The sequence below is a fragment of the Streptomyces blastmyceticus genome, from assembly GCF_039521185.1.
GTDB lineage: Bacteria > Actinomycetota > Actinomycetes > Streptomycetales > Streptomycetaceae > Streptomyces > Streptomyces blastmyceticus.
In genome coordinates, this window is sequence record NZ_BAAABW010000010.1 from 1 (window position 1) to 57,671 (window position 57,671).

Sequence of the window (57,671 nt, forward strand, 5' to 3'; positions counted from 1 at the left end):
CGGTCCCCGCACACTCCGAGGAGTGTGCGGGGACCGGCCCTTCGGCTTGGCGCAGGCGTGCCTCAGCGCTTGCGCGGGGCGCGGTCGCGGGGCCGCTTGCCCGGTCCCACCGTGACCACCTCGAAGTTGGACTTGGTGCATTCGAGCCGGTGGAAGAGGTTGTCGGGGCCGCTGATGCAGACTTTGGCCACCCCGGTCTCCTTCAGCGTGGCGACCACCTTGGGCCAGTGGATCGGCCGGTCGAAGGTGTCGAGCAGCATGCTGCGCAGCTCGTCGGCGGTGCGGACGACCGTGCCGTCCTGGTCGGTGACGACGGGCAGCCGCGGGTCGGCGAGCTCGTACTTCGGGAGGACGTCCTCCTCGACGCGGCGCCGCAGCTCCTTGAAGGCGGGCGCGTGCACGGCCGGGACCATGGTGTACATCGAGTAGCCGCCGATCTGGCTGACCCGCTGCTTGAGGCCCTCCAGTTCCTTCTCGCGCAGGGAGATCATGCAGAAGCCCTCGTCGAGATAGCCGGAGTAGTCGTACCACTCGCCGCGCTCGTCGAACTCGGCCAGGATCTCCGCGAGTTTGTCCTGCGGGGTGCGGAAGAAGGTGTGGGTGACCGCGTCCTGGTACTCCTCGGTGAAGTACGCGATCTCGTAACGGGCCATCTCGGCGGTGAGCCTGACCAGTTCGGGGAAGGGCAGCGAGCCGACGAACGCGGTGGCCGCCTTCTGGCCGAAGCTGGGGCCCACGCAGATGTCGGGGGCGATGCCCAGTTCCTCCACGGCCCGGTCGGCCGAGGCCATCGAGTTGACCAGGAAGGCGATCTGGGTGGCCTCGGAATAACTGTCCTCGGACTCGCGGAAGCGGTCGAAGACGGAGTAGCCCAGCGCCTCGTCGGCCTCCGCCAGCCGCTTGCGGGCGAAGGGGTCGAGCACCAGGAACTTGCCCACCTCGGAGAAGCTGGACGGCCCCATCCCGGGGAAGACGATGGCGGTGGTCGGCTGCTCGGATGCCGTCATGGTGTCTGTATAAGCCTTTCAGTCCTGCTCGGTCCGTCCGGAATTCAGTCCTGTTTTAATGGGGGATTGGAGACCGTGGACCCTGCCCGCCATGTCTAACACGTGCCGCCAACCGGCGTCGTGGCACACCTCGACGTTAGGGGGACGGGTGTGTGGTTAGGGGGAGTTAGGGGCCGGTGCCGATCGCATCGTGAATAGCGGTTGATAGGGGTTGTGACCCCGCGTGATGAACTCGTAGCCTCGCCACGTGAGCCCTCGAATTACGGTAGGGCGTCCGTAGGGGACTGGGCACGGCGCAAGCGCATCGAGGCATTTCATGACATCGACCACCGGGGCGGCCGACGCCATTGGCATCGGCACCGGCATTGCCGACAGGGCAACCGGCCCCGTCGGCAACCGCCTTGCGGAAGTGGCGCCGAGACCCGGTGCCGTACGCCGCCCGGATGCGGTGGGATCCACCGCGGGACACCGTGCGCACCACCGCCCGTCGTGGGCGCGTCCGCAGGGGGCTTGCAGTCCTTGAGCCAGATCGAGTCCGATGAAGTCCATCTCATCCGGATCGTGCAGCCGGAAACACCCAGCAGCTTCCGGCTGATCTGCTTTCCGGAGTCCGCGCTCTCCAGCGCGTACTACCTCTCCCTGTCGGAACTGCTGCTGCCCACCGTCGAGGTGCTCGCGATCCAGTACCCGCTCGACGCCGACGACGAGGAGAGGCTCGCCGACTCCCCGGATCTGGCGGACCGGATCTTCGAGGCGCTGCGGGAGTGGATCGACCGCCCGGTCGCGCTGTTCGGCCACGGCCCCGGCGCCGACCTCGCCTACCGCGTCGCCGAACGCCTGGAACGGGAGACCGAGACCCGGCTGCTGACCCTGTTCGTCTCCGGCAGGACCGCGCGCGGGGGCATGTCGCTGGGCCCGCCGGCCCTCGACTGCCGCATCGTCGCCCTCGCCGGCGAGCAGGACCCCATGACCCCGCTGCGTGGCGTACGCGCCTGGCGGCGGCGTACGAGCGGGCGGTTCGATCTGGAGGTCTTCCCCGGATCGCGCGGCTATCTCGATTCGAGCAGGAGAGAAGTCGTCAACCTGGTCCACGACCAGTTGCTCTCCCTGTCCACCCTCGACGTCGAATGCGAAATCGGCGCCGAGGACAAGGGCGTCTAGGGGGCCCGCAAGGTCCCGCGGCCGCCCGTACTCCGCACAGAAGAAGAGGAAAGAGTACGATCGATGACCGCGAAGATCTTTGCAGTCGACTCGGTGCAGACCCTCGCAGATTTCGAGCAGGACGCGCTGCGTGTCGCCGATGTGATCCGTGAGCACGGGGTCGCCGAAGGCGACCGCGTCATCCTCAAGGCGGGCAACTCCGCCGCCTATGTCAGCGTGCTGTTCGCCCTGATGCACGTGGGGTCCTCCATCGTGCTGGTCGACCAGCAGGAGCAGGCCGACGAGACCCGGCGCATCGCGCTGCGCACCGGCGCCAAGCTGGCGTTCGTCGACGACGACGCCCCGATCGACGACGACACCCGCGCCGTCAATCTCTACGAACTGATCGCCCCCGCCGCCGGCCGCCCGCTCCCCGCCGGGCAGCGGCTGGACTTCGACGCCTGGGCCGACCGGCCCGACGGCCTGATCATGTGGACCTCCGGCTCCACCGGCCAGCCCAAGGGCGCCGTGAAGTCGGGCCGCAAATTCCTGAAGAACCTGGAGCGCAACGCGGACCAGGTGGGGCACCGCGCGGACGATGTGCTGCTGCCGCTGCTGCCCTTCGCCCATCAGTACGGGCTGTCCATGGTGCTGATCGCCTGGATACGGCAGTGCTCGCTGGTCATCGCCCCCTACAAGCGGCTCGACCGTGCCGTGCAGATGGCCGGGCGCACCGGCGCCACCGTCGTCGACGCCACCCCCTCCAGCTACCGCTCCATCCTCAACCTGATCACGCGCAAGCCCGCGCTCCGCGCCCACCTGGAGCCGGTGCGGATGTTCTGCTCCGGCGCGGCGCCGCTGGACGGCGCGCTCTCCGACCGCTACGTCGCCGAGTTCGAACTGCCGCTGCTGGACAGCTACGGCTCCACCGAGCTCGGCAACGTCGCCTTCGCCACCCTGGACAACCCGGTCTCCTGCGGGCGCGCCATGGACGGCATCAAGCTGCGGATCGTGGACGAGGACGGCGTGCCGATGGCCGCCGGCGAGGCCGGTGAGATCGAGATCGACACCCCGGACGCGCTGGAGGGCCACCTGGCCGAGGACGGCGGCATCGACCCCTTCCCGACCGGCTGGCAGCCCACCGGCGACCTCGGCTATCTCGACGCCGAGGACAACCTCTACGTCCTGGGCCGGAAGTTCGCCGTGCACCGCATGGGCTACACGCTCTACCCGGAGCTCATCGAGCGCAAGGCCGCCGAGTCGCACATCTCCACCCGCATCGTGCCGCTGCCGGACGAACGCCGCGGCACACAGCTGGTGTTCTTCGTCGAGGACGAGCAGATGCAGGAGGCGCAGCACTGGCGCGAGCGGCTGTGCGCGGTGCTGCCGGCCTACGAGCAGCCCAACCGGGTCGTCGTCCTGGAGTCGTTCCCGCTCAACCGCAACGGCAAGCCGGACAAGAAGCAACTGGAGAAGCTGGCCCAGGAGTAGCGGTCAAAAGGGGAGCCGCGGCGGATCACACCGTCGCGGCTCCCCTTTTGCGTCCCGCTTTTTGTGTCCCGGTGCTTCAGCCGTACGGCAGCTCGACCGGCGCCAGCTCGTGGAACAGGTCACCGGGCCCCGGGTTGTCCGGATGCGTCGCACCGCCCAGATGGTTCAGCACGCCCCACACCGCGTTGAGGGCCGTGGTCACCGCGCCCTCCGCGAAGCCCGCGGTCCAGGAGACGTCGTCGCCGCACAGGAAGAAGCCGCGCTGCGCCTCGTCCATGTCCTCCTGCATGAACTGGGTGAACAGCCGCTGCTGGTAACGGTACTGACCCGGCAGGTTGGACTTGAACGCGCCCATGAAGCGCGGCTCGGTCTCCCATGTGACGGTCAGCGGCTCGGCGATGATGTGCGAGCGGATGCAGACGTCCGGGTAGATCTCGGCCAGCCGGGCCAGCAGCACCTCCAGCCGTTCCCGGGCGGAGAGGGTCGCGACCTTCAGCGAGTCGTCGTTCCAGGTGTACGACAGGCACATCACGCCCGGCCGGTCGGGGCCGTGGTCGAAGAGGTAGACCCCGCGCGGCATCCGGTCGGTGAGCGTCATGCTCATCACGTCCGCGCCGGTGCCCGGCGCCCGGTCCCGCCAGAACGGCCGGTCGACGAGCACGAACAGCTTGGACGCCCCCATGTAGTGGGTGCGCTCCACCGCGGTCCAGGTGCCGGTGGGCAGCAGCGCGGGATCGCAGTCGACGCGGTTGAGCAGCGCCCACACATGCGGGCTGAAGACGACCGCGGGGTAGTCGCGGGCCGTACCGCTCTCGTCCTCGACGCGTATGCCCTCCGGGATGCGGCGCAGCCGGGTGACCGCGGGCCGGGCGCGGCCGTCGGCGTGCAGCGAGGCCAGCGAGGTCCCGCGCGGCCAGTGCGCGAGCTCGCGCGGCCGGTGCGTCCACAGCCCGCCCGGCACCTGCTGGGAGCCGCCTTCTATGGTGAGCTGGTCCTCGTCCGCCGCGGTGAAGACGACGCGCAGGATCTCCAGCACCGAGTTGGGGAAGTCGGTGTCCCAGCCGCCGGTGCCGAAGCCGACCTGCCCGAATATCTCCCGGTGGCGGAAGGACTGGAAAGCGCCGGAGGTGGCGAGAAAGCCGTAGAAGGACTGGTCGTCGAACTCCCGGACCAGCTTGTTCCACACCGCCTTCAGCGTCGTCACGTCCCGCAGCCGGATGGCGTCGCGCATCGTGGAGAGCTCGGCGCGCTCCCGCAGCGCCTTCTCCCAGGCGTCGGCGACCTCCTGGTAGACGGCCGGGAGTTCGGCCGGGATGCCCGCCCGGTGCCGGACACCGTTCAGGTCGATCAGCGTGCTCGGGGTCGACGGCGCCAGCGGGTTGGGAAAGGGGCGGGTACGCAGCCCCAGCAGGTCGATGTAGTGGAACAGCGACCGCGCGGCGGCGGGAAACCGCATGGCGCCCATCTCCGCCACGTATTCCGGGTGACCGGGAAACGGGACCGAACGCATCCGCCCGCCCAATTGCTCGGCCTCATAGAGAACCGGGCGCAGCCCCAGCCGCATGAGTTCATATGCGGCGGTCAATCCGGCCATGCCGCCGCCGACTACGGCGACTTCGGTGCCCGCGGCGCCGGACGGCAGTTCACCGAGACCGGCCGGATGGCGCAGCCAATTGTCGTAGGAGAACGGAAAGTCCGGCACGAGCATTGTCGTCGGAGCCGTGGTGGCTGACGTCATAGGGAAACCTCTCAAGGGCGTGCCGACGGCAACCCGACGCTATTCATGCGGCGGTTGGTGCGACAACCCCTATTCACCCTTGTTGACGCCCCGTTGCGGGGTCACGCGGTATGTGCCACATCCCAGCCGAGGCTGGTCGGGAGATCCTGCCGGTGACTGATATTGATCTTCCGGTAGACGCGGGTGAGGTGCTGTTCCACGGTGCTGACCGTGATGAACAGCTTGGCCGCGATCTCGCGGTTGGTGTAGCCGGACGCGGCCAGCGCCGCCACCCGCCGCTCGGCGTCGGAGAGAGCCGCGAACGCGGCCGCGGCCTCGCCGTCCGCCGGTGCGGTCGCCGCGCCCGTAGTCGTCGCACGGCCCGGAGGGCGCTGCAACGAGTGGGAGAGCTCCTTCGCGCCGCAGCCGTCCGCCAGCCGCCAGGCCCGGCGGGTCATCAGCCAGCTCTTGTCCAGGTCGCCGAGCTGCTTGTGCGCCCGCGCCAACTGGGCCATCGCCCGCGCCATCCCGTACCAGCTGTCGCTGCGCCGCAGCAGGTCCAGGGACTGCTGCAGCAGCGCGGGCTGCTCGGCGACCGGCCGGGTCGCGGCCAGCACGCGCAGCGCCGAGCCGCGCGTGCGGGGCAGCGAGGGGTGCGCCAGGTCGAGCTGCTCCTGTGCCAGCCGCGCGGCCTCCTCGCGGTTGCCGAGCTCCAGCCAGGTCTCGGCCATGCCCAGCCGCCAGGGCAGCACGGAGGGGGAGTCCAGGTCCCAGGCGGCCATCTTCTCCCCGCAGCCGCGCAGGTCGGCGAGGGCGGCCTGGTGGCGGCCGGTGGCCAGCTGGTGCATGCCACGGGCGTAGAGGTAGTGCAGCCCGAACCGGGTACGGAACAGCGCCTCCGGCACCGGGCGGGCCAGCAGCTCGCCGGCCGCGTCGTGGTCGCCCATCGCGGTGTGCGCGTTGACCAGCACCGCCACGGGCATGCCGACGACCACGCCCCAGCCGCGCATCGGCAGCTGCTCCAGGGCGCACTCCCCGTGGCGCACCGCGTCGGTCAGCCGGCCGCCGCGCAGCGCGATCTGACCACGGATGGCGCTGAAGCCGGCCGACCACGCCTGGGTGGAACAGCGCGCCGCCTCCACCAAAACCCGGTCGCACCATGTGGCGGCCGTGCCGAGACGGTCCGCGTAGATCAGCGTCCGCAGCGCGGCGCGCAGCGCGTACGCCGTCCCCTCGCTCAGCCGGGTGCTGTCCAGCACCTGTTCGGCGTCCCGCACGGCGTCCCGTACGGCCTCGTCGTCGGCGCTGTCCTTCAGCACGCCCCGCAGGGCGGTGAGCGCGGCGATGCCGGGGCCTTCTGCGGTGGTGCCGTCCGGCGTCCCGGCGGCGTGGTCCGGGCGGCGGGCGGAGCCCCACGCCTCCTGGAACCTCCGCAGCTCGGGGGAGTCGGGGTAGGCACAGGACAACGCGAGGCCGATGGCGCGCAGTTCCCCGTCGAGCTCGGAGCCCGGAGTCTCCGCCAGCGTGCTGCTGACCTGCCCGATGGCGGCGGCCGCGTCGTCCAGCGAGCCGATCCGCATCAGCCCGAGTGCCACCCGCAGGGCGTGCCGCGGCGGCAGCAGCCCCTCGCGGGCCGGCGCCGCCAGCGGCTGCAGCCGCTGGACCTGGGTCAGCGGCTTGACCCGCCACAGCGCGTCGGCAAGCGTCGCCTGGATGATGAGCGACTCCCGCTCATCGGCACAGTGGCGCCTGGCCAGTTGCAGACAGCGCACGGCGAACTCGGCACGGTCCTCGGCGAGCGCCAGCAGGGCCGCGTCCCGCAGCACCCGCGGCACCCAGTCCTCGTCCGGCGCCGCCGCCTCGTGGCTGAGCAGCTGCCGCGCCACCTCGGTGGGCCCGGCGCCCTGCTCGTGCAGCAGCCGGGCCGCCCGGCGGTGCAGCAGGCCGAGCTCCTCGTGGGGCAGGTCGTCCAGCAGTATCGCCCGGACCTCGTCGCGACGGAACCGGGTGTCCTGGAGGAGGCCCACCTCGCCGAGCGCGGCGACGGACTGCCGTACGACGCCCTCCTCGACCCCGACCAGACCGCTCAGCAGGGGGAGGGAGCCGGCGTCGCCCAGGAGCGCGATGCCACGGGCGGTCCGCAGGTGGTCCGTGTCGCCGTAGCGGTGCACCCAGGACAGCACCGCCCGGTGGAAGAACTCGCCGACCACCGGGGCGTCGGCGGCACTGTCCTCCTGATCGCCCTCTTCCTGCCCGTGAGCGGGCAGGAAGAGGCGGTCCTCCAGCAGACCGCGCAGCAGGAGCGGGTTGCCGCCGGTGGCGGCGTGGAAGGCGGCGGCGTGCCGCTGCGCGTCGCGCGCGCCCAACTCCTCGGTCAGCAGCCGGGTGACACCCGCGACGCTGAGCGGGCCCACCCGCACCTGGCGGACGTCCGGCTGCTGGAGCAGCTCGTGCAGTGCGGCGGAGCCGGTCGACGCACAATAGGTGACGATCGTGGACAGCGCGGTGTCGCGGCAGTGGCGTACGGCGTACGTCAGGCACTCCAGCGACTGCGGATCGGCGTACTGCGCGTCGTCGACGACGATCAGCAGCGGGCCGGCGGCGGTGAGTTCGGTGAGGGCGCGGTGGAATGCCTGGAGTGCGCCGGGCTCAGCCTGCCCCGGCCCCCCGAGCCCGGCCCGCGGGTCGAGCTCCGGCCCGAGCAGCCGCGGGGGCACTCCGTGCAGCAGTTGCTCCAGGACCGCGTACGGGAACTCCTGCTCCGAGGCGCTCGCCACTGCGCTCAGCAGCCGGACGCCCTTCGCGACGGCGAGGTCCGCAACCCTGTTGAGCAGCTCGGTCTTTCCCGAGGCCACGACGCCGCTGATGACGCCGACCCCGCCGCTCCCACCGGTTCCCCCGGCGAAGAGCTGCGTGAGCCTGGTTATCTCCTCGTCGCGCTCCACCAACACCTGTATGAACTCCTTACCCCGATAGGACTTTCCGGGGTGGTGAAAGCACCTCGCACGCTTTACGCAATCCATACGTCCACGGAAACCGGGGACTGAAGAATGCGGTGCTCCCCCGTATAGAAAATTCCCCGCGCGGGAGCCCCCCGGCTCCTGCCCATTCTTGAACTGTGTGCGACAGTAAGGACACCCTGGGTCAGAGTGTTCGGCCTCGAGCGGGACATGGGGCGGTCCATGTCATTGGGCCGGATGCCCCGAGAGGTGAGCGCAACTGTAGCAGTGTCCCGGGATCTTGACGTAACGCCGAGGTTCGGCGTAACGGCGAAGGCGGCCGCCGGAATGTGTGCCAGGTCACTCGGGCCGGGCGGCGGCAATTCCTTGATGACCTCAAATCTTTCCGGCGTCGCCGACGAGCGGAAAGGTTGCGTTCCGGCCGTGAGATGTCGACCACTTCATTGGCTGTGCCATGCACAAGTTTGACCGAACCTTACCCGGGGCTTCACCGCATCTATTACCGTGAGAGTCAATGCCGAATGGGCCGCGGCAGCACCATCGCCGCGGGCCTTTGGTCTCGCATACGAAAGGAAGGAAGTCAGCGTGCACACGGATAAGTTGACCTTTGTCGTCGGCACCGGGCGCTGCGGGTCGACGGCGTTGTCCGCGGTGGTGAATCTGCACCCGGACGTGCTCAGCCTCAACGAGTTGTTCGCCAGTGTCTCCGATCCCGCGGTGCTGACCGAAGAGCCGCTGAGCGGAGCGGAGTTCTGGGGGTTCCTGACCCGGCCGAACCGGGTCAGCGACAGCCTGATCCGCAACGGCGCCCCGCCGTCGGAGTTCCTCTACAACCGCCACCCGGAGTGGCGTTACTCCGCCGCGACCACCGGCATACCCGCCATCAGCATGATGGTTCTCCCGCACCTGACCGACGACCCCGACGGGCTGCTCGACGAGCTGGAGCCCGAGGTCAACTCCTGGCCCTCGCGCCCCGCCCCGCTCCAGTGGCAGGCGCTGTTCGCCACCCTGGCCGCGCGTTTCGGCGGGCCCGGCGCCGTCGTCGAGCGCTCCGGGCTGTCCCTCGGCCGCGTGCCCCAGCTGCGCGCCCTCTTCCCGCAGGCGCGCTTTGTGCACCTGTTCCGCAACGGCCCCGACTGCGCGCTCTCCATGAGCCGCCACATCGCCTTCCGGATGCTGCCGATGCTGTGGGAGATGGCCCAGCGCTGCGGTCTGGAGTCCCCGTACGAGCTGACGCCGGAGCACGCCGCCCAGCTGCCGCCGGACCTGGCCCCGCTGCTGACCGAGCACTACGATCCGGCCCTGGTCCTGGACCGGCCCATCCCGCTCGCCGCGTTCGGGGCGATGTGGTCGCAGTGGATCGTCGACGGGGTGCGGCACCTGGAGGAACTCCCAGCCGACATCCGCACCGCGCTGTCGTACGAGCGGCTCCTGGAGGAGCCGCGGAAGGAGCTGACCAGACTGGCGGAGTTCATCGGCGTCGAGGCCCGCCCGGACTGGCTGGACGCCGCGACCGCCCTGCTGGACGGCGACGGCCGCTGCGGCTCCGCCCTCGCACTGCCGCCCGCGGAGCTCGACGCGCTGCGTGAATCCTGTACCGCCGGCAACGAGGCACTGGCGGGCCAGGGGCTGTAGCGAACGCCGCAGGGCCCGCACACGGAAACACGCAGGCCCTGCAGCAGTTCGTCGGTCCGGCGGCGAGGAGGTGAACCGTTTCTCCACAGGTGTACGCATGTTCGATCGCCATTCACTTATCGTCTGTGTTCCCTCCGTTACACACAGAGAGCGGAATCCATGGACACCCCATCGCGCCTCGCCGCCCATCTCGTCCTCGACCTCGTCGCCGTGTGCCTGCTGACGTTCGCGATCTACTATCCGCGCCACCGGCGCCGTGACCTCGTACCCGCCTGTCTCGCCCTGAACGCCGGGCTGTTCACCGTCGTCGCGGCCCTGGCCGCGGTGAGCGGCAAGGGCGGTGCCGTGCTCGGGTTCGGGATGTTCGGGGTGCTGTCGATCGTCAGGCTCCGCTCCGACGCGGTGCAGCAGGAAGAGGTCGCCTACTACTTCACCACGCTCGTGCTCGGTCTCGTCTGCGCGCTGCCGCATCTGGGCTTCTCCCTCAAGGCGGCGCTGAGCGCCGTGCTGCTTCTCGTCGTCTGGGCCGCCGACAGCCCGCGGCTGATGGCCGGTTCACGGCGTTCCGTCGTCACGCTCGACGCCGTGCACGGCGACCCCGCGGCCCTCCGTGCCGACCTCGCCCGGCGCCTGGGCGAACCGCTGCGCTGGACCGTCATGGAGGTCGACTACGTCCGTGACCTGACGGTCGTCGACGTCCGCTACCGCGAGCCCCTGCGCCTTGCGGCACCCGCCTGGGAGTCGGTGTGAGCCCCTCGGCCGTACGGGCCATCACCGAGGCCGCCCACGCCACGGAACCCATCCCGCTCGCCGAGGTCAACGCCCGGTCCGCACTGCTCGCACGCTTCGACCGCAGCTACCTCGTCCCCGCCCCGGTCTTCCTGCGCATGGCAGGACGCCTGACCGACCCACGCCGGCCCGGCGGCCCCTTCCGGGCCCTGACCATCGACGGCAGACGCACCTTCCGCTACCACTCCGTCTACTACGACACCCCCCGGCTACGCTCCTTCCACGACCACCGCCAGGGCCGACGACTCCGCTTCAAGATCCGCGAACGCCTCTACCAGGACACCGGAGAGCGGCAGTTCGAGATCAAACTCAAGGGCAGCCGCGGCGACACCGTCAAACACCGCCGCCCCCTCACCGGCACCACCACCCCACTCGACACCCCCTGCCGCACCTTCCTCACCGAAACCCTCCACCACGCCTACGGCATCGACGCACCCACCGCACTGCACCCCTCCCTCAGCACCGACTACCTCCGCGCCACCTTCGTCGCCGACGGCGAACGCATCACCTGCGACGCCGGACTCACCTGCAACGACCTCCACACCCACCGAACCGCCCACTGCGACACCACACTTGTCCTGGTCGAAACCAAAACAACAGGCCACCTCACCGAAGCCGACCGACTCCTGCACACCTACGGAATCCGCCCGGCCGTCTTCACCAAATACTGCAGCTCGTTCACATGGCTACGCCCCGGCCTGCCCGGCAACCGCTGGCGCCGTGCCGCGCACCGCGCGTTCGGTACCGGCGGGGGAAGAGACGTCAGGTCACCGTCGTCCGGTGCCGGAATCGTTCGTCACGGTGCTCTGCGGACATGACGACCTCCGCCAACTGTCGTATCGCGGACAGGACATCCCTATGGGTGATGTAGAGCGCGTTGACGCCGAAGCGCAGCATGTCCGGGGCGCGCATGTCGCCGATGACGCCGCGGGCGGCGAGGGCCCGCACCAGCGCATAGGCGTCGGGGTGGCGCAGAGTGACCTGGCTGCCGCGGCGCTCCGGGGCACGCGGGGTGACCGCGGTGAAGCCGAGGCCGTCCAGGAGGGTGTCCGCGCAGTCCAGGAAGAAGCCCGTCAGGGACAGGCTCTTGGCGCGGACCTGCTCCATGGCCACACCGTCGAAGGCCGTGAGCGCCGCCTCCAGGGCCAGCATGGAGAGGATCGGCGGGGTGCCGATACGGCCCCGGCCGACGCCCTCGGCCGGGGCGTAGTCGCCGCTCAGCCCGAACGGTTCGACGTGCCCGTTCCAGCCCGTGAGCGGCTGGTCGAACGCCGCCTGGTGGCGCTCGGCGACATAGAGGAACGCCGGGGCACCCGGGCCGCCGGACAGGAACTTGTAGCCGCAGCCCACGGCCAGGTCGACGCCCAGCTCGTCCAGCCCGACCGGGAGCGCGCCCGCCGCGTGGCACAGGTCCCACAGCATCAGCCCGCCGGCCCGCTGCACGGCCCGGGTCGTCGCGGCCATGTCGTGCAGCTCGCCCGTGCGGTAGTCCACCGGCGAATAGCCGGCGACCGCGACTCGCTCGCCCTCCTCGGCGAGGAAGCGCGGCAGTCCGGCCGGCGGCATCCGGCGCACCTCCAGGCCGAACAGGCGGGCCACCGAGTCGGCGATGTACTGGTCGGTGGGGAAGTGCCCCGGGTCCGTCAGCAGCAGCGGACGGCCGGGCCGCAGCCTGACCGCGGCGGAGAGGGCGTTGAACAGCTGGACGCTCGTGGAGTCACCGGCCAGCGTCTGCCCCGGCGCCGCCCCGATCAGCCGCCCGACCGCGTCCCCGACCCGCAGGGGCGCGTCCCACCAGGAGTTGTCGTTCCACGACCGGATCAGGTCCGTGCCCCACTGCCGGTGCACGGCGTCCGCCATGGCGGGAGGCACCGCGGCGGGCAGCGCGCCGAGGGAGTTGCCGTCCAGATAGACGACCCCCTCCGGCAGCAGGAAACGCTCCCGCACGGCGGCCAGCGGGTCGGCGGCGTCGAGCGAGGCCGCGCGGGCCGCCAGGGTGTCGAGGGCAGGGGAGGCGGTGCTCACCAAGTGATCCTTGTTCTCCGGGAGTTGTATGGCGGTGCGGTTACGGGCGCCAGGGACGCGACATGCGGTGCAGTGCGTCGACCACCGACCCGCTCGCCTCCGACCCCGGCTCGATGAGCGTGTAGTGCCCGATCCCCGGCAGGGTCACGAGCTCCGCGTCCGTGTGCACGGCCGCATAGTCGGTGAACTGCTCGTGCGGCAGCTCCTCGTCCACCTCGCCGTGCAGCACCACCGTCGGCACACCGGTCGTGCCCGGCCCGCGGAGCATCGTCAGCGGGTCCACCAGCGGCAGCAGCGACTCGACCCGCTCGGCGGGGCCGATCAGTTCGAGGCCCGCGTCGTTGCTCAGGCCCTCGCGGATCGTCGCGGCCAGATCGGTGATCGGCGCGAGCGCCAGCACCGCCGTCGGCAGCTCGGTGGTGTGCCACGGCGAGTCCTCCGGCAGCAGCCCGCGCGCGGCGGCCCACAGCGCCAGGTGACCGCCCGAGCAGTGCCCGGCCAGCACATACGGCCGCCCCGCCGGGATCGTGTCCACCAGCAGCGCGATGTCGTCGAACGTGGCCGGATAGCCGCCCGCGCCGCCCATCCGGCGAAAGCCCGGCAGCACCGTCGTGAAGCCGCTCTTCGCCAAGTGCGCGGCGAACGGCGTCAGATGCATCCGGTCGTACCGCCAGTAGCCACCGTGCAGCAGGATCACCAGCGGCGCGTCCGGATCCTCGGCGGGCCACAGGTCGTACACCTGGTTGGGGTGCTCACCGTACTTGTGGTGGGCGGGCGCGAGGACCGGCCGCAGGCCGAGCACCCGGCGCTCCTCCTCGGCCGCGAACTCGGAAATCGTCCTAGACATAGCTGCGAGCCGTCCAAACCTCGGGGAACACGGAACGGGCGGCGCGCTTCTCCAGGAACGCCACGCCCGGGGAGCCGCCACTGCCGGTCTTGGCGCCCATCGCCCGGCGGGTGGCCAGCAGATGGTCGCTGCGCCAGCGCAGCACCAGCTCGGCGATGTCGGTGAGCGCCTCGCCCAGCGCCACCAGCGGGTCGCTCTGCGGGCCCGCGTAGACCTGCCGCCAGGCCTCCTCGACCCCGGCGTCCGCCCGATAGGCCACGGTGCGGTCCCGCTCCAGCACCTGCTCCGGCACGGGCAGCCCCCGCCGGTGCAGAAAGCCCAGCACCTCGTCGTAGAGCGACGGCTGCGTCAGCGCGTCCTCCAGCTCCGCGTGCACCCGGGGGTGGCCGCGGTGCGGCTGCACCATCGAGCGGGACTTGTCGCCCAGCAGGAACTCCATGTGCCGGTACATCGCCGACTGGAACCCTGACGCCTCGCCGAACGCCGACCGGAAACCGTTGAACTGGGCCGGGGTCAGCGACGCGATCGGCCGCCACGCGTCGTTGAGCGCCTGGAGCGAGCCGAGGCTGCGGCGCAGGGCCTCCATGGCCCGCTCCAGGTCGTCCTTCATCAGGGAGTCGCGGGCGGTGCGCCACTCGTGGACTATCAGCGTGAACCACAGCTCCATCACCTGGGTCGTGACCAGGAAGGCCATCTCCCCGGGGTCGTTGGAGAGCGGCTGCTGGAGGGAGGTCAGCACCGACGCGTGGACGTAGTCCTCGTACGGGGTCGTCCCGTCGAACTCCAGAAGGGAGTCCTCGCCCTCGGCGGAGGGCGTGAGCGTGCTGTCAGTCATAGGGGGTCTCTCCTCGAACAGGGGCCCCGCCGGCCGGTGGCGGCGGGCGGAGGGCTGAGGGAAGGTGCTCGGGCCGCGGCGGGCGGTGCGGTCCGCCCGCCGCGTGAACTCCCGGGCAGGCGGCGGCGGTCGCGTCCCGGCGCCGCGCCCCGGCCCGTGCTTCGACGACCGGTGGGTCACACGCCGAGGTGGCCACCACCCGTCGCGTCCAGGTACTGCCCGGTGACCCAGCGGGCGTCGTCGCTCGCGACGAAGGCCACCACGTCGGCGATGTCGGAGGGCTCGCCGAGCCGGTCGAAGGCGGAGACGGCCGCGTACCGCGCCCGCACCTCGGGGTCCTTGAGCGTGGGGTTGATGTCGGTGTCGACGATGCCGGGCGCCACCGCGTTCACCGTGATCCCGCGCGCGCCCAGCTCCTGCGCGAGGGTGAGGGTGAGCGTGTTGATCGCGCCCTTGGTCATCGAATAGGCGGCGATGTGCGGGATGGCGATCCGGGTGACGCCGGAGGAGATGTTGACGATCCGGCCGCCGTCGCGCAGCCGGCCCAGCCCCTGCTGGATCACGAAGAACGGCGCCTTGACGTTGACGGCGAAGACCCGGTCGTACTCCTCCTCGCTCACGGTGGCGATCGGCTTGGGGAGGGTGATGCCGGCGTTGTTGACCAGGATGTCCAGGCCGGGCGCGGCACCGTACTCGGCCAGGCCCTTGTCGAACGCCTCCCAGAGCGCGACGGCGTCCCCGCTCACACCCAGCCGGGCCCGGAACGCGAACGCCTTGCCGCCCGCCGCCTCGATCTGCGCGACGGTCTCCGCCGCGGGCGCCGGGTCGTGACCGTAGTGGACGGCCACCAGCGCGCCGTCCCGGGCCAGCCGCAGCGAGATGCTCCTGCCGATGCCACGGCTGCCGCCGGTCACCAGTGCGGTCCTGTCCGAAAGCCTGCCCATGGTCGCTGTCCTCACGTGTCGCTGCGTGTCGATGTCGGTGGTGCGGCGGTGGTGTCGTCGGTGCGTGGTGGTGCGCAGGCGCCCGCGTGCCGGTCAGGCGTCGAAGTCGAGCCCGACCTCGTCCGACTCCGGCCGGGCCCGGCAGGCGAGGGTGTAGCCGCCTGCCAACTCGGCCTCGCCGAGGGCGTACTGCCGGTCCATCCGCACCGAGCCGGAGACCACCTTGGCCCGGCAGGTGCCGCACAGCCCGTCGCGGCAGGAGTACGGGGTCTCCGGCCGGGCCCGGAGCACGGCGTCCAGCACCACCCGGTCGTCCGGGCCCATGGCGGCCACGGTGGTCCGCCCGGCGAGCCGCGCGGTGATCCGCCCCGGCCGCCCCTGGACGTCACCGTCGATGGTCTCCGCGGGCCCGTCGCCGGTCGAGAACAGCTCGAAGCGCACCCGCGCGGGGTCCGCCCCCCAGCAGGTGAGCGCCTCGCGCACCGAGTCGACCAGCCCCCGGGGGCCGCACAGATAGAAGAACCCGTCGTCGTCCGGCTCCGCGCCGAGCAGGGCCAGCAGCTTGGTCAGCCGCCCCTTGTCGATCCGGCCGGAGAGCAGCTCCGCCTCCCGGGTCTCCTGGGAGAGCACGTGCAGCACGAAGAACCGGTCGACGTAGGCGTCCTTGAGGTCGGCGAGCTCGTCCGCCAGCAGCACCGACGCCGCCGTCCGGTTCGCGTAGACCAGCGAGACCCGGCACCGGGGATCGTCCCGCAGCGCGGCCGCCGCCATGCTCAGCAGCGGCGTGATGCCGCTGCCGCCCGCGACCAGCACATGGTGCGCGCCCGGATGGTCCGCCAGAGCGAAACCCCCCGTCGGAGGCGCCAGTTCCAGGCTGTCGCCGGCCGCCAGCCGGGTCGTGGCGTACTCCGCGAAGCCGCCGGGCCCCAGGCGCTTGACGACCAGGCGCAGCCCGGAGCGCTCCGCGGGCGGCAGGCAGACGGAGTAGCTGCGGCGGAGCTCCGTCCCGCCGTCGCCGTCCGGGAGGTGCCGGACGGCCACGTGCTGCCCGGCACGGTGGGCGAAGACACCGGCCAGGCGGTCCGGTACGTCCAGGCGGATCGCCACCGCCTCGCCGGACAGCCGCTCCACCTCCGTCACCCGCAGCCGGTGCCACCCGGACGCGTGCGGGGCCGTGTCGGTCGTCGCGCTCTTCACCGATGTCGTCATGACGGTCGTCACATCGCCTTCAGATGCGCGAAGGTCTCCTGGCACGCGGTGCACACCAGGACGGCTTGGCAGCGGGTCGCCCCGAACACGCTCTGCGGACGGGTCGCCACGGAACCGCAGTTGGGGCACGGCAGCCCGAGACCGAGCCGGACCGGCAGCGGCGCCCCGGCGGCACCCGGCGGCACGATCCCGTTCTCGGCGAGCTTGCGGCGGCCCTCGGCGCTGATCCAGTCGGTCGTCCAGGCGGGCGAGAGCACCTGCCGTACGCGCCCGTCGGGATGCCCGCAGTCCGCCAGCACCCGGCGGATCCCGGCCTCGATCTCGGGCATCGCGGGGCAGCCCATGTAGGTCGGCGTGATGACGACCTCAAGCGTGCCGTCCCCCGTCACCTCCACCGCGCGGATCACCCCCAGGTCGGCCAGGGTGATCATGGGCAGCTCCGGGTCCGGCACGGTGTTCACCCGCGCCCGGACCTCGTCGGCCGCCAACCGGGTCACGGCGCTCACCAGTTGCCCCCCGGGTACTGCCGGCGCACCGACTGGAACTCGGCCAGCAGCGGGCCGAACGCCTCCGTGTGCAGCCCGGACCGCCCGCCGGTCGCATGCCACGACGGCGCGGGCACGGTCAGCCCCGCGTCCGCCAGGACACCGGCCACCTCCCGCTCCCAGTCGGCCCGCAGCCGCGCCGGAGCCACCGCCGTGCCGTCCGCGTCCAGCCGCTCCACCAGCTCGTCCGCCTCGAACAGCTCACCCGCGTAAGGCCAGACGCGCTCCAGCCCCGCCTGCATCCGGCGGTGGCTCTCGGCCGTGCCCCGGCCCAGCCGCACCGTCCACTGCGCGGCGTGCATCCGGTGGTACTCCAGCTCCTTGGCCGCCCGCGCGCCGAAGCCCGCCAGACCCGCGTCCCCCGCCCCCGCCAGCGCCGTGCACAGCAGCAGGCCGTACTGCGCGTACACCAGCTGCCGGGCGATGGTCACCGCGAAGTCGCCGTTGTCCAGCTCCACCAGCAGCGCGTTGCGGAACTGGCGCTCGGTCCTGCCGTAGGCCAGGTCGTCGTCGCTGCGGCCGGTCCCGTCCAGCTCACCGCTGTACGAAAGCAGGGTCCGGGCGTGCCCGAGCAGGTCCAGGGCGATGTTCGACAGCGCCAGGTCCTCCTCGATGGTGGGCGCCTTCGTCACCCACGCGCACAGCCGCTGGCTGAGGACCAGCGCGTCGTCCCCGAGCCGCAGCGCATACGCGGCGACGTCCCGCGTCCGCTCCGGCGTACGGCTAACCGTCATGGCCGCCCCCCTCGTTCAGGGCCACGTAGTGCTCCGGATACCGGTACGGCTTGTCGGCGGCGTTGCTGAACAGCGGGTCCTTCTCGCTCGGCGAGGACGCGCGCACGTCCCCGGAGCGCACCACCCAGATCGATACCGACTCGCCCCGCCGGGTGTACAGGTCCCGGGCGTTGGCCAGCGCCATGTCGGCATCGGCCCCGTGCACCGACCCCACATGCTGGTGGGACAGGCCGCGGCGCGGCCGGATGAACACCTCCCACGGAGTCTGCACCCGCGCGGTCCGCTCGCTCATGCGCCCTGCCCTTCCTCGTACCGGCCCGCCGCGTAGGCGTCGACGGCCTCCCGCACCCAGGCACCGTCCTCGTGCGCCGCCACCCGGTGTGCCAGCCGCTGCCGGGCGCACTGCGAGTTGTCCGCGAGCGCCTCCCGGAACAGCCGCCAGTCGATCGGGCCGAAGTCGTAGTGCCCGCGCTCCTCGTTCCACCGGATCGCCGGGTCCGGCAGGGTCACACCCAGCCGCTCGGCCTGCGGCACGCAGTTGTCGACGAACCGCTGCCGCAGCTCGTCATTGGTGTGCCGCTTGATGCCCCACGCCATCGAACGCCTGCTGACCGCGGCACCCATCGCCGCCGTACGGTCGTCCGCGCCGCCCGCCGTCGTGTCCGGCGGGCCGAACATCAGCGCCACCGCGGGCAGCCACCAGCGGTTCACCGCGTCCTGCGCCATCTCCCGCTGCTCCGGCGTTCCCCGGCACAGCGACCACAGCACGTCGTAGCCCTGCCGCACATGGAACGCCTCCTCCTGGCACACCCGTCGCATGGCCCGTGCGTACGGCCCGTACGACGTGTGGCACAGCGGCACCTGGTTGACCACGGCGGCACCGTCCGTCAGCCAGGCGATCGCCCCGGTGTCCGCCCACGTCAGCGCCGGGTGGTTGAACGTCGCCGCATAGCGCTGGGTCCCGCTGTGCAGGGCGTCCAGCAACTCGGCGCGCGACACCCCCAGGGTCTCCGCCGCCGAGTACAGATAGAGCCCGTGACCCGCCTCGTCCTGCACCTTGGCCAGCAGGCTCGCCTTGCGGTGCAGCGACGGTGCACGGGTCAGCCAGGCGCCCTCCGGCTGCATGCCGATGATCTCGGAGTGCGCGTGCTGGGCGACCTGCCGCAGCACCATCCGCCGGTAGCCGTCCGGCATCCAGTCCCGAGGCTCGATCCGCTCGTCGGCGGCCAGCAGCGCCTCGAAGTGCTCGGTGAAGCCCTCTTCGCCGCTCGCGTCGGTGGTCGTCACCCTGAGAGCACCCCACTCACTCCTTCGTCCTCGACTGCCGGAGGCGACGGTGCCTCCAGACATAAGGAGTACGGGGCAGGGGAGTTCCATCCCCGCACACCCGACCCGGAGCCGTGACGAAGATCACGGAAGGGGGAGGGAGAGCGGAGCCGCCCGGCCGACTCTTCTCTCAGCGGGCACACCGCTCACCGAACAGCGGCGGCACCGCGACGAAAGGGAAACGCATGAGCACCGTACGGGAGATGCTCGTCGAACTGACCGGCACGCCGGAGTTCGCCGACGGCATCGGCGACGACGCCGACCTCAGCGCCAGCGGCATCGACTCCGGCGACCTGGTGCGCCTGGTCCTCCTCATCGAGCAGCGCACCGGCGCCGAGGTCACCGCCGAGGACATGGAGCAGCTCACCACCATCGCGGACTACGAGCGCTTCGTCGCCACCCGCGGCGGGGCCGCCGCACAGCCGAACGGCTCGTGATGTGGCTGACCCAGCTGGCGGAGCGCAACCGCCAGTGCTTCCCCGACCGGACGGCCCTGGTGGACGAGCACCGCTCCGTCACCTGGGCCGAGTTCGACGACCGGACCGGCCGGCTCGCCCGCGGGCTGGCCGGTCTCGGCATCCGGCGAGGTGACCGCGTCGCGGTGCTCTCCCTGGACCGCATCGAGGTCATGGAGACGTACTTCGCGCTGGGCCGCCTCGGCGCGCTCTTCGTCCCCCTCAACCACAGCCTGACCCCCGCCGAGGTCACCGGCATCGCCCGGCGCACCGGAGCCGTCGCCGTCATCGGCGAGGCCGCGCTGCTCGACCGCCACCCCGACCTGCCCGTCCGGCTGCGGATCGCCGTGGAGAGCGAGGAGTTCGCCGCCCTGGGCGCCGACGGCACCGCCCTCCCGGAGCTGCCCGACCTCCCCGACGACGCCCCCGCCGCGATCCTGCACACCTCGGCCACCACCGGCGAGGCCAAGGGCGTCACCGTCGACCACGCGTCCTTCCGGGCCATCGCGCTCGGCTGGCTCGCCGTGGCCCGGCCCGCCGACGACATGGTCCTCGTCAACTGCTGCCCGCTCTACCACGGCAGCATGGTCGTCTCCCTGACCTACATGGCCGCGGGCGCCACCGTCGTCCTCATGCCCGGCTTCAAGCCGCAGACCGCGCTCGCCGCCGTCGAGAACCACCGCGCCACCCACATCTGGCTCGTCCCGCAGATGCTCCGCTTCCTGCTCCAGGCCAAGGCCATGGAGAGCGCCGACCTGTCGACCCTGCGCGAAGTGCTCTACGGCGCCTCGCCCATGCCCGTCGACATCTACGCCGAGGCCGCCGCACGCCTCGGCTGCGGCTTCCGCCAGGTCTACGGAATGACCGAGGTCGGCGGCCCGTTCGTCACCCTCGGCCCCGAGGAACACCCCGCACCGGACGCCGTGCCCGACCTGATCCCCGCCGGCCGGGTCGTCCCCGGCATGTCCGCCCGCGCGCTCGACGACAAGGGTGAGGAGGCGGCGCCCGGCACCATCGGCGAGATCGTCGTCCGCGGCCCCGGCGTCATGCGCGGCTACTGGGACAACGACGCAGCCACCGCCGAGATCACCGTCGACGGCTGGATCCGCACCGGCGACCTCGGCCACATCGACCGCGGCGGCCTGATCCACCTCGTCGACCGCAGCAAGGACCTCATCATCCGCGCCGGGCAGAACGTCTACCCGACCGAGATCGAACGGGCCCTGCGCACCCACCCGGCCGTCCACGACGCCGCCGTCGTCGGCACGCCCGACCCCGACTACGGCGAGGTTCCCCTCGCCTATGTCGTCGCCGACGAGGGCACCGGCACCGCCGAACTGCTGCGCCACGTCGCGGAACAGCTCGCCCCGTACAAGCGGCCCCGGCGCATCGAATTCATCGACCAGGTCCCCAGGAACCCGGCCGGGAAGATCCTCAAGAAGCTGCTGCACAGCTGACCATGCCGACGCACACGGACCGGGCCGAGGTCGAGCGGGCGCTGCTCTCCCTGTGCCCGGTCCTCGCCGCTTCCGGCATCGCGCTCGGCCTCGCCGACGGCCCGGGGCCGCCCTTGGGGCCGGGGGAGCGGGAGTTGGTGTCCGCGATGCCGGCGCCGCGCCGGCGGGACTTCCTCGCCGGGCGCCTCGCCGCGCGGCGCGCGCTGCGCGCCGCCGGCCTTCCGGCGGGGGAGATCCTCGCCGACGGCCGCCGCCCCGTCTTCCCGGAGGGCTCCGTCGGCTCGATCAGCCACTCCGGCTGCCTGGCCGTGGCCTTGGCCGCGCCGGCCGCTCGCTTCCGTGCGTTGGGGTGTGATCTGGAACTGCGCGGGCTGCCGGTGGAGGCGGCGCGCCTGGTTCTGTCGGAGGACGAGCGCGTGTGGATGGCGGGGTCGGTGCGACGGCTGCTCTTCGCTTTCTCCGCGAAGGAGACGGCGTTCAAGGCGCTCGGCGATGACGCGCCGTCCCTTCTGCCGGGCATCGGCCTGCGGCCGCGGCGGGGCGGCTTTTGCGCGTGGCCGCGCGACGTTCCGGGGCGGGTGTTGGACGTACGGGCTCACGATGCGGCTGGCAGCGCGTTCACCTGGACTTTTTCCCCCACCCCGCCCCTTCCCGAAACTGGGGGCAAGCCCCCAGACCCCCGCGGTGCGCAATTCAGCCCGTGGGGGCACCTCCCAGCGGTAGCTGGGGGAGTTTGAGGACAGCGGGCGAAGCGTGCTTCGGGGTCTGGGGCGGAGCCCCAGTTTCGGGAAGGGGCGGGGTAGGGGAAACAAGCCCGCCGGGCGGCACCCGAGCCGGGGTCCGGGGCGGAGCCCCGGAGGGGTTACGCGGTCGCGTTCACCAACACCGCCATGTTGCCCGCCGGGTGCTCGTTGTCGTGGATCAGCTGATGCGCCTTGCCGATCTCCTCGAAGCCCAGCGTCAGCGACAGGCAGGGGTCGACGAGGCCCTGACCGATGAGTTCGGTGACCTCGCGCGCCTCGCGCGCGTTGGAGACGTGCGACCCCTGGAGCCGCTTCTGCCGCATCCACAGGAACCGCAGGTCCACGTCGCCGTTGTAGCCCGTGGTGCCGCCGCAGATGACGACCATGCCCGCGTTGTCGCACAGGTACATGGACGTGGGGATGGTGTCCGCGCCGGAGTGCTCCAGGACGATGCGGGGCGCCCTGCGCTCGCCGAGCACCTCCCAGAAGCGGCGGCCGAACGCGCGCGCCCCCTTGAGCCACACCTCCATGGCCGCGTCGTCGGAGGTGTCCGGCAGCCGGCCCCAGTGGTCGAAGTCCCGCCGGTTGATGTAGCCCTTGGCGCCCAGCTCGACGCAGTACTCGCCGCGCTCGTCGCTGGAGACGACCGCGACGGGTATGCCGCCCGCCCGCCGGACCAGCTGGATGGCCATGCAGCCCAGGCCGCCCGCACCGCCCCAGATCAGCACCGGGTCCCCGGGCCGCACGGTGTGCGGGTCCCAGCCGAACAGCTGGCGGTACGCGGTCGCGGCGGTCGCCATGTAGCACGCGGCCTCCGCCCACGACAGCCGTTTCGGCTTCGGGTGGCACATGTACTCGTCCACGACCGTGAACTGGGCGAAGGAGCCGTAGTTCTCCTCGTAGCCGTACACGCTCTGCGACGAGGACGTGGAGGGGTCGGCGCCCAGCCGGATGTCCTCGGCGCTCTCGTCCCACTGGTTGGCCAGGATCACCACCTCGTCGCCCAGGGAGACATGGCGCACGTCCTCGCCGACGGCCCACACGATGCCCGACGCGTCCGAACCACCGATGTGGAAGTCCTCCGTCGCGCCGCGCCGCTGCCGGGTGGCGACGACGTCGACAGGGTCGCCGAGCGCGGCCCAGACGTTGTTGTAGTTCACACCGGCGGCCATCACCTTGATGAGCACCTGGCCGCGCCCGACCTCCGGCACGTCCACGACCTCCGTGCGGAAGGCGTCGATCGGCATGCCGTAGCGCTCGGGCCGGATGAGCGACGCGTACATCCGCTTGGGCACCTGCCCCAACGGGGGCGCGTCGCCGAGCTCGTAGAGGTCCTGGGTCACTGGGGGGCTCCTGACGGTTCGGGACGGGGACCGGCGGTGTGCTCGGTCGTGCTGGTGGAGGGCGGGCAGGCGGCGGCCCGCTCCAGGTGGTCGAGACAGGCACGGTGACCGGACGCCGGCAGGGCGACCGTCCAGCCTTCCGGTATGTCGGCGAAAGCGGGCCACAGGGAGTGCTCCCCGGCCGCGTTCGTGAGCACCAGGTGCGACTCCTCACCCCGGCCGGGGTCCTCGAACGGACTGCGCACGGTTCTGCCTTTCCTCGCTGTGCGTCGGTGCTGTGGTGCGTTGCGGGGCGTCAGCCCGCGGACGGCCGGAGCGCGTCCGCGAGGACTGCTCCGATCCGCGCGAGCGGCTCCGGTTCGGTCATCTCGTAGTGGCCGCACGCCACCGGGTGGTCCTCGACCGTGCCGCTGACGTACGCGCGCCACTCCTCGGCCTTCGCCATGGCGTCCGATACCCCGGCCGGGTCACCGGCGGCGGTGAAGAACAGCACGTCGCCGTCGAAGACCTCGGGCTCGAAACCGGGCGCGATCCGCAGGTTGTTGCGCATGACCTCGGCGAGCAGGGTGGCCTCCTCCAGGGAGACGGCGGCCGTGCCGGCCTCGCCGAGCAGGGCGAGCGCCCGGGAGACGTCCAGGGTTCCGCCCTCCGGCGGCTGGAGCCCCGCGACGCGCAGCAGAAGGGAGGCCACCTGGTGCTCCGCCTGCTCCTCGGTGAGGGGCTCGACGTGCATCAGCGGGGCGTCCATCATCGCCAGCAGCTCGACCCGCTCGCCCTCCCGCCGGAGCGCGGTGGCCATCGCATGGGCCACGGTGCCGCCGTAGGACCAGCCCAGCAGCCGGTACGGGCCCTCGGGCTGCACCTCGCGCAGATGCCCGACATAGGAGTCGACCATCTCCTTCGCGTCGGCCGCCGGGGCACCGGCACCGTCCAGGCCGTGCGCCTGGATGCCGTACACCGGCTGCCGCCCGCCCAGGTGCGTCAGCAGCCCGGAGTAGCGCCAGCCGATGCCGCCGCCGGGGTGCACGCAGAACAGCGGGCGCTGATCGCCGTCGGCGCGCAGCGGCAGCAGCGGGGCGAACGCGTCCTTCCCGGCACCCGCGCGCCCCGCCCCGTCGAGGACCCCTGCGATCGTGGGGGACGACAGCAGGGCGGCTGCCGCGATGTCCAGCCGGGAGGCGGTGCGCATCCGGCCCGCCAGCATGACGGCCCGCATGGAATCGCCGCCGAGGTCGAAGAAGTTGTCGTGGACGCCGATTCCGTCGATGCCCAGGGCCTCCTCCCAGTGCCCGGCCACGGTCCGCTCCAGCGGGGTGCGGGGGGCGACGTACTCGGCCGCCAGGTGCGGCGGCCGCGGCGTACGCCCGGAAGCCCGCGCCGCGCCGGGGGCCGGGGCCGCGTCGTCCTCCGTGCCCGAACGGGGCCGGGCCGTGGGCGCGTCGATCCAGTGGCGCCGCCGGTCGAAGGCATAGCCCGGCAGCGGTACACGCCGCGCCTCCGCCGGGTCACCGGCCGCGGTGAGATCCACCTCGGCACCGGCCGTCCACAGCAGGCCGAGCGCCTCCGCCAGCACCTGCCCGTCCGGGCGCTCCGCCTTGGCGTGCCGCATCGTCGCCACCGTCACCGGCGGCTCGTCCCCGAGCCGGGCCGCGGCCAGCTTGGCCAGCACGTCGCCCGGACCGATCTCCACGAGCAGCGGGTTGCCGCGCTCCCACACCGACGCGATCCCGTCGGCGAACCGCACGGTCCGCCGGGTGTGGTCGATCCAGTGCCTGCGGCTCGTCGCCTGCTCGTCGGTGATCCACGTGCCCGTCACATTGGTGACGAACGGGATCCGCGGCGGCCGGAGCGTGACCGTGGCCAGCGCGTCCTCGAACGCGCCCAGCACGGGGTCGAGCACATGGGAGTGCGCGGCGGCCGGCATCCGCAGCCGGCGGAACGTCACCTCGTCGGCCAGCAGCCGCCGTTCGAGCTCCGCCACCGCCTCCTCCCGCCCGGCGACCGTGCACGCCGCCGGACCGTTGACGGCGGCCAGCGACAGGTCGTCGGTCAGATAGCCGCGCAGCTCCTCCTCGCCCAGCGCCACCCCGACGGTGGCGCCGCCCGCCGAGGCGATCAGCCGGATCCGCTCGGCGACCAGCGGCAGCATCTCCTCCAGGGACATCACCCCCGCGAGCGTGGCCGCGGTGTACTCGCCCAGCGAGTGCCCGATCAGCGCGTCCGGGCGCACCCCCTGCTCCATGAGGGTCACGGCGAGGGCGTACTCGGTGACGACCAGCGCCAGGAACGCGTCCACGCTGCCGGGGTCGGCGTGCTCGTACAGCGCAGTGCGCAGATCGCGGCCCAGGACGGGCCGCAGGATCGCGGCACAGCGGTCGACGGCGTCCCGGTAGACCGGGTGGTCGCGGTAGAGCTCCGCGCCCATCCCCACGTACTGCGTGCCGCCGCCCGGCAGCAGGAACGCGACCGCCGGGGTGCTGCCGTCCCGCACCTCCGGCCGTACGGGCACGGGGTGGCCCAGGACCCGTACCGCGTCCTCGGTGGTCCGGGCGACCACCGCGGCCCGGTGGGGCATCGCGGGCAGGAACGTCCGCAGCGAGTGGGCGACTTCGGACAGCGCGAGGTCCGGGTGGGCCGCCAGGTGCCGCCCGAGGTTGCCCGCCTGCCCCTGGAGTGCGGCCGGCGTACGGGCCGACAGCGGCAGCACCCGCCACCGCGGCTCCTCGTCCGCCCGGGGCGCCCCCCGGTCGGTGGGCGGCGCCTCCTCCAGGATGACGTGGGCGTTGGTGCCTCCGACGCCGAAGGCGCTGACGGCGGCCCGGCGCGGCTGTGCGCCGGCCTCCCAGTCCTCCAGCTCCGTCGGCACCCGGAAGGGGCCCGACGCGAAGTCGATCAGCGGGTTCGGCGCGTCGAAGTGCAGGCTCGGCGGGATCTGCTTGTGCTCAAGGGCCAGCACGGACTTGATGAACCCGGCGATGCCGGCGGCCGCGCCGAGGTGGCCGATGTTCGTCTTCACCGATCCCAGCGCGCAGAACTGCCGCTCGTCCGTGCTCTCCCGGAACGCCCGGGTCAGGGCGGTCACCTCGATCGGGTCGCCGATCCGGGTGGCCGTGCCGTGCGCCTCCACGAACCCGATGGAGTCCGCGCCGACCCCGGCCGCCGCCTGCGCGGCCAGGATCGCCTCGGCCTGCCCCTCGGGGCTCGGCGCGGTGAAACCCACCTTCCGGCGGCCGTCGTTGTTGATCGCCGAACCCTTGATGACGGCCCGGATCCGGTCACCGTCGGCCAGCGCGTCCTCCAGCCGCTTGAGCACCACCGCGCCCACGCCGTCACCCGACGACGTGCCCGCGGCGTCCGCCGCGAAGGCCCGGCAGCGCCCGTCCGGCGAGAACGGCCCGTCCGGCACGTGCCGGTAGCCGAGCATCGCCGACGGATTGAGCGACACGGCCCCCGCCAGCGCCACGTCGCACTTGTAGTCGATGAGGTCCTGGCAGGCCGTGTGGATGGCGACCAGGGCCGTGGAACACGCCGTCTGCAACGACAGGCTCGGCCCCGTCAGCCCCAGCTCGTAGGAGATCCGGGTGGCCAGCGCGCCCAGCGAGTTGCTCGTCGCCGCGTGCACCAGGGCCACCGAGGCGCTCTGCCCCGCGAACCGCGGATGGATGTTCGCCGGGTAGTACCGGCTGTCGCCGGCACCCGCGTACACCCCGACCTGTTGCTCGCCGTGGCCGCCCGCGTAACCCGCGTCCTCCATCGCGTGGTAGGCGCTCTCCAGCAGCAGCCGCTGCTGGGGGTCGACGAGTTCGGCCTCCGCGGGGCTGTAGCCGAAGAACGCGGAGTCGAAGCGGTCTATGCCCTCGATGACGGACGCCATCCGCACCAGGTCCGGGTCGTCCAGGTCCGCAGGGTCGCCGCCCGCCGCCAGGAACTCCGCCTCACCTATGGGCCGGACCGACTCCCGCCCGGCGGCCAGGTTCGCCCAGAACTCCTCGACCGAGTCGGCGCCGGGGAAGCGCCCCGCCATGCCGATGACCGCGATGGCCGGATCGGCCCCGTACTCGGTCTCTGCTGTCTCATCCATCGTTGCGGGGCCCCTTGTTCTTGGTGTTCTTGGTGGTACGGCGGGCCCGCGCGGCCCGCTGACGCTCCGCCTGCTGCCGGGCCCGGTCCAGACCGGTCGCGGGCGCGGCCTGCGCCGGGGTCTCCTCGGAGGGCCCGGCCTCCGCCGCCCCGACTCCCGCCCGGGCGAGGTGCTTCGCGAGCGCCCTGACGGTGGGGTGGCCGAAGAGGTCCACGACGGTCAGGTCGCAGCCCAGCTCCTGGTTGACGGTCGTCTGGGCCTTGACCAGCAGCAGCGAATGACCGCCGAGGTCGAAGAAGTTCTCCTCCACCCCCACGTGGTCGCGGCCCAGGACCCGGCACCAGATCGCGGCCAGAGACTCCTCCAGGCGGCGCACCCCGTCGGAGCCCGCGTCCGCCGGGCCACCGGAGGCCGCGGCCGACGCACCGGCCGCCCGCAGCACCCACGCGCCGTCCGCGCCGCACGCACGCGCCGCGGCCTCCGCGGCCCGGTACAGGGCACCGAGATCGGCACCGTCCTCCAGCGCCACCCGGCCCGCGAGCCGGTGCACACCACGCGCCGGGGCCACCACATGGCTGCGCACCCAGGGCGCGCCCCGGTCGGCGCCGATCAGCACGTGCGGCTCGTCGAGCGTCCGCACGAGGTCGAAGGAGCGCAGGGCGGCGGCCGCGTCCAGCACGCGGTAACCCCGCGCCTCCGTCAGGGCCTTGAGGCCGTAGCCCTCGCTCATGCCCAGCTCGTCCCACATGCTCCAGGCCAGGCTGTGCGCATCGAGACCGGCGTGCCGCTGATGCGCGGCCAGGGCGTCGAGGAAGGCGTTCGCCGCGGAGTAGGCACCGCTCATGGACCCGCCGAAGAACCCGTTGACCGAGGAGAACGAATCGAACGACGTCGCCCCGAGCTCCAGCGCCAGCCGGTGCAGGACCCAGCCGCCGGTGATCTTCGCGGCCAGCGCGGCCCGCCACTGTCCGGTGCCGTAGTCGGTCACGGCCCGCTGGTCGAAGTCGCCCGCGAGGTGCAGCACCCCGGCCAACGGCAACGACCACTCGCCGGACGCCTTGTCCACCACCGCGCGCACCTGGCCCGGATCGGTGATGTCGGCCGCCTCGTAGCGGACCTCACCCAGCTCCCGCAGGCCCCGGAACGCCGTGATGCGGCGGGCGAGAGGACCGCCTTCGGCGACCCGCGCGTCCCAGGTGTGCTCGTCGGGCAGCTCGGTGCGCCCGACGAGCAGCAGCCGGGTGCCGGGCGTCCTCAGCAGGTGCTCCGCGAGGCGCACGGCCACTCCGCCGAGCCCACCGCTGATCAGTTGGAACCCTTCCGCGGCCGGCCGTGCGGCACGCGGCAGCGGGTCGGGCAGCGGAGCAAGTCGGCGCACCCAGCGGTCGCCGTCACGGTAGGCCACCTCGGCATCGGCCGACGGCACCGAGATCTCGGCGAGCAGCAGCCCGGCCGTCTCCCGCGCGTCCCCGGCGGGCAGATCCAGCCTGGCCGTCCGCAGCCAGGGCAGCTCCTCCCGCAGGCTCTTGAGCAGACCACCGGCCGCGGCGTGCGCGTACGGGACGCCGTCGCCGTCCACCACCCGGTGGCCGCCCGCACCGACGAGGTACAGGGCCACCTGCCGGTCGCCGGTGTGCCGGGCCGTCAGCGCCTGCGCCAGGCACAGCAGGCTGTCGGCGCCGTCCCGCTGCGCGTCGAGGAGCTCCTCGACACTGCCGGGCTCGCCCTGCGGGGCACCGAAGGCACCCAGGTGGACGACCGTGTCCACCGGCCGCCCGTCCGCCGCCAGGGCGTCGAGCAGCAGCCCGTGGTCCTCCGCCGCGTCGACGCGGACTCGGTACCGCGCGGCGTCCACCCGGGCGAACCCCCCGCCCCCGGTGACGACCGTGCACAGCGAACCCGCCGCACGCAGCCCCGCGGCCAGCGCCTGCGCCACCTCGGCGGCCGCGGTGTGCCGCCCGGCGAGCACCAGCGTGTGCCCCGTCGCCACGGACGGCCGGTGCAGGTGCTCCGCCCGCTGCCACACCGGGCGCAGGAACCAGTCCTGCACGGTCGCGGAGGTGCCCAGCAGGATCTCCGACGCCTGCGCCGGCCGGTCGAACTCGCCCGCCTCGAACCGCTTCCGCAGCTGCGTCCGCTGGATCTTGCCGATCTCCGTCTTGGGGATCGTCGCCGCCTCTACCGGCACCAGATGGGCCGGGCTGACCCCGATCTCCCGGGTCACCTTGCCGCGGATCGCCCGCAGCGCCCCCGCCACGTCCTGGCCGGGCTCCAGGTGGAAGAACAGCGCGAGCTCGTCCGTGCTCGCCGTCGCGTCGCTGCGCACCGCCACGGCGGCCGTGAAGCTCCGCACGACGTAGGGCAGTTCCTCGACGCAGGTCTCTATCTCATGGCTGTAGTGGTTGACGCCGTTGACGATGATGACGTCCTTGGCGCGGCCGGTGATGTACATCTCCCCGGCGCGCAGGAACGCCAGGTCGCCGGTCTCGAACCAGCCCTCCGGGGTGAAGGACTCGGCGTTCGCCTTGTCGTTGTCGTGGTAGCCGCCGGTCACCGTCGTGCCGCGCACCTGGAGGCGGCCCACGGTGCCCTCCGCCACGACCCGGTCCCGGTCGTCCACGATCCGCATCGAGAACCCCGGGTAGGGCAGCCCGCAGCTGACGAACAGCTCCTCGCCCTCGGGCGCCTCGGCGGGCAGCACGGTGTCCGTCACCACCGACGAGGTCTCCGACATGCCCCAGCACGGGTGCATGACGTCCTGCGGCATCCCGAACGGCCGGAGCGTCTTCAGGAAGCCCCGTGCGGTCGCCGCGACGACCACCTCGCCCGCGTTCATCACCAGCCGCACCGGCGAGAGGTCCCACCGGCGGTCGCCCATCCGGTGCGCCTGCTCGGTCACGAGGCCGAACGCGAAGTTGGGCGCCCAGATGACGCTGGCCCGGTGCCGGTCGGCGACGTCCATCCAGCGCAGCGGGTCCTCCAGGATCCAGGAGGTCGGCGCGTGGACCTGACGGCACCCCAGATAGACGTCCCGCAGGTGGAACATCACCACACCGGTGACATGGTCCAGCGGAATCCAGTTGAACGAAACATCCCGCTCCGACAGCGAGTTCATCGCCGCCGTGGCCGCCGCCCGCGTCAGCACATTGCGGTGGGTGAGCCGCACCGCCTTCGGCAGGCCCGTGCTGCCGGACGTCAGCAGCATGAGGATCACGTCCTCCGGCCGGGCCGGATGCCAGTCGACGTCGGAGGGGCCCTCGCGCAGCGCGTCCACGGTCGTCAGCCGCAGCCCCGGCCAGTCCCGCCGCTCCGCCAGGTCGCGCAGCCCCGCCTCGCCCGAGGCGGACGTCACGATCCACGGGCGGTGCAGCATCTGCCACACGCCCTCCAGCTTCGCCAGCGGCGCGGACTCGGCCATGTACGACGACGGCACGGTCAGCGGCACCGTCACGAAACCGCCCAGAACGCAGCCCCACAGGGCGGCCAGGAAGTCCTCGGTGTCCTCGCACTGCAGGATCACCTGGTCGCCCGGCCGCAGCCCCAGCGCGCGCAGGCCGCCCAGCACCCGGGACGCCTCCTCGATCAGCGAGGCGTAAGGGCGCCGGGTCTCGGTGCCGTCGGCGCGCACATGGACCACCTCGGCGTGCTCCCCGCCCCCGGCGGCCCGCCGCAGCGCCTCCGCCCAGGTGTGCACGGCGAGTTCGGGCAGCGGCGGGCCCTCGCTGAGCGCGGGCACGGCCTCCACGGCACCGCCCGCGGCAGGGGCGTCCGACGCGGCGGCCTGCCGCGTCGAACCGCTGCCGACGTACAGCCGGCCGCTCTCCTGCGGCACGTCCTCCAGCTCCACCGCCGCCGAGCGCACACCGGGCAGCGCGGCCAGGCCGCGCTCCCACGCGCCGGCCGCCTCCGCGTCGATCACCGGCAACTCGCCCAGGGCGGCGGTGTCCAGCGTGCCGTCCGCGTTCCTGGGCAGGTCCGACACGGCGGCCACCCGCGGCGCCCGCGCCGGGTCCGCGGCCGTGCGCAGCAGCTCCTTCGCCGCCTGCTCGGCCGCCCCCGCCCGGGTGGGCACGGCGAGGACCACCGGACGACCGCCGTCCGACGGCAGCGTCACCGCGTCCCGTATCCCGCCGCCCGTCAGCAGCGCCGCCGGGTCGAACGGCCCGTCCGCCACCACCGCTGCGCCCGGCGCGGGCCGCGCCCCGACGGACGGCAGCGCACCGATCCGCAGCCCCGGGTCCGCGGCCACGGCCGTCAGCAGCGCGCGCAGCGCACCGCCGAGCCGCTGTGCGGTGTCCCGGTCGAACAGGTCCTCGCTGTACTCGACATGACACGCCAGACCCTGCGGCGCGCCCTCGGCGTCACGCCGCTCCACCACGTCGAGGAACAGGTCGAACTTGGCCGTCCCCGTCGAACGCGGCTCCAGCGGCGCCCGGTTGCCACCCAGCCGCAGCACCGCCTCCGTGTTGTTCTGAAGCGCCAGCATCACCTGGAACAGCGGGTGCCGGGCCGGGGTACGGGCCGGGTTCAGCTCGTCCACCAGCCGGTCGAACGGCAGGTCCTGATGGTCGTACGCGGCCAGGTCGAACGCCCGCACCCGCGCCAGCAGCTCACGGAACTCCGGGTCCCCGGAGGTGTCCGTACGCAGCACCAGCGTGTTGGCGAGCAGCCCCACCACGTCGTTGAGCGCCTCGTCCACGCGCCCGGCCACCGGCGTGCCGAGGGGAATGTCCGTCCCGGCACCGCACCGCGTCAGCAGCGCCGCCAGGGCGCTCTGGAGCACCATGAACAGGCTCGCGCCGCCTTCGTCGGCGAGCCGCAGCAGATCCCGGTGCAGCCCGGCGTCCACCTCGACCGCCAGGCCGCCGCCGCGCCGGCCGGGCACCTGCGGGCGCTCCCGGTCGGCCGGCAGCGCCAGCTCCTCCGGCAGCCCCGCGAGGGCCTCCCTCCAGAACGCCGCCTGACGTCCCACCGGACTGAGCGGATCCGTCGCCGCCGCGAGCAGGTCACGCTGCCACAGCGCGTAGTCGACGTACTGGACCGGCAGCGCCTCCCACCGCGGCGCCGTGCCCTCAAGGCGGGCCGCGTACGCGGTGGACAGATCCTCCGCCAGCGGCCGCAGCGACCAGCCGTCCGCCGCACTGTGATGCAGCACGAGCACCAGCGTCCGGGACGCCCCCGTGCCGTACAGGCCCGCCCACAGCGGAAGGTCCCGCGTCAGGTCGAACGCGTGCCGCAGGGCACCCGCCACATGGGCCTCGACCTCCTCCTCGGGACAGTCGACGACCTGGAGCACCGGCCGCACGCTGCCCGCCGCGCACACCTCCTGACGCGGCGCCCCGTCGGTCTGCGGCAGCAGCGTGCGCAGGCTCTCGTGCCGGTCGGTGACGTCCGCCAGGGCCGCCCGCAGCGCCTCGTGGTCGACCTCCTGATCCAGCCGCACGACCAGCGGGATGTTGTACGTCGCCGCCGACGTGTCCAGCTGGTTGAGGAACCACATGCTCTGCTGCGCCGAGGACAGCGGGATCACCGCGGGCCGCTCGGCGGGCGCCAGCCCCGGCCGGGCCGGTCCCGCCGCGGCGTCCTCGGGGACGTGCGCGGCGATCCCCGCCGGGGTGGGCGTGGTGAACACCGCGGCCATCGGCACCTCGGCACCCGTCGCCGCGCGCAGCCGCGTCAGCAGCCGGGTCGCCAGCAGCGACTGGCCGCCCAGGTCGAAGAAGTTGTCGTCCGCGCCGACCGTGCCCTCGGGCAGGTGCAGCAGCTCCTCGTACAGCCGGCACACCAGCGCCTGCGCCGCGGTCGCCGGTGCGCGGCCACCGGCCGCCGCCGCGAAGTCCGGCGCGGGCAGCGCCTTCGCGTCCAGCTTGCCGTTGGCGGTCAGCGGCAGCGCGTCCAGGACGACGCACGCGCCGGGCACCATGTGTTCGGGCAGCAGACGGGCCAGATGGGCCCGCAGTTCCGTCGGGTCCGGGGTGTGCCCCGGCGCGGGCACGGCGTAGCCCACGAGCATCCGGTCGGCCGCGCCGGCCGTCTCCCGGGCGACGACCGCGGCCAGCGCGACCGAGGGGTGCGCGACGAGCGCCGCCTCGATCTCCCCGGGCTCGATCCGGAACCCACGGATCTTCACCTGCTGGTCGGCGCGCCCCGCGTACTCCAAAGTGCCGTCCACGGACCGGCGGGCCAGGTCGCCCGTGCGGTACATCCGCTCGCCCGCCCGCCCGAAGGGGTCCGCGACGAACCGCTCCGCCGTCAGCGCGGGACGGCCGAGATAGCCGCGCGCCAGACCGGGGCCTGCGACGTACATCTCGCCCACCCAGCCCGGCGGCACCGGCTGGAGGCAGTGGTCGAGGACGTACACCCGCAGGTCGGGCAGCGCGGTGCCGATGACGCTCCGCGCCCGGCCGTCCTCGACGATCGCGCGCGTCACCCGCTGGTAGGTGACGTGCACGGTCGTCTCGGTGATGCCGTACATGTTGATCAGCCGCGGCGACTCGTCGCCGTGCCGCTCCAGCCACGGGCGCAGGTGCGCGGGCTCCAGCGCCTCACCGCCGAAGATCACATAGCGCAGCGCGAGCGGACCGCCACCTGCCGCACCGTCCGCCTGGATCAACTGCTGGAACGCGGACGGCGTCTGGTTCAGGACGGTGACACCCTCGCGGCGCAGCAGCTCCAGGAACTCCCCGGGCGAACGGGACGTCGTGTGCGGCACGACGACGAGCCGGCCGCCGTGCAGCAGCGGGCCCCAGATCTCCCAGACGGAGAAGTCGAAGGCGTAACTGTGGAACAGCGTCCACACGTCCTCCGCACCGAACGCGAAGTGCGCGGCGGACGTCTCGAACAGCCGGATGACGTTGGAGTGCGGGATCACCACACCCTTGGGGCGCCCGGTCGAACCGGAGGTGTGGATGATGTACGCGGCGTCCGCCGGAGTGAGCGGCGCCGGCCGGTCGGAGTCCGTGAGGTCGGCGGCCGAACGCGCCGCCAGCTCACGGTCGGTGGCCTCGTCACCGAGGACCACGGCCGCGGCCCCGGTCTCCGGCAGCCCCGCCGCCACCCGCGCGTCCGTCACCAGCAGCGCCGGAGCGGCGTCCTCGGCCACGGCGCGGATGCGCTCCGCCGGGTAGTCGGGATCCAGCGGCAGATACGCGGCACCGGACTTCAGCACGGCCAGCAGACCGACCGTCAGCTCCACGGAACGGGGCAGCGCCAGGGCCACGATCCGGCCCGGACCGGCACCCCGCTCGACGAGGAACCGGGCCAGCTGGTTGGCGCGCGCGTTCAGCTCCGCATAGCTCAGCGCGGTGCCCTCATGGGTGACGGCCGTCGCCTGCGGCGTACGGGCCGCCTGGGCCTCGAAGCGGGCGGGCAGGGTCGCGCCGGGCGCCGCGGCCGCGTCGCCGGGGGAGGCGTACGCCGGGTGCTCGCCGTCCTTCAGCAGGCTCGTCCGCGCGAGTGGCAGCTCCGGGTCGGCGTCGGCGAGCCGGTCCAGCAGGAGCAGGAACCGCTCCTGGTGGTCGGCCAGTTCGGCCTCGGTGTAGAGCGCCGGGTTGGCGTCGAAGGAGAGCCACAGGCCGGTGTCGTCGGCACCCGGCCGCACATTGATCTGCAGGTCCTCGACCGGACCGCCCGTCAGATGGTGCGTGGTGGTCGGGTGGGTGCCGAAGGCGAGCTCGTTGGTGAACGGGATGAGGTTGACGACCGGCCCGTACAGCCGCCGCCCGCCGCCCAGCAGCTTCAGGTCACGGCGCAGGTCCTCACCGCGGTACTGCTGGTGCCTGCGCACGGCGCGCTGCTCCTCGGCCGCCGCGCGGACGAGCTCGGAGACGGTGGTGCCGGGCCGCACGGACAGGCGCAGCGGCAGGATGTTCGACACCGTGCCGGGTATCCGCATGGCGGTCGAGCCGAGCCGGCTCCAGGTGGTCAGCCCCAGGATCACGTCGGGGCTGCCGGTGACCCGGTGGAGGTAGGCGGCGGTGGCGGCGAGGAGCAGGTCGCCCCGCGCGCCGCCGAGCCGCGCCGCGGCCTGCGAGAGCCGGTCGGCCTCGGCGGCCGGCAGGAGCGTGGTGCGGCGCAGGAAGGGCGCGGACGGCGCCGCGGCGGCCTCGGTGAGCCCGACGGCCACGGGGGCGTCGGCGAAGCGCCCCGTCCAGTGGGCGCGGTCGCGCGCGAAGCGCTCCGAGGCGCGGTACGAGACGTCGTCGTCGAGGAGCGCGCCCGCGGGCGCGAACGGAGTGGCGGAGACCTCTTCCCCCGCCACGAGCGCGCTGTAGGTCTCGGCCAGCCGCCGGGCGACGAGCTTGAAGCCGTATCCGTCCAGGAGGATGTGGTGCGCCCGCAGGAACCACAGCCGGCGGTCGGGCGCCGCCTTGAAGAGGGCCTGGGTGAACAGCGGTCCCTCGGTGAGCTCGACGGCCCTCGCCAGGTCCGCCGCGATCCACGCCTCCGCCGCCGCGCGCGGGTCGGGCTCGGCGCTGACGTCCATGAGGTGCAGGGGCCAGTCGCCGGCGGGCGCCAGGGTGCCACGGGGGCCGTCGGCGGTCCCGGCGATCCGCAGGCCGAAGATCTCCGCCTCGGCGACCGTGCGGCGCAGCGCGGTCTCGAAGAGCTCCGCGTCGACCGGTCCGTGGATCTCCACGTACTCACCGGTGTTGTAGGCCGCGTTCGCGGGGTCGAGCCGCTGGGCGAACCAGATGCCCTCTTGGGCGCCCGACAGCGGGCGACCGGCGTCCTCGTGAACAGACATGGCACCAACCCTCAGTAGGTGTATGGAATTTCCGGCCGGAGAAAGGTCCCGCGGGACCACCGCGCGGGGCGACGTCGGGCGGGCGCTCGCGATCGGCTCCACGACCGGGAAACGGTATGTACGCGGATGCTCAAGGAATCGCAAAAACACGGCAGGACGCGACGCGTTGGGCAGTCCTTGAGAGCGCCACGACGAGGCGGCCCTTCCGCCGTCATTAACCCTGCATGAGGGGAACTCGGGCAGTCAAGGGAAGATCGTTCCAAGTTCCGTTTGACTTTCCGGCAAGGGGGCAACTCGCTTTGATTTCACCCCGAAGCAGGGCCTCCTGCCTGCCGCGGGCGCATGCATAAAGATCGAACTTCCGGTGTTCGGAACGCGTATGGAAGGCGTCGAGTACGGCTGACGCGACATCAGATAAATGCCTCAACCTAGCGGCTCCATACGGGAAAGAATAGCGAAACCCTGTCGGACCGTCATGAGAGGTAAGCCACGCCGGGGGCCCGTACGAAGCCTCTTGAAAGACGGCGGAAATCCCGCTTCACTGAAACCGCGATTCCGCTTCAGCGGGCGAGGCGATCCGAGCACAAGCCCCCACCGCAGCATCGATTTTCGGCCAACGTCCGGCCGGATCTCCCTCGCCGGACCGGTGTTTTCCGGCCACTGAAGACTGAAACATGAAAGGCAAGTGGTATGCACCGCAAGTTGTGCCCGGCGGAGACGCTCTACGTCGCCCAGCGGAGCCGCGCCGTGCTCTCGTGCACCGTCCGCGGCGACCTCGACGAGAAGCTCCTCGCCGCCGCCTTCGCCGCCAAGGTCGCCGAACACCCCTCCCTGCGCTCCCGGATCGGCCAGGAAGGCGACGCGTACGCCCTCCGGCCGCTGGACGAGGCCGACCTGCCCCGCCTCGTCGTACGGCCCGGCGGCCCCACCGCCCTCATGGACGAGCACAACACCCCGCTGCCGGACGGCGGCCCCCTCGTACGGGCCGCCCTGCTCCGCGGCGGGAGCGAGCACACCGTCGTCCTGAGCGTCGACCACACCATCACCGACGGCCACAGCGCCATCGCCCTCTACGACGCACTGTGGCGCACCTACGCGGCACTCGCCGACGGCAAGGCCGCCGCCCCCGCGACCGGGGCGTACGACTGGCCGGCACCCGCCACCGACCTGCTGCCCCCGGCCGACCCCGAGGAGACCGAGCGCTACCTCGCCCGCCGGACCGAGCGCACCCGGCGCCTCCCCATCACCGCCCTGCCCTACGCGGCCGCGGGCACGCGCCGCCCGGAAGGGGAGCACAAGGTCGCCGTCCAGCGCGTCCTGCTCCGGCCCGAGGAGACCACCGCCCTCCTCGGCCACTCCAAGGCCACCGGCGTCTCCGTGCACGGACTCGTCAGCGCGGCCCTGCTCAAGGCCGTCCGCCGCGGCATCGGAAGCGACGGCACCAAGGCGCTCGGCTGCATGTCACCCGTCGACCTCCGCTCCCGCGTGACCCCGCCCCTGCGACGCGAGGTCATGGTGCCCGCCGTCACCTCCTGCCTGGACGTCGTGGACGTGGCCGACGACACCGACCCGCTGGAACTCGGCCGCCAGGTCACCGCCAACCTGCACGGAGCCATCGAACGAAGCGAGTTCATCCACGAGACACGCATCCTCGCGCAGGTGATCCGCAACCCCGCCCTGCTCGCCACCAGCGTCATCGTGACCAACATGGGCCGCGTCCCCGCCCCACCCGCCCCGCGCGGCCTGGAACTCACCGACGTACGCCTCATCCCCGTCCGCGACAACTACTACCCCCAGGCAGGACGAGGGCCCGTGATGGGATGCGTCGTCTCCTTCGACGGCCGCCTCGCCATCGAACTGCCCTACAGCACCGAGTGCTTCGGCCACGACCAGATCCGCGAGATCCGCGACGACGTGCACACCGCCCTGCTCGCCTTCGCCGCGCACGGCGAAGCGGCCGTCGCGGGCTGACACGACGCCGCCCGCACGCACAGCACCCCCATCATCAGGCTGAGTCCAGGAGCGCGCCTGAAGTGAGAACACTGAACGACCCGTGTGCCCCTCCCGTCACCCCCCTGCTGCGCCGCGCGCAGGCCGGTGACCGCCAGGCCATGAACGACCTCCTCCTGCACATCGCCCCCTATGTGGGACGGCTCTGCCTGCCCATCGCCCAGGGGCACAGCTCCGACGCCGCGCAGGAGGCCATGCTCGCGATCTACCGCGGCATCCGGGGCCTGCGCGAACCCGCGGCCTTCTACGGCTGGGTCCGGGCCGTGACCGTGCGGGAGGCGATACGCACCTCCAAGCGGCTCAGCCAGGGCTCGGCCGACGGCCTGCCCGACCTGGCCCAGGACGCCGACCCGTTGGACACCGTCCACATCTCCGACGTCATGGACCGGCTGCCCGACCAGCACCGCCAGATCCTCACCCTCCGCGCCGTCTACGGCATGAACGAACAGGAGATGGCCGCGACCCTCTCCCTGCCGGTCGGCACCGTACGGTCGCGGCTGCACCGCGCACGGCGGAACTTCCAGGACGCCTGGCACCAGCGCGCCGCCTGACCGGCCGTCGGGGACGCCCGGCCGGCGGCGACTGTCACGAATCCACCGTCACCGCATCTGACCTGCTGGTATTCTGAAGGGATGTACATCCGACCCCTTCCCGGCTGCCGCCCTTCCGGAGACGCGACGTGCGCCGGCGCGGCGACCCACGGGCCCGTGCCGGCATGACCGAAGCCCCCACGCGTGTCATTCGGAGTAACGCCGAGTCCTTGTCCCTAGGATTGCGGGATGTACATAGCCAGCACGTTCCCCGGAGGGGTGATCCGGTGAACAGGTCCGAGGCCACCGACGAGCAATGGGAGGGCCTTGCGGAGGTCGTCCCCTTGCGCGGTCACCATTCCTGGCCGTCCTGGCCCAACCACCGGGCGCTGCCCGAGGAGGAGCCGGAGCCGAACCGTCGTCAGCTCGTCGTCCTGCGCGTCCAGATCTTCGCGGACGCCCGCGAGGTCGCGGAGCACCTGATGGCCCGCATCCCGGTGCTGCTCGACCTCACCAGCGCCGACACCGACGTCGCGAAGCGGATCCTCGACTTCTCCAGCGGCGTCGTCTTCGGCCTGGGCAGCGGCATGCACCGCGTCGACACCAATGTCTTCCTCCTCGCGCCCGAAGGCACCGAGGTGGCCTCGGGGTACCCCGATCGTAGGAAGAGTGATCAGCTGAAACGGTTTGGCTGAGCGGCCGCCGCATACGGTCCGGGCATGGACACACACCGTGCCCGACCGGCCGCCGCCCCCCACTCCCAGCGCCCCGCGGTGACCGAACTCCGGCTCTCCGCCTTCAAGTCCCACCGCAACGCCGTCTTCCCGCTCGGCCCGCTGACCCTCTTCCGCGGCGCGAGCGGCAGCGGCAAGTCCAGCGCTCTCCAGGCCTACGAGGCGCTGGCCCGGCTCGCGGGCGGCGACAGCCTCGACGAGGCCCTGACCCCCGTCGCCGGCGGCGCCCCCGCCTGCGTACCCCACCGGGCGAGACCCGACGCCCAGGGGCGGCGCGGATTCCGGATCGGCTGCACCGTCGACGGGCCCGCGGGCACCGTCCGGCTCGACGTGGCCGTGCAGGCCGAGCCCGAACTCCGCGTCGTCGGCGAACGGCTGACCGGCTCCGGCCGGACCCTGCTGTCCACCGCCCTGCGCGACCCCGGGCTCCGCACGGTCGAGGCCGCCTGGCACACCGCAGGCACCGTGCCGGTCACCCGGGCACCCCTGCCGGACGACAGACTGGGCACCGCCCTGCTGCCGCTCCGCGTCGCGGGCAAGACCGCCGGCCAGCGCCTGGTCCTCGACGCCGCCGAACAGGTCGTGGTCGCGCTGCGCTCCGTCTTCGCCTGCGACCCCCGGCCCGAGCTGATGCGCACCCCGGTCGCCGCGCGCGACGGCCTCCTGCGGGGCGCCTGCGACAACGTGGCCGCCGTGCTCGGCCGCACCCGCAACGAATGCGTCACCCGCCACGCGGCCCTGGTCGCCGCCGTGGGCGAGGGCTGCAGGGGCCCGGTGGAGGGCCTGTCCGTCGAGGGCCTGACCGGTGGTTTTGTACGGGGCGTGCTGGCCCGGGACACGGGCGCGGCCACACCGCTGGAGCGGCTGGGCGACGGCGAACTGCGCTATCTGGCCCTGAGCCTGGTGCTGCTGACCGGCCCCGGGGTGCTGGACATGGACCCGGTCGCCGAGGTGCTGCCCGCCCGGCAGGCCCTCACCGTGCTGGCCGACGGCTTCGACCGCTGCCTCGACCCCCGCCAGGCCCGCGCCCTGCTGGGCCTGGCGGCGCGGATGTGCGAGCGCGGGCATGTCCGCCTGGTGGGCACCGTGCGGGGCGACGTGGACCAGGAGCCGCGGGGGGCCGAGGAGGAGACGGTGGCGGCGTCGATGGTAGACCTGGGCGTGTGAGCGGAGAACATCATCAGGAACCAGGGCGGACCGGCGGGCCGTCGCGAGAGCGGTGCGAGGACTCCTCGCGCGCGGCGCGGCCGGGCGGCGAGCTCGACGCACTCCAGCGGCGGCTGGCGGACTTCGCCGCGGCCCGCCGGTGGCAGCCCTTCCACACACCCAAGAACCTCGCCGTGGCGCTGAGCGTCGAGGCGTCCGAACTGGTCGAGATCTTCCAGTGGCTGACGCCGGAGGAGTCGGCGCGGGTGATGGACAGCCCCGGCACGGCGGGGCGGGTGGAGGACGAGGTCGCGGACGTCCTGGCGTACCTCCTCCAGTTCTGCCAGGTCCTGGGGATCGACGCCGCCGCGGCGCTCGCGGCGAAGATCGAGCGCAACGAACACCGCTTCCCAGTACCGGAAGAATCCACTCCGGATTCGCCCATCCGTCACTCTCCGGAGTGATTGAGTTATCCACACCGCATCTGGTATCCACAGATTTCTGAATTCCCCTGGCTTTTCCGGCGGTTAGTCATCACTCTGGGTAGTGACGAAGTGACGGACGCACAGACGGCAAAGCGGCAGTCGGAAAAGTGGGGGACCGGACATGGACGCAATGCGGCTCATCGGGGCCACGCGAACGGCCCTGGCGCAGGCCAGGGCCGTTCAGGACATCGTCACCGAGGCCTGGCAGAGCCAGGCGCTGGCGGGCGCGATCGGCAGCCACCTCGCGGTCCACGGGCCCTTCGAGGCCCGGGCCGCGGCGGACGGCCTCAGCGAAGCGGGCACCCACGCCTCCGGCGCGCTGCGGCAGACCCTGCGCACCGGCCCGGCCAGGGCCGCGCAGCTGACCGAAGTGCGCGACCACTGGAGCACCTTGACCGGGCTCTGCGTCCTCCTCGGAGAGGTCGGCATAGCCCTGGTGGGCGTCGCCTGCTCCTCCGACGAGGACGCCCTCTACTGGCAGTGCATCGAAGCGATCGACGCCGCCGACGAGACGAGCGACCGGGTGCGCTGGTTACAGAGACGGCTCGCGCTCCGCGAGCGGGAAGGAGGCGCCGCGTGAAGCGCCGACGGTCAGCCCGCACCGCCTCCGCCGGACGAGGGCCGCTCGCCGGGCGACTGCGCGGGCGGCTGCAAATCGGCGTCGAGCTGCGACAGATCGGCGTTCAGCGCGGCCATCAGCTCCTCCATCTGCTGAAGCAGCCCCTTGGGCGCACCCTGCTGCGGGGGAGCGGACTGTGCGGGCACCGATCCGTCGGGCACGGCTTCCTGGGTCATCGCGGCCTCCTCGGCCCTGGCCCTCCCGGTGCGGGCGGGCGGCGTTGCGGTCGTCGCCTCCGGCAGCGGACACCGGTGCGCGGGCCGGGCGGTCCGGCTCCGCCCGAGCCAACGACCACCGGGCCCGGCGGACACTTCCCACCCGGCGCCGACGACCGAATTTCACCCGACCGGGGTGGGTGGTGCGAAGGAGGGTACGGACGGTTGACGCACGTGCGGCAGTGCAGGATGGGGGCATGGATCTGCGTATCTTCACCGAGCCCCAGCAAGGGGCCGGCTATGACACCTTGCTCACCGTCGCCAAGGCCACCGAGGACCTCGGCTTCGACGCCTTCTTCCGGTCCGACCACTATCTGGCCATGGGCTCCGCCGACGGTCTGCCGGGCCCGACCGACGCCTGGATCACCCTGGCCGGGCTCGCCCGGGAGACCCGCCGCATCCGCCTCGGCACCCTGATGACCGCCGGCACGTTCCGGCTGCCCGGCGTCCTCGCCATCCAGGTGGCGCAGGTCGACCAGATGTCGGGCGGACGGATCGAGCTGGGGCTGGGGGCGGGCTGGTTCGAGGAGGAGCACCGGGCCTATGGCATCCCCTTCCCCAAGGAGAAATTCGGGCGCCTGGAAGAACAGCTGGAGATCGTCACGGGACTGTGGGGGACCGAGGTCGGCAAGACCTTCAGCTTCCACGGCACGCACTATCAGCTCACCGACTCCCCGGCCCTGCCCAAGCCCGCCCAGGACAAGCTGCCGGTGCTCATCGGCGGCCACGGCGCCAAACGGACACCCAGGCTCGCCGCGAAGTTCGCGGACGAGTTCAACATCCCCTTCGCCTCCATCGAGGACAGCGAGCGGCAGTTCGGCCGGGTCCGCGCGGCCGCCGAGGAAGCCGGCCGCAAGGGCGGCGACCTGGTGTACTCCAACGCCCTGGTCGCCTGTGTGGGCAAGGACGACGCCGAGGTGGCGCGACGGGCGGCGGTCATCGGCCGTGACGTGGCCGAGCTGAAGGCCAATGGGCTGGCGGGCTCGCCGGCCGAGGTCGTCGACAAGATCGGCCGGTATGCGGCGATCGGCTCGTCCCGGATCTACTTCCAGATCCTGGACCTCGACGACCTCGACCACCTGGAACTGATCTCCTCGCAGGTCCAGTCCCAGCTGAGCTGACGTCCCCGACCCGTCCCCGGAGACGAGGAGCACCCGTGACACCTGCCCCCGCCGTCCCATTCGCCGACGCGCTCGCGAGGGGAGCGCTCGTCCTGGACGGAGGTCTGTCCAACCAACTGGCGGCCCAGGGCTGCGACCTGTCCGACGCCCTGTGGTCGGCCCGGCTGCTCGCCGACGGGCCGGAACAGATCGAGCGGGCACACGCGGCCTATGTGCGGGCAGGCGCTCGGGTGCTCATCACGGCCGGCTACCAAGCGACGTTCGAGGGATTCGCCGCCCGTGGCATCGGCCGGGCGAAGGCGGCGGAACTGCTGCGCGGCAGCGTGACACTGGCGAGAAGGGCGGGGGCGGGGGAGGGAGGGGAGGGGGGAGGCCCCCCATGGGTCGCCGCCTCCGTCGGGCCCTACGGCGCGATGCTCGCCGACGGCAGTGAGTACCGCGGCCGGTACGGGCTGAGCGTGGCGGAGCTGGAGCGTTTCCACCGGCCGCGGATCGAGGCGTTGGCCGGGGCCGGGCCGGATGTCCTCGCCCTGGAGACCGTGCCGGACGTGGACGAGGCCGAAGCGCTGCTGCGGGCGGTCGAGGGGTGCGGGGTGCCCGTGTGGCTCTCGTACAGCGTGGCCGGAGGGCGTACGCGGGCGGGGCAGCCCCTGCGCGAGGCGTTCGCGCTCGCCGACGGCAATGACCAGGTCGTCGCGGTCGGCGTCAACTGCTGTGAGCCCGACGACGCTTACCCGGCCGTCCAGCTCGCCGCGGAGGTCGCCCGGAAGCCTGTCGTGGTCTACCCGAACAGCGGTGAGTTGTGGGACGCGCAGGCGCGGGCCTGGCGGGGCCGCCCCACCTTCGACCCCGACCGCGTCGCCGCATGGCGGGCGGCGGGCGCCCGTCTCATCGGCGGCTGCTGCCGCGTGGGCCCCGCGGAGATCGCGAGGCTGGCCCGCGTCCTGGAGCCTTCACCGCCGGAACCGGCCCCGCCGGGCCGCACGCCGTAACTCGCCTGATGCGTCTACCAGTTACGTCAACCACAGCCCGGGGCCACGGGTTCACCGATAGCGTGGAAGGCGTGGGAAACCGTGTGCGGAACGGGGGGTCTGGGTCCCCTTCGGCCCAGGAGTCCGGACGATCGGGTGGTGAACATGACTACTCAGGACACCGAGGACGCGATAGCCAGGAAGCGGCCGACGGAGCTGTCACCGGGAGCGGTGGTCGCGCAGTCCTTGGACAACGAGTGGGTCAACGCGCAATTGACCAAGGAAATGATCGAGAAGGGAACCTCGCTCCGGGACGTCGAGAAGATCCGGGGCAAGGAGGCGCGCGCCGAATACTTCCGCAGCCTCCTCAACACCCGGCAGGTGGTGGTCAACCGGGTGTTCTTCTACAACAACCGGGCCGTGAGCTGCGACCTCGTGGAGGGCGGTGCCGCCCGGCGCGCCCACCAGAAGCTGCTGGGGGACGGCTCGCTGGTGCCCTATCTCGTCAATGAGCATCAACCGGCCGAGCGCCCGCCGAACATGACCGTCGACGAGCAGGCGTTCACCGCCTGGCAGGAGACCGTGGAGGGGATGCCGGCGAGCTCGCGCATCACCTGCGTCCGGATGTCCTGGGAGGACCAGGAGAACCGCGACGCCACCAGGAACGGACTCTTCAACCCCTTCGCCGGCCAGGTGCAGCGCCTGACCGCGACGGACATCCCCCTGCTCGCCGCCCAGGTCGGCGTCCCGCCGGAGCGGACCGCGCAGTTCGGCGCGCGGCTCCACGAGCTCGTCGGGTTCAGCAGCGACCGGCGCACCCGCGGCGAGCTCGTCTCCCGCAGGGTGCTCTACGACGAGTTCGTGTCCGTGCCCGGTCTGCCCGCCTCCGACGTGCGCTACGACAGGAACAAGCCGTTCGCCGGGGAGGTCAAGCAACTGCTCGACCTCATCTACAACGTCAACCTCGCCGACGCGCTCGGCATGTACCCGCTGACACCGTCCGGCGGCCTCCGGAGAATCGCGCTCCAGGAGTGGCGGGACGTACGGACGGCCCCCAGCGGCGTGGTCACCGACCCCGAACAACTGCTGCTGTTCCTGCGCCGGCAGGCGTTCTCCACCGTCCAGGACCGGCTGACGCCGTCCGCGGTCGACACCCTGACCCTGGAGGACATCTGGACCCTGCGCCAGAGCGAGCCCTGGCACGAGTACATGCGGGCCTTCGACGCGCTGACCGCCGACCCGGCCGCCTTCCACGACCGGGTGGGGCGCGTCTTCGACCGGTACGTCCGCCTCAACTCCGAGATCGTCCGCGTCGCCGCGGGCCGCCGCGCGAGCCGGGCGAAGGCCGGCAAATGGGCCCCCGTCATCGAAGTGGTCGTCATCGTCGGCGGCGCCGTGTTCAGCGCGATCACCGGGGACGACACCTGGGGCGTCGTCGGGGACGTCGGGGCGGTGTCGGCCAAGGCCGGCGGCTCCGTGCAACTGGTGCTGCGCAACAGGCGGGAGGGGCGGCGCGAGCAGAAGTTCGCCCGGGAGATCGCGGCGGTCCGGTTCGACAGCGCGCGGGAGTGGGAACAGTTCCACAGCATGGTGCGCCGGCTCCCCGGATACCGGGAGCAGAGCGGTTCCCGGGCGGCCACCAGCTCCGCCACCGTCCAGGACGACATCCCGGAGTACTGATCGCAGTGCGAGAAGAAGCCGCGTCCGCGTACGACCGTCTGCGCGCCGCCCGCCCCGAGCTGTTCGGCAACGACCCGGGCGGGATCGACATCCTCCTCGACCCGGACGCCGTCGAGGAGGCGCGGCGCAGCACCGGCTGCGGCGAGGACGAGCGGGTCGGCGTCGTCTACGCCGACCGCTTCGTCACGCTCGTGCGCGACGCGGTCCGCTTCCCCGGCGGCGCGCTCGGGCTGTACGTACGGATGCTGTCCACCGCCACCGGGCCCGGGGCAGTGATCCTCCCCCTGGTGGGCGCCGACGGCGTCGTCCTCGTGGAGCACTACCGGCACGCCACCCGCGCCTGGCACTGGGAGGTGCCGCGCGGCATGGGCCTGGCCGGGGCCTGTGGTGCGCAGACCGCCGCGCGCGAGCTCGCCGAGGAGCTCGGCACGCGGCCCACGGAGCTGATCCCGCTGGGGCGGGTGCATCCGGACAGCGGACTGCTCGGTGACCACGTCGAGTTGTACGCGGCCCGCATCGAGCGGATCGGGGCGCTCGACGCCGCCGAGGGGATCCGGCGGACGGTCACGCTGCCGTGGCCGGAGGTGGCGCAGATGATCGCCGACGGGGCCATCACCTGCGCGTTCACGATCGCGGCACTGACCCGCGCGTGGCTGCGCGGCCTGCTGGGCGACCCCGCCGTCCGACCTGCCCAGTGGGAAAACAATTAGGGGACACCGTACGAATGGGGCGATACTCGACCGCGTGTTCCTGACGATAAGCACCACCGGCACCGTGGACGACCCCGCCACCGACCTGGGGTTCCTGCTGCACAAGCACCCCGACAAGGCGCAGCGGTTCTCGACCTCGCACGGCGTCGCGCACGTCCTCTACCCCGAGGCGACCGCCGAGCGCTGCACGGCCGCGCTGTTGCTGGAGGTCGATCCCGTGGCGCTGGTGCGCCGGGCCAAGGGGCGTGGCGGGGCGCCCGATTCGGCGCTCGCGCAGTACGTCAACGACCGCCCGTACGCGGCGTCCTCGCTGCTGGCCGTCGCGCTCGCCGCCGTCTTCTCCACCGCGCTCAAGGGCCGGTGCGAGGCCCGTCCCGAACTGCCCGGACGGCCGCGGCCCCTGCGTATCGAGGTGCCCGCCCTGCCCGCGCGGGGCGGCCCGGCCCTGGTGGAGCGCCTCTTCGCGCCGCTGGGCTGGACGGTCACGGCGCAGCCGGTGGCGCTGGACGAGCGGTTCCCGGAGTGGGGCGACTCGCGGTACGTACGGCTGGTCCTGGAGGGCGAGCAGACGCTCGCCGACGCCCTGCGGCACCTGTACGTCCTCCTCCCCGTGCTCGACGACTCCAAGCACTACTGGGTGGCGCCCGACGAGGTGGAGAAGCTGCTGCGGTCAGGTGCCGGCTGGCTGGCGGACCACCCGGAGCAGCGGCTGATCACCAGCCGCTATCTCGCCCGCAGCCGCCCCCTGACGCGTGACGCCCTCGACCGGCTCGCGCTCGCCCGCCTCGCCGAGGCCGACGACAGCGAGGCCGAGGAGCTCGACAACGCGGTGGACGAGGAGGCGGACACCGAGGAGAAGCCGGTGCCGCTCGCCGTGCAGAGGCGTGCGGCGATCCTCGGCGCGCTGCGCGACGCCGGCGCCGCCCGGGTCCTCGACCTCGGCTGCGGCCAGGGACAGCTGGTCGGGGAGCTGCTGAAGGACGTGCGGTTCACCGAGGTCGTCGGCGTGGACGTGTCGATGCGCGCGCTCAAGGAGGCCGCGCGGCGGCTGCGCCTGGAGCACATGGGCGAGCGCCAGGCGGCCCGGGTGACGCTGCTGCAGGGCTCCCTCGCGTACACCGACCGCCGGCTGACCGGCTACGACGCGGCCGTGCTCAGCGAGGTCGTCGAGCACCTCGACCCGCCGAAGCTGCCCGCCCTGGCGTACGCGGTGTTCGGCGCGGCCCGCCCCGCCACCGTCGTGGTGACCACCCCGAACGTGGAGTACAACGTGCGCTGGGAATCCCTGCCCGCCGGACACGTCCGCCACGCCGACCACCGCTTCGAGTGGACCCGCGAGGAGTTCCGCGCCTGGGCCGCGGAGGTCGCCGGACGGTACGGATACGGGGTGGAGTTCGCCCCGGTGGGACCCGACGACCCCGAAGTGGGGCCGCCCACGCAACTGGCCGTCTTCCGCAGGAACGAGACCGTGAAGGAGGCGAAGGCCGCATGACCGGCACCACAGCGGACGGAGTCCGTACCCTCGCTGTGCCCGACCTCAGCCTCGTGGTGCTCGTCGGCGCCACCGGATCGGGCAAGTCCACTTTCGCCGCGCGGCACTTCGCGCCCACCGAGGTGCTCTCCTCGGACTTCTGTCGCGGGCTCGTCGCCGACGACGAGAACGACCAGGGCGCCAGCGGCGACGCCTTCGACGTCCTGCAGTACATCGCGGGCAAGCGGCTCGCCGCCGGGCGGCTCACCGTCGTCGACGCCACCAACGTCCAGCCGGAGAGCCGCAAGCAGTTCGTACGGCTGGCGCGCGAGCACGACGTGCTGCCCGTCGCGATCGTCCTCGACCTGCCCGAGGACGTGTGCGCGGCCCGCAACGCCGCCCGCCCCGACCGCGCCGCCCTCCCACGCCACGTCGTCCAGCGCCACCGGCGCGAACTGCGCCGCTCGCTGAAGCACCTGGAGCGCGAGGGGTTCCGCACGGTGCACGTCCTGCGGAGCGTCGCCGAGGCGGAGTCCGCCGAAGTCGTCCGGGAGCGCCGCTTCAACGACCTGCGCCACCTCACCGGCCCCTTCGACATCGTCGGTGACATCCACGGCTGCCGCTCCGAGCTGGAGACCCTGCTGACGCGGCTCGGCTACACCCTGACCCGCGACGCCTCCGGCCGCCCGGTGGACGCCGCGCACCCCGAGGGCCGTACGGCCGTCTTCGTCGGCGACCTCGTCGACCGCGGACCGGACAGCCCCGGCGTGCTGCGCCTGGTCATGGGCATGGTCGCGGCCGGGCACGCGCTGTGCGTCCCCGGCAACCACGAGCACAAGCTGGGCCGCCACCTCAAGGGCCACAAGGTCAAGGTCGCCCACGGTCTCGCCGAGACGGTCGAGCAGCTGGGGAGGGAGGACGAGGCGTTCCGCGCTCGGGTCGGGGAGTTCATCGACTCCCTCGTCAGCCACTACGTCCTCGACGGTGGCACCCTCGTCGTCTGCCATGCCGGGCTGCCGGAGAAGTACCACGGCCGCACCTCCGGCCGGGTCCGCTCGCACGCCCTGTACGGCGACACGACGGGGGAGACCGACGAGTTCGGCCTCCCCGTGCGCTACCCGTGGGCCGAGGACTACCGCGGCCGCGCCGCCGTGGTCTACGGCCACACCCCGACCCCGTCGGCGACCTGGCTGAACAACACCATCTGCCTCGACACCGGTGCCGTGTTCGGCGGCAGGATGACGGCCCTGCGCTGGCCCGAGCGCGAGCTCGTGGACGTACCGGCAGAACAGGTCTGGTACGAGCCGGTGCGGCCGCTCGTCGCCGAGGCGCCGGGCGGCGGCGACGGCCGGCCGCTCGACCTCGCCGACGTCACCGGGCGCCGCGTCGTGGAGACCCGGCACATGGGCCGGATCGCGGTGAAGGAGGAGAACGCCGCCGCCGCGCTGGAGGTGATGAGCCGCTTCGCCGTCGACCCCCGGCTGCTCGCCTACCTCCCGCCCACGATGGCCCCCTGCGCGACCTCCAAGGAGGAGGGCTACCTGGAGCACCCCGCCGAGGCGTTCGCCGCCTACCGCGGCGACGGCGTGCGCCAAGTGGTGTGCGAGGAGAAGCACATGGGGTCGCGTGCGGTGGTCCTCGTCTGCCGGGACGCGGACGTGGCGCGCGAGCGCTTCGGTGCCGCGGACGGCGTGCGCGGCGCGCTGTACACCCGCACCGGACGGCCGTTCTTCGACGACCCGGAGACGACCGGACGCGTCCTGGACCGGCTGGCCGGCTGCGTCCGGGGCGCCGGCCTCTGGGAGGAACTCGGCACCGACTGGCTGCTCATGGACGCCGAGCTGATGCCCTGGTCCCTCAAGGCCGCCGGTCTCCTGCGCAGCCAGTACGCCGCCGTCGGCGCCGCCTCACGGTCCGTCCTCCCGGACGCGATCGCGGCCCTGGAGGCCGCCGCCGAGCGCGGTGTGGACGTCGCGGGTCTGCTCGGCAGACAGCGCGAGCGGGCCGGTGACGCGGAAGCCTTCACCGAGGCGTACCGCCGCTACTGCTGGCCGGTCGGCGACCCGGCGCGTCCGGAGGGCATCGAGGACACCGATGGCCTGGACGGCATCCGCCTGGCGCCGTTCCAGTTCCTCGCCGCCGAGGGCCGCAGCCTGGCCGCGCTCCCGCACGACGGACAACTGGCCCTGATCGACCGGATGATCGCGGAGGAGGAGTCCGCGAGCGGCCACCACGACGGCGCGCGGCACATGAACCGCCTGCTCGCCCCCACCCGCCGGCTGGTCGTCGACACCGAGGACGAGGCGTCGGTCGCCGCGGGCGTCCGGTGGTGGCTGGACCTCACCGCAGCCGGTGGCGAGGGCATGGTCGTCAAGCCCCTCCAGGCGTACGTGAAGGGCGCGGGCGGCCGCCTCGTCCAGCCGGGCGTGAAGTGCCGCGGCCGGGAGTACCTGCGCGTCGTCTACGGCCCCGAGTACACCCGCCCGGAGAACCTCGCCCGCCTGCGCGTGCGCCACCTCGGCCACAAGCGCTCCCTGGCGCTGCGCGAGTACGCCCTCGGCCTGGAGGCACTGGACCGGCTGGCCGACGGCGAGCCCCTGTGGCGCGTCCACGAGGCGGTCTTCGCCGTCCTCGCCCTGGAGTCGGAGCCGGTGGACCCGCGGCTGTAGGGGCGGCCCGCCCGCAGGACTACCGCCGGGCGCGGAAGGCACGGCGGTAGTCCTGCGGCGGCACCCCCATCGCCTTGGTGAAGTGCCGCCGCAGGTTCGCGGCCGTACCCAGCCCGCACAGCCGCGCCACCCGGTCCACGGGCAGGTCGCCACCCTCCAGCAACTCCCGCGCCCGGCCGATCCGCTGCGTCTGCAGCCAGCGCATCGGGGTTGTTCCTGTGGCCGCAAGGAAGCGGCGGGCGAAGGTGCGCGGGCTGGTGTGCGCCTGCCGCGCCAGGTCGGTGACCGTCAGCGGCCGGTCGAGCCGTTCCACCGCCCAGTGCAGCAGCGGGGCGAGGGAGTCGTCCCGGCGCTCCGGCAGCGGGGTGTCGATGTACTGGGCCTGGCCGCCGGGCCGGTGCGCGGGTGCGACGAGCTGCCGGGCCAGGGTGCCGGCCGCCTCGCTGCCGTAGTCCTCGCGCACCAGGTGCAGGCAGACGTCGATGCTCGCGGTCGACCCCGCCCCGGTGACGATGTCGCCGTGGTCGACGTAGAGCACCGCCGGATCGACGCGGACGGCCGGGAACCGCTCGGCGAGCAGCGGGGCGTACATCCAGTGGGTGGTGGCCGTGCGGCCGTCGAGCAGCCCGGTGGCCGCGAGCGTGAACGCGCCCGAACACAGCGACACCAGCCGCGCGCCCCGCCGGTGCGCGGCGCGCAGGGCGTCGACCAGCTCCGGCGGCGGGTCGCCGCGCACGTCCGCCGAGGCGGGCACCAGCACGGTGTCGGCGGCGATCAACTCCTTCGCGCCGTACGGCGTCCGGGTGCGGAACCACGAACGGGCGGCCGCGTCGCCGTCCGTGCCGATGGCGCAGACGCGCAGGTCGTACCACCCCTTCGGGGTCTCGGGCCGGTCCGTGCCGAAGATGTGGCAGGGGATGGCCACTTCGAAGAAGGGCAGGCCGTCGGTCACCGCCACCGCGATCGTGGGCATGGCAGTAATGTAGCGGGTGTTGTCGGTCCTGCCACTCGTGATCGTCCGCTGTTGCCCCGATGCTGGATCGACATGACGATCCCCCGCACGACCTCCCCGGGGAGCGGTGTGTCCGCGGCCCCCGCCCCCGCACCCTTGCCCGACCCGCGCCGCTGGCTGATCCTGGCGGTGGCGTCCATCGCCCAATTCCTCGCCGTGCTCGACGTGGTGGCCGTCAACATCGCCTTCCCCCTGATCGGCGAGGACTTCCGCGCGGCCTCGCCCGGCGCGCTGTCCTGGGTGCTCAACGCCTACACGATCACGCTCGCCGCGCTGCTGATCCCGGCCGGCCGGCTGGCCGACGGGACGGGCCGCCGGCGCTCGTTCCTCCTCGGCCTGTCCCTCTTCGGTCTCGCCTCCACCGCCTGCGGCCTCGCCCCCGGCCTGGGCTGGCTGATCGCGGCCCGGGTCGCGCAGGGCATCGGCGCCGCCGTCCTGGTGCCCACCTCGCTCTCCCTGGCCCTGCCCGCCTTCCCGGCCCGCGACCGCGCCACCGCGGTCGGCGTCTGGACCGCGGTCAGCGCGCTCGCGGCCGGCTCGGGGCCGGTGATCGGCGGCCTGCTCGCCGCCTCCAGCTGGCGCTGGATCTTCCTGATCAACGTGCCCGTCGTCGTGGCCGCCGTGGTCGCGGGCGTCCGCCTGCTGCCGCGCTCCGAGCCGGGCGCGCGGCACCGCCCCGACCTCCTCGGCACCGCCCTGGTGCTCGTCGCCATCGGCGGTCCGACGACGGCGCTGGCGCAGGCGGGCGAGTGGGGTTACGGCTCACCGCTCACCCTCGGCGCGTTCGCCGCCGGGGTCGCCGCGGCCGCGCTGTGCGCCGTCCATGTGCGCCGGACCTCCGACCCCGTGATCGATCCCGCCCTCTTCCGCACCCGGGGCTTCACCACGGCGGTGGCCGGGCTGTTCGCCTACTTCCTCGCCTATCAGACGCTGCTGCTCGCCACCTCCGTGCTGTTCACCGACGTCTGGGGCTACTCCGTGCAGCACGCCGGCCTGGCCCTCGCGCCCTGGCCCTGCACCGTCCTCGTCGTCTCGGCCCTCTCCGGCAGGATCGTGCGGCTGCTGGGGGAGCGCGGCGGCGCCGCCCTCGGCGCCCTGTGCTTCGTGGCCGCCCCGCTGTGGTGGCTGCTGACCGCCGCGCAGGACCCGCACTACGCCACGCGCTTCCTGCCCGGCCTGGTGCTCTGCGGCATCGGCACGGGCCTCTACCAGCCCGTGATGTTCGCCGCGACCGGCGCCCTGCCCGCGCACCGGATGTCCCTCGGCTCGGGCGTCCTGATGCTCTCGCGCCAGTGCGGCACCGCCCTCGGCGTGGCGGTCCTCGTCGCCCTGGGCGGCGGGGAGCCGCACACGGGAGCGGGGGCGCTGCGGGCCGGCTGGGTCTTCGCCGCGGTCGCGGCCGCCCTCGCCCTGCTCGCCGCGGTGATGTTCCGCCGTGGTGCACCGCGTGATCTCGGGTGATCCAGGCCAGGATGGAAGGATGGGATTCCATGTCGACTCCGAGGCCGGCCGGCTGCGCCGCGTCATACTGCACCGCCCGGGACTGGAGCTCAAGCGGCTGACGCCGTCCAACAAGGACGCGCTCCTCTTCGACGACGTGCTCTGGGTGCGGCGGGCGCGCGCCGAGCACGACGGGTTCGCCGACGTGCTGCGCGAGCGCGGGGTGGCGGTGCACTTCTTCCAGGACCTGCTGGAGGAGAGCCTGGCGGTGCCGGGCGCGCGCTCCCACGTGCTGGACCGGGTCTTCGACGAGAAGGAGTACGGGCCGCTCGCCACGGGCCGGCTGCGGGCCGCGTTCGACGGGATGCGGGCGCCCGAGCTGGGCTCCTGGCTGGTCGGCGGGATGACCAAGCGGGAGTTCCTGGAGCGCTACCCGGAGCCGGTCTCGGTCCGCTTCCACGCGATGGACCTGGACGACTTCCTGCTCAACCCGCTGCCCAACCACCTCTTCACCCGGGACACCTCCGCCTGGGTCTACGACGGGGTGTGCGTCAACGCGATGCGCTGGCCCGCCCGTTGGCACGAGACCGTGCACTACGAGGCGGTCTACCGCCACCACCCGCTGTTCGCGGCGGGCTTCGACCGGGGGACGGAGGAGGACGGCTTCCACGTCTGGTCCGAGGGGCAGGCCGCCTACCCGTCCACGATCGAGGGCGGCGACGTGCTCGTCATCGGCGAGGGCGCCGTGCTGATCGGGATGAGCGAGCGGACCACGCCGCAGGCCGTGGAGATGCTCGCCCACCGGCTCTTCGCCACCGGCTCGGCCCGCACGATCGTGGCACTCGACATGCCGAAGCGGCGCGCGTTCATGCACCTGGACACCGTGATGACGATGGTGGACGGCGACACCTTCACGCAGTACGCCGGGCTGGGCGGCCTCCGCTCGTACACCATCGAGCCGGGGGCGGGCGAGCGTGAGCTGAAGGTCACCGACCACCCGCCGGAGCACATGCACCGCGCGATCGCCGCCGCGCTCGGCCTCGACTCGATCCGCGTGCTGACCGCGACGCAGGACGTGCACGCGGCCGAGCGGGAGCAGTGGGACGACGGCTGCAACGTGCTGGCGATCGAGCCGGGCGTCGTGGTCGCCTACGAGCGCAACGCGACGACCAACACCTACCTGCGCAAGCACGGCATCGAGGTCATCACCATCCCCGGCAGCGAGCTCGGCCGCGGCCGGGGCGGGCCGCGCTGCATGAGCTGTCCCATCGAACGGGACGCGGTCCCCCGAAGCTGAGCCCACCTCTTCGCATAGCAATGCGGTTAATCGTATATGCTTCCGTTTTCCCGCAGTCGTGAGCTAGGAGCCCACCCCATGGCGACAGACCTCAAGGGCCGCCACTTCCTCAAGGAAACGGACTTCACCGCCGAGGAGTTCCGCAGTCTGGTCGAGCTCGCCGCCGAGCTCAAGGCGGCGAAGCGGGAGGCCGTCGAGCGGCAGCGCCTCCAGGGCCGCAACATCGCGCTCATCTTCGAGAAGACCTCCACCCGCACCCGCTGCGCCTTCGAGGTCGCCGCCGCCGACCAGGGTGCCCGCACGACCTACCTCGACCCCGCGGGCTCGCAGATGGGCCACAAGGAGTCCGTCCGGGACACCGCCCGGGTCCTCGGCCGGATGTTCGACGCGATCGAGTACCGCGGCCACGGCCAGGAAGTGGTGGAGGAGCTGGCGGTCAACGCCGGGGTGCCGGTCTTCAACGGGCTCACCGACGAGTGGCACCCCACCCAGATGCTCGCCGATGTGCTCACCATGTCCGAGCACACGGCCAAGCAGCTGGAGCACGTCGCCTACGCCTACCTCGGCGACGCCCGCTACAACATGGGCAACTCCTATCTGATCACCGGCGCCCTCCTCGGCATGGACGTCCGCATCGTGGCGCCGGAGGAGCTCTGGCCCGCCCCGGAGATCGTCGCCGAGGCCCGGCGCCTGGCCGAGGCGAGCGGCGCGCGCATCACCCTCACCGCGGATGTCGCCGAGGGCGTGCGCGACGCAGACTTCGTCGCCACCGACGTATGGGTGTCGATGGGCGAGCCCAAGGAGGTGTGGGACGCGCGGATCGCGCTGCTGGCGCCGTACGCCGTCACCATGGACGTGCTGAACGCGACGGGCAACCCCGCGGTGAAGTTCCTGCACTGCCTGCCCGCTTTCCACGACCTCGGCACGACGGTCGCCCGCGAGATCCACGAGCGCCACGGCCTGACCTCGCTGGAGGTGACCGACGAGGTCTTCGAGTCCTCGCACTCGGTGGTCTTCGACCAGGCGGAGAACCGCATGCACACGATCAAGGCGGTGCTGGTGGCGATGCTGGCCGATTGAGGGCGGCGGGCATCGGTGCGGTCCGGGGGCCCCGGATCTCTATCGCGACCCCGTGACGACAGTCACAGTGCGGTGATAACTTCACGGAGCATGCACCAGCCCCCAGGCTGAAGGAGTGCGCACCATGGCCCCGTTCACCGGCTCCGCACCCCGCACCGAGAAATGGCAGCACCTGCGTCTGAGCGTCGACTCCGGTGTCGCCACCGTCACCCTCTCCCGCCCCGGCAAGCTCAACGCGCTCACCTTCGGCGCCTACGCCGACCTGCGCGACCTGCTGCCCGAGCTCGCCCGGGACGGCTGCGTACGGGCCCTCGTCCTCGGCGGCGAGGGCCGCGGGTTCTGCTCCGGCGGTGACGTCGACGAGATCATCGGGGCCACCCTGGCCATGGACACCGGGCGCCTCCTCGACTTCAACCGGATGACCGGACAGGTCGTCCGCGCCCTGCGCGAGTGCCCGTTCCCCGTGGTGGCCGCCGTGCACGGCGTCGCGGCGGGCGCCGGCGCCGTCCTCGCGCTCGCCGCCGACTTCCGCGTCGCCGACCCCACCGCCCGCTTCGCCTTCCTCTTCACCAGGGTCGGCCTCTCCGGCGGCGACATGGGCGCCGCCTACCTCCTGCCCCGCGTCGTCGGCCTCGGCCACGCCACCCGGCTGCTGATGCTCGGCGAGCCCGTACGCGCCGACGAGGCCGAACGCATCGGACTCGTCAGCCAGTTGACGGAGGAGGGCGGTGCGGCCGCGGCGGCGCAGTCCCTCGCCCGCCGCCTCGCCGCCGGGCCCGCCCTCGCCCACGCCCAGACCAAGGCCCTGCTCACCGCCGAACTCGACATGCCCCTCGCGGCGGCCGTCGAGCTCGACGCCGCCACCCAGGCGCTGCTGATGAACAGCGCCGACTACGCCGAGTTCCACGCCGCGTTCACCGAGAAGCGGCCGCCGGTCTGGCAAGGGCGGTGAGCATGCGGGTCGCGGTCATCGGCGGCGGCCCCGGCGGCCTCTGCGCCGCCGCCCTGCTGAAGCGTCTCGCCCCCGACCGCGTCGTCACCCTCTGGGAGCGCAACGCCCCCGACGACACCTTCGGCTTCGGCGTCGTCCTCTCCGACGAGACCCTCGGCGGCATCGAGACCGCCGACCCGGACGTCCACGCCGCCCTGGGCGCCGAGTCCGTCCGCTGGGACGCCATCGACATCGTGCACCGCGGCCGCACCCTGACCTGCGGCGGCCACGGCTTCGCCGCCCTCGGCCGCCACCGGCTCCTGGAGATCCTCCACGCCCGCTGCCGTGAGCTCGGCGTCGACCTCCGCTTTTCCACCGAGGCGCCGCCCGCCGCGGAACTGGCCCGCTCCCACGACCTCGTCATCGCCGCCGACGGCGTGCACAGCACCACCCGCGACGCCCACCGGGACCACTTCCGCCCCACCCTCATCACACACCGGTGCCGCTACATCTGGCTCTCCGCCGACTTCGCGCTCGACGCCTTCCGCTTCGAGATCGCCGAGACCGAGCACGGAATCATGCAGCTCCACGCCTACCCCTACGCCGCCCCCTCGGCGGGCGGACCGCACCCGGCCGCGGGCGCGAGCACCGTCATCGTCGAGATGCGCGAGGAGGTCTGGCGGCGTGCCGGGCTCGACCGCTGCGACGAGGCCGCCTCCGTCGAGCGGTGCGGCGCGTACTTCGCCGGCTTCCTCAAGGGCCGCCCCCTGCGCGCCAACCGCTCCGCCTGGACCGCGTTCCGCACGGTCGTCAACGCCCGCTGGTCGCACGGCAACACCGTGCTCCTCGGCGACGCCGCCCACACCGCCCACTTCTCGATCGGCTCCGGCACCAAACTCGCCGTCGAGGACGCGGTCGCCCTCGCTGCCCGCCTCCAGGACGGCGCCCCGGTCGACGGGGCCCTCACGGCGTACGAGGCCGAGCGCCGCCCGGTCGTGGAGTCCACCCAGCGCGCCGCCCGCGCCAGCCTCGAATGGTTCGAGAACCTCGCCGTCCACACCGGCCGGCCGCCGTACCGCTTCGCGTTCGACCTCCTCACCCGCAGCCGTCGCGTCACCCACGACAACCTCCGGCTGCGCGACCCGGAGTTCGTCGCCTCCGTCGAGGACGAGGCGGGCATACCGCCCGGCACCCCGCCGATGTTCACCCCCTTCCGGCTGCGCGGGCTGACCCTGCGCAACCGCGTCGTCGTCTCGCCCATGGACATGTACTCCGCCGTCGACGGCACCCCCGGCGACTTCCACCTCGTCCACCTCGGCGCCCGCGCCCTCGGCGGCGCCGCCCTGGTGATGACCGAGATGGTGTGCGTCAGCCCCCGGGGGCGCATCACCCCCGGCTGCACCGGGATGTACGCACCGGAACACGAGACCGCCTGGCGCCGCGTCACCGACTTCGTCCACACCCAGGCACCCGGCACGGCCATCGGGATCCAGCTCGGCCACTCCGGCCGCAAGGGCTCCA

General features: G+C 72.7%; 43 protein-coding genes (1 of these 43 running past the window's edge). 25 read left to right on the forward strand and 18 right to left on the reverse strand.

What is annotated here, in order from left to right:
- Positions 1–62: 62 nt before the first annotated feature.
- Positions 63–1,007, reverse strand: coding sequence for an ACP S-malonyltransferase (locus ABD269_RS09115; protein WP_344117281.1), 945 nt, complete (start codon positions 1,005–1,007; stop codon positions 63–65).
- Between the two features lie 519 nt (positions 1,008–1,526).
- Between ABD269_RS09115 and ABD269_RS09120 the strand changes: the two genes are divergently transcribed.
- Positions 1,527–2,168 (forward strand): thioesterase II family protein, encoded by a 642-nt coding sequence (locus ABD269_RS09120; RefSeq protein WP_301891759.1) that lies wholly within the window; start codon positions 1,527–1,529, stop codon positions 2,166–2,168.
- A gap of 63 nt (positions 2,169–2,231) precedes the next feature.
- Positions 2,232–3,638, forward strand: coding sequence for a class I adenylate-forming enzyme family protein (locus ABD269_RS09125; RefSeq protein ID WP_301891757.1), 1,407 nt, complete (start codon positions 2,232–2,234; stop codon positions 3,636–3,638).
- Between the two features lie 76 nt (positions 3,639–3,714).
- Here ABD269_RS09125 and ABD269_RS09130 read toward each other — a convergent pair whose 3' ends face one another.
- On the reverse strand, positions 3,715–5,376 hold the full coding sequence (locus ABD269_RS09130) for a flavin monoamine oxidase family protein (protein ID WP_344117282.1): 1,662 nt from the start codon (positions 5,374–5,376) through the stop codon (positions 3,715–3,717).
- A gap of 101 nt (positions 5,377–5,477) precedes the next feature.
- Positions 5,478–8,306, reverse strand: coding sequence for a helix-turn-helix transcriptional regulator (locus ABD269_RS09135; RefSeq protein WP_344117283.1), 2,829 nt, complete (start codon positions 8,304–8,306; stop codon positions 5,478–5,480).
- A 594-nt stretch (positions 8,307–8,900) separates the two neighbouring features.
- On the opposite strand from ABD269_RS09135, the gene ABD269_RS09140 reads away from it, so the two are divergent.
- The 3 genes from ABD269_RS09140 (at position 8,901) to ABD269_RS09150 (ending at position 11,557) form a co-directional block, all read left to right on the forward strand.
- Entirely contained in the window at positions 8,901–9,950 is a 1,050-nt protein-coding gene (locus ABD269_RS09140; protein WP_344117284.1) for a sulfotransferase, read from the forward strand.
- 159 nt (positions 9,951–10,109) lie between these two features.
- Complete coding sequence (locus ABD269_RS09145) at positions 10,110–10,700, forward strand: DUF4956 domain-containing protein (protein ID WP_344117285.1); 591 nt, start codon at positions 10,110–10,112, stop codon at positions 10,698–10,700.
- Positions 10,697–11,557, forward strand: coding sequence for a polyphosphate polymerase domain-containing protein (locus ABD269_RS09150; protein ID WP_344117286.1), 861 nt, complete (start codon positions 10,697–10,699; stop codon positions 11,555–11,557). Before ABD269_RS09145 ends, ABD269_RS09150 begins: the two co-directional genes overlap by 4 nt.
- Here ABD269_RS09150 and ABD269_RS09155 read toward each other — a convergent pair.
- From ABD269_RS09155 to paaA, 9 genes are all read right to left on the reverse strand, one after another.
- Complete coding sequence (locus ABD269_RS09155) at positions 11,502–12,764, reverse strand: kynureninase (protein ID WP_344117287.1); 1,263 nt, start codon at positions 12,762–12,764, stop codon at positions 11,502–11,504. The genes ABD269_RS09150 and ABD269_RS09155 overlap by 56 nt on opposite strands.
- Positions 12,765–12,804: 40 nt before the next feature.
- The gene (locus ABD269_RS09160; RefSeq protein WP_344117288.1) at positions 12,805–13,611 is read right to left on the reverse strand and encodes an alpha/beta hydrolase family protein; all 807 of its coding nucleotides are present in this window, start codon (positions 13,609–13,611) and stop codon (positions 12,805–12,807) included.
- Positions 13,604–14,446, reverse strand: a complete 843-nt coding sequence (locus tag ABD269_RS09165; protein WP_344117289.1) for a tryptophan 2,3-dioxygenase — start codon at positions 14,444–14,446, stop codon at positions 13,604–13,606. The genes ABD269_RS09160 and ABD269_RS09165 overlap by 8 nt, the downstream gene beginning before the upstream one ends.
- 176 nt (positions 14,447–14,622) lie before the next feature.
- Complete coding sequence (locus tag ABD269_RS09170; RefSeq protein WP_344117290.1) at positions 14,623–15,390, reverse strand: SDR family oxidoreductase; 768 nt, start codon at positions 15,388–15,390, stop codon at positions 14,623–14,625.
- A 93-nt stretch (positions 15,391–15,483) separates the two neighbouring features.
- The gene (locus tag ABD269_RS09175) at positions 15,484–16,599 is read right to left on the reverse strand and encodes a 2Fe-2S iron-sulfur cluster-binding protein (protein WP_344117291.1); all 1,116 of its coding nucleotides are present in this window, start codon (positions 16,597–16,599) and stop codon (positions 15,484–15,486) included.
- Positions 16,600–16,607: 8 nt separating this feature from the next.
- Positions 16,608–17,105, reverse strand: coding sequence for a 1,2-phenylacetyl-CoA epoxidase subunit PaaD (gene paaD / locus ABD269_RS09180; protein ID WP_301891741.1), 498 nt, complete (start codon positions 17,103–17,105; stop codon positions 16,608–16,610).
- Positions 17,102–17,878, reverse strand: coding sequence for a 1,2-phenylacetyl-CoA epoxidase subunit PaaC (paaC, locus tag ABD269_RS09185; RefSeq protein WP_344117292.1), 777 nt, complete (start codon positions 17,876–17,878; stop codon positions 17,102–17,104). Before paaC ends, paaD begins: the two co-directional genes overlap by 4 nt.
- Positions 17,868–18,170 carry a 1,2-phenylacetyl-CoA epoxidase subunit PaaB gene (paaB, locus tag ABD269_RS09190; protein WP_301891737.1) on the reverse strand — a complete coding sequence of 101 codons (303 nt, stop codon included), beginning with the start codon at positions 18,168–18,170 and terminating at the stop codon, positions 17,868–17,870. Before paaB ends, paaC begins: the two co-directional genes overlap by 11 nt.
- Positions 18,167–19,165: a 1,2-phenylacetyl-CoA epoxidase subunit PaaA gene (paaA, locus tag ABD269_RS09195; RefSeq protein WP_301891736.1), complete on the reverse strand. Its 999-nt coding sequence runs from the start codon at positions 19,163–19,165 to the stop codon at positions 18,167–18,169. Before paaA ends, paaB begins: the two co-directional genes overlap by 4 nt.
- Positions 19,166–19,389: 224 nt before the next feature.
- Between paaA and ABD269_RS09200 the strand changes: the two genes are divergently transcribed.
- Genes ABD269_RS09200 through ABD269_RS09210 form a run of 3 tightly spaced genes read left to right on the forward strand, consistent with a single transcriptional unit; the run spans position 19,390 to position 21,853 of the window.
- Complete coding sequence (locus ABD269_RS09200; protein WP_301891735.1) at positions 19,390–19,641, forward strand: acyl carrier protein; 252 nt, start codon at positions 19,390–19,392, stop codon at positions 19,639–19,641.
- Positions 19,641–21,116 carry an AMP-binding protein gene (locus tag ABD269_RS09205; RefSeq protein ID WP_344117326.1) on the forward strand — a complete coding sequence of 492 codons (1,476 nt, stop codon included), beginning with the start codon at positions 19,641–19,643 and terminating at the stop codon, positions 21,114–21,116. Before ABD269_RS09200 ends, ABD269_RS09205 begins: the two co-directional genes overlap by 1 nt.
- Before the next feature lie 2 nt (positions 21,117–21,118).
- A complete protein-coding gene (locus ABD269_RS09210; protein WP_344117293.1) occupies positions 21,119–21,853 on the forward strand; it encodes an enterobactin synthetase in 735 nt (244 codons plus the stop codon).
- Positions 21,854–21,978: 125 nt separating this feature from the next.
- On the opposite strand, the gene ccrA is transcribed toward ABD269_RS09210, so the two are convergent.
- From ccrA to ABD269_RS09230, 4 genes are read right to left on the reverse strand one after another with little or no spacing between them, the layout of a single operon-like run.
- The gene (gene ccrA, locus ABD269_RS09215; RefSeq protein WP_344117294.1) at positions 21,979–23,202 is read right to left on the reverse strand and encodes a crotonyl-CoA carboxylase/reductase; all 1,224 of its coding nucleotides are present in this window, start codon (positions 23,200–23,202) and stop codon (positions 21,979–21,981) included.
- Positions 23,199–23,447: an MbtH family protein gene (locus tag ABD269_RS09220; protein ID WP_344117295.1), complete on the reverse strand. Its 249-nt coding sequence runs from the start codon at positions 23,445–23,447 to the stop codon at positions 23,199–23,201. Before ABD269_RS09220 ends, ccrA begins: the two co-directional genes overlap by 4 nt.
- 50 nt (positions 23,448–23,497) lie before the next feature.
- Positions 23,498–27,283 (reverse strand): type I polyketide synthase, encoded by a 3,786-nt coding sequence (locus ABD269_RS09225; RefSeq protein ID WP_344117296.1) that lies wholly within the window; start codon positions 27,281–27,283, stop codon positions 23,498–23,500.
- Positions 27,276–36,029: an amino acid adenylation domain-containing protein gene (locus ABD269_RS09230; RefSeq protein WP_344117297.1), complete on the reverse strand. Its 8,754-nt coding sequence runs from the start codon at positions 36,027–36,029 to the stop codon at positions 27,276–27,278. The genes ABD269_RS09225 and ABD269_RS09230 overlap by 8 nt, the downstream gene beginning before the upstream one ends.
- Before the next feature lie 690 nt (positions 36,030–36,719).
- Between ABD269_RS09230 and ABD269_RS09235 the strand changes: the two genes are divergently transcribed.
- The 6 genes from ABD269_RS09235 (at position 36,720) to ABD269_RS09260 (ending at position 41,514) form a co-directional block, all read left to right on the forward strand.
- Positions 36,720–38,000 (forward strand): phthiocerol/phthiodiolone dimycocerosyl transferase family protein, encoded by a 1,281-nt coding sequence (locus tag ABD269_RS09235; RefSeq protein WP_344117298.1) that lies wholly within the window; start codon positions 36,720–36,722, stop codon positions 37,998–38,000.
- Between the two features lie 62 nt (positions 38,001–38,062).
- A complete protein-coding gene (locus tag ABD269_RS09240; protein ID WP_301891722.1) occupies positions 38,063–38,590 on the forward strand; it encodes an RNA polymerase sigma factor in 528 nt (175 codons plus the stop codon).
- Positions 38,591–38,856: 266 nt separating this feature from the next.
- On the forward strand, positions 38,857–39,264 hold the full coding sequence (locus ABD269_RS09245) for a cell division protein SepF (protein ID WP_116214386.1): 408 nt from the start codon (positions 38,857–38,859) through the stop codon (positions 39,262–39,264).
- Positions 39,265–39,288: 24 nt separating this feature from the next.
- A complete protein-coding gene (locus ABD269_RS09250) occupies positions 39,289–40,470 on the forward strand; it encodes an AAA family ATPase (protein WP_344117299.1) in 1,182 nt (393 codons plus the stop codon).
- A gap of 113 nt (positions 40,471–40,583) precedes the next feature.
- On the forward strand, positions 40,584–40,913 hold the full coding sequence (locus tag ABD269_RS09255; protein WP_344117327.1) for a nucleotide pyrophosphohydrolase: 330 nt from the start codon (positions 40,584–40,586) through the stop codon (positions 40,911–40,913).
- Positions 40,914–41,055: 142 nt separating this feature from the next.
- Complete coding sequence (locus tag ABD269_RS09260; protein ID WP_344117300.1) at positions 41,056–41,514, forward strand: DUF6099 family protein; 459 nt, start codon at positions 41,056–41,058, stop codon at positions 41,512–41,514.
- A gap of 11 nt (positions 41,515–41,525) precedes the next feature.
- Here ABD269_RS09260 and ABD269_RS09265 read toward each other — a convergent pair whose 3' ends face one another.
- Positions 41,526–41,729, reverse strand: coding sequence for a hypothetical protein (locus ABD269_RS09265; protein ID WP_301891716.1), 204 nt, complete (start codon positions 41,727–41,729; stop codon positions 41,526–41,528).
- A gap of 236 nt (positions 41,730–41,965) precedes the next feature.
- Here ABD269_RS09265 and ABD269_RS09270 point away from each other — a divergent pair, with 236 nt between their 5' ends.
- From ABD269_RS09270 to ABD269_RS09295, 6 genes are all read left to right on the forward strand, one after another.
- Positions 41,966–42,889, forward strand: coding sequence for an LLM class F420-dependent oxidoreductase (locus tag ABD269_RS09270; RefSeq protein ID WP_301891714.1), 924 nt, complete (start codon positions 41,966–41,968; stop codon positions 42,887–42,889).
- A gap of 35 nt (positions 42,890–42,924) precedes the next feature.
- Positions 42,925–43,881, forward strand: coding sequence for a homocysteine S-methyltransferase (mmuM, locus tag ABD269_RS09275; protein ID WP_344117301.1), 957 nt, complete (start codon positions 42,925–42,927; stop codon positions 43,879–43,881).
- 144 nt (positions 43,882–44,025) lie between these two features.
- Complete coding sequence (locus ABD269_RS09280; RefSeq protein WP_344117302.1) at positions 44,026–45,540, forward strand: hypothetical protein; 1,515 nt, start codon at positions 44,026–44,028, stop codon at positions 45,538–45,540.
- Between the two features lie 5 nt (positions 45,541–45,545).
- Complete coding sequence (locus tag ABD269_RS09285; RefSeq protein WP_344117303.1) at positions 45,546–46,250, forward strand: NUDIX hydrolase; 705 nt, start codon at positions 45,546–45,548, stop codon at positions 46,248–46,250.
- Positions 46,251–46,284: 34 nt separating this feature from the next.
- Positions 46,285–47,742 (forward strand): 3' terminal RNA ribose 2'-O-methyltransferase Hen1, encoded by a 1,458-nt coding sequence (locus tag ABD269_RS09290; RefSeq protein WP_344117304.1) that lies wholly within the window; start codon positions 46,285–46,287, stop codon positions 47,740–47,742.
- Complete coding sequence (locus tag ABD269_RS09295) at positions 47,739–50,390, forward strand: polynucleotide kinase-phosphatase (protein ID WP_344117305.1); 2,652 nt, start codon at positions 47,739–47,741, stop codon at positions 50,388–50,390. The genes ABD269_RS09290 and ABD269_RS09295 overlap by 4 nt, the downstream gene beginning before the upstream one ends.
- A 19-nt stretch (positions 50,391–50,409) precedes the next feature.
- Here ABD269_RS09295 and ABD269_RS09300 read toward each other — a convergent pair whose 3' ends face one another.
- Positions 50,410–51,363, reverse strand: a complete 954-nt coding sequence (locus ABD269_RS09300; RefSeq protein WP_344117306.1) for a GlxA family transcriptional regulator — start codon at positions 51,361–51,363, stop codon at positions 50,410–50,412.
- A gap of 72 nt (positions 51,364–51,435) precedes the next feature.
- Between ABD269_RS09300 and ABD269_RS09305 the strand changes: the two genes are divergently transcribed.
- From ABD269_RS09305 to ABD269_RS09325, 5 genes are all read left to right on the forward strand, one after another.
- Positions 51,436–52,863, forward strand: coding sequence for an MFS transporter (locus ABD269_RS09305; RefSeq protein WP_344117307.1), 1,428 nt, complete (start codon positions 51,436–51,438; stop codon positions 52,861–52,863).
- A 19-nt stretch (positions 52,864–52,882) separates the two neighbouring features.
- Positions 52,883–54,139 carry an arginine deiminase gene (locus tag ABD269_RS09310; RefSeq protein ID WP_344117308.1) on the forward strand — a complete coding sequence of 419 codons (1,257 nt, stop codon included), beginning with the start codon at positions 52,883–52,885 and terminating at the stop codon, positions 54,137–54,139.
- Between the two features lie 78 nt (positions 54,140–54,217).
- Positions 54,218–55,219, forward strand: coding sequence for an ornithine carbamoyltransferase (gene argF, locus ABD269_RS09315; protein WP_344117309.1), 1,002 nt, complete (start codon positions 54,218–54,220; stop codon positions 55,217–55,219).
- Between the two features lie 124 nt (positions 55,220–55,343).
- Complete coding sequence (locus ABD269_RS09320; RefSeq protein WP_301891699.1) at positions 55,344–56,171, forward strand: enoyl-CoA hydratase family protein; 828 nt, start codon at positions 55,344–55,346, stop codon at positions 56,169–56,171.
- 2 nt (positions 56,172–56,173) lie between these two features.
- Positions 56,174–57,671, forward strand: partial view of a bifunctional salicylyl-CoA 5-hydroxylase/oxidoreductase gene (locus tag ABD269_RS09325; RefSeq protein WP_344117310.1) — the 5' portion only. The gene runs 773 nt beyond the window's last position; the window shows 1,498 of its 2,271 coding nt (coding positions 1–1,498); it begins with the start codon at positions 56,174–56,176; the stop codon falls past the right edge of the window.

What these genes read in the sequence shown, in the direction of transcription:
- ABD269_RS09115 (WP_344117281.1), bottom strand. Translation starts at nt 1,007, where the DNA reads ATGACGGCATCCGAGCAGCCGACCACCGCCATCGTCTTCCCCGGGATG.
- ABD269_RS09125 (WP_301891757.1), top strand. Translation starts at nt 2,232, where the DNA reads ATGACCGCGAAGATCTTTGCAGTCGACTCGGTGCAGACCCTCGCAGAT.
- ABD269_RS09130 (WP_344117282.1), bottom strand. Translation starts at nt 5,376, where the DNA reads ATGACGTCAGCCACCACGGCTCCGACGACAATGCTCGTGCCGGACTTT.
- ABD269_RS09145 (WP_344117285.1), top strand. Translation starts at nt 10,110, where the DNA reads ATGGACACCCCATCGCGCCTCGCCGCCCATCTCGTCCTCGACCTCGTC.
- ABD269_RS09160 (WP_344117288.1), bottom strand. Translation starts at nt 13,611, where the DNA reads ATGTCTAGGACGATTTCCGAGTTCGCGGCCGAGGAGGAGCGCCGGGTG.
- ABD269_RS09165 (WP_344117289.1), bottom strand. Translation starts at nt 14,446, where the DNA reads ATGACTGACAGCACGCTCACGCCCTCCGCCGAGGGCGAGGACTCCCTT.
- ABD269_RS09170 (WP_344117290.1), bottom strand. Translation starts at nt 15,390, where the DNA reads ATGGGCAGGCTTTCGGACAGGACCGCACTGGTGACCGGCGGCAGCCGT.
- ABD269_RS09175 (WP_344117291.1), bottom strand. Translation starts at nt 16,599, where the DNA reads ATGACGACATCGGTGAAGAGCGCGACGACCGACACGGCCCCGCACGCG.
- paaC (WP_344117292.1), bottom strand. Translation starts at nt 17,878, where the DNA reads ATGACGGTTAGCCGTACGCCGGAGCGGACGCGGGACGTCGCCGCGTAT.
- paaB (WP_301891737.1), bottom strand. Translation starts at nt 18,170, where the DNA reads ATGAGCGAGCGGACCGCGCGGGTGCAGACTCCGTGGGAGGTGTTCATC.
- ABD269_RS09200 (WP_301891735.1), top strand. Translation starts at nt 19,390, where the DNA reads ATGAGCACCGTACGGGAGATGCTCGTCGAACTGACCGGCACGCCGGAG.
- ABD269_RS09205 (WP_344117326.1), top strand. Translation starts at nt 19,641, where the DNA reads ATGTGGCTGACCCAGCTGGCGGAGCGCAACCGCCAGTGCTTCCCCGAC.
- ABD269_RS09210 (WP_344117293.1), top strand. Translation starts at nt 21,119, where the DNA reads ATGCCGACGCACACGGACCGGGCCGAGGTCGAGCGGGCGCTGCTCTCC.
- ABD269_RS09225 (WP_344117296.1), bottom strand. Translation starts at nt 27,283, where the DNA reads ATGGATGAGACAGCAGAGACCGAGTACGGGGCCGATCCGGCCATCGCG.
- ABD269_RS09230 (WP_344117297.1), bottom strand. Translation starts at nt 36,029, where the DNA reads ATGTCTGTTCACGAGGACGCCGGTCGCCCGCTGTCGGGCGCCCAAGAG.
- ABD269_RS09235 (WP_344117298.1), top strand. Translation starts at nt 36,720, where the DNA reads ATGCACCGCAAGTTGTGCCCGGCGGAGACGCTCTACGTCGCCCAGCGG.
- ABD269_RS09250 (WP_344117299.1), top strand. Translation starts at nt 39,289, where the DNA reads ATGGACACACACCGTGCCCGACCGGCCGCCGCCCCCCACTCCCAGCGC.
- ABD269_RS09260 (WP_344117300.1), top strand. Translation starts at nt 41,056, where the DNA reads ATGGACGCAATGCGGCTCATCGGGGCCACGCGAACGGCCCTGGCGCAG.
- ABD269_RS09265 (WP_301891716.1), bottom strand. Translation starts at nt 41,729, where the DNA reads ATGACCCAGGAAGCCGTGCCCGACGGATCGGTGCCCGCACAGTCCGCT.
- ABD269_RS09270 (WP_301891714.1), top strand. Translation starts at nt 41,966, where the DNA reads ATGGATCTGCGTATCTTCACCGAGCCCCAGCAAGGGGCCGGCTATGAC.
- ABD269_RS09280 (WP_344117302.1), top strand. Translation starts at nt 44,026, where the DNA reads ATGACTACTCAGGACACCGAGGACGCGATAGCCAGGAAGCGGCCGACG.
- ABD269_RS09295 (WP_344117305.1), top strand. Translation starts at nt 47,739, where the DNA reads ATGACCGGCACCACAGCGGACGGAGTCCGTACCCTCGCTGTGCCCGAC.
- ABD269_RS09300 (WP_344117306.1), bottom strand. Translation starts at nt 51,363, where the DNA reads ATGCCCACGATCGCGGTGGCGGTGACCGACGGCCTGCCCTTCTTCGAA.
- ABD269_RS09305 (WP_344117307.1), top strand. Translation starts at nt 51,436, where the DNA reads ATGACGATCCCCCGCACGACCTCCCCGGGGAGCGGTGTGTCCGCGGCC.
- ABD269_RS09310 (WP_344117308.1), top strand. Translation starts at nt 52,883, where the DNA reads ATGGGATTCCATGTCGACTCCGAGGCCGGCCGGCTGCGCCGCGTCATA.
- argF (WP_344117309.1), top strand. Translation starts at nt 54,218, where the DNA reads ATGGCGACAGACCTCAAGGGCCGCCACTTCCTCAAGGAAACGGACTTC.
- ABD269_RS09320 (WP_301891699.1), top strand. Translation starts at nt 55,344, where the DNA reads ATGGCCCCGTTCACCGGCTCCGCACCCCGCACCGAGAAATGGCAGCAC.